Genomic DNA, 43,396 nt, shown 5'->3' with positions numbered 1-43,396 from the left:
TATCCGCCTGTCGCCTCCAGCAGGACACGCTTGACCTTGAGACCTCGAAGGCTCTTCTCCAATACCTCGAAACCTGCCCGATCGTTGGTGACATTGATCGTGAGGCTCTGGGGACGGACCGCTATGTCCAGCGTGCGACTAGAAACATCGATACCCACAAAGGAAACCATCACCAAAATCTCCTAGACTCAACAGAGTGAGAGGACTTTGGCTTGGCCCACGCTTGTGATTCGAGATCAAGGCCGCATCCAACTGTTCGGGCTCTCGCCAAAGTGGAACGGTGAATGGCAGCTTGTGCTCCCACTCGTGCTCAAGGCACACGCGGCATTCAGCTTGCCATTCACCGCTCTCACTCCAGATTCTAATCCCCTATCAAGACACAAGCGGGCTTGCCCGCGAAAAAGACACCGCGCTGCCTGGCACGGGCTACGCCCGTGTTCGCGGGACAAGTCGCAGCGGCGAACCGCCGCTCCTACAAGGGCCACGCCGACCTGCTGCCCAAGCAACATCCCCCGCCCCATTGCTGCCCCAGCAGCACCCCGCAAACAGCCCCTTGCTGCCCCGCCCGCAACCGCGCCGAAAAGCGTTCTTTCAATCAAATAAAATCAATATAAAACAATCACTTGCAGATACTGGCACAGTCCCTGCTCTACCCCTCCCCAACAACACTTGAAACACGGGGAGAACCACATGCACCAGCTCAATCCTCTGGCCCGCCAGATAGGCCTGGCCCTGCTGCTGGCCGGTGCCGGCAACCAGGCCTACGCCGCCACCGAAACCAGCGAAGAAAAGAAAACCGAACCCGCCCTCGAAACCGTCACCGTCACTGCCCAGCACCGCGAACAGACGCTGCAGGAAGTGCCCGTCGCGGTCTCGGCGATCAAGGGCACCCAGCTCACCGCCGACGGCGTTCGCTCGATGGGCGACATCACCACCTTCGTGCCCAACGCCTCGGCCAAGAACCCCGATGGCGACGGCCGCCCACGCTGGTACATCCGTGGCCTGGGCACCGGCGACACCGGTGCGGCGACGGTCTATCCAGTGGGCATCTATGCCGACGACGTCTACCTCAACGCACCCATTGCTGGCGGCGGGCCGCTGTTCGACCTGGAACGCATCGAAATCCTGCGCGGCCCACAGGGCACGCTGTACGGCAAGAACACCACGGCCGGCGCCGTGAACGTCATTTCCAAGAAGCCGACCTTCGACACCGACGGCTACGGCACCGTCGGTTTCGGCAGCAAGAACGAGCGCATCCTCAACGGTGCACTGGGCGGCACCCTGGTGGATGAAAAGCTCGCCGGCCGGGTGTCGCTGTATTCCGAGGAGCGCGACGGCTTCCAGAACAACGACTTCGATGGCAATACCTATGGCGACGTGAACAAGAAGGCCATTCGCCTGCAGTTCCTCGCCCAGCTCAACCCCGATCTGGATGCCCTGCTGAAGCTGCACAGTCGCCAGTTCAAGGGCGATGGCAGCAACGGCTCGCTGCCAGTGGGCCGTTACTACAATGTCGGCTACCAGCGCCCCAATGGCCGCGACATTTCGCTCAACGTCAACGAGGACTATCGCCTCGACCACGATGGCGCCTCGCTGACCTTCAACTGGTACCTGGGCGACTACACCCTGACCTCGATCAGCGCCTACGACTACATCCGCAACCGCTCCACCACCGACGCCGACTACACCCCCTATGAAGTCAACGGTGCCTCGATCACCGACAACGCCTATCGCCAGTGGTCGCAGGAGCTGCGCCTGGCCTCGCCGCAGGACCGTCCCCTGCACTGGCTGGCCGGCGCGCATTATTTCCACGAGAACCTCGACAGCTCGGCCCAGCGTATCGTCACGCCTGGCCCGACGCCCAACGGCACCGGTTCCAACCAGGTCGGCAGCACCGCCTATCGCAACCAGGACTTCGACCACCGCACCGACAGCTATGCGCTGTTCGGCAACGTCACCTATGACTTCACCGATGCCTTCAGCCTGACCGGCGGCCTGCGCTGGACCCAGGAGAAAAAGGATATCGACCTGGACCTGGTGCAACTGACTCGCGCCACCGCCAATGGCCCGCTGATCCCCATCGCCGGCGCTGGCAGCAATGGCAATCGCCAGCAGGACAAGACCTGGGAAGCCTGGACCTACGACCTCACGCCCGAGTACCGCATCAACGACAACCTGCGGGTGTTCTTCCGCTATGCCCATGGCTTCCGTTCTGGTGGCTTCAACACTGGGCTGTCGACGAGCCTGGCGCAGTTGACCACGGTGGATCCGGAAGAGCTCGACGCCTACGAGCTGGGCCTGAAATCCGAGTGGTTCGACCGGCGCCTGACGGTCAACGCCAACGTCTTTTACTACGACTACTCGGATATCCAGGTGAACCTGCTGACAGTCAACAACGGCGTGCTGACCACCGCCTTGACCAACGGCGCCAAGGGCAAGGTCAAGGGTGCGGAGCTGGAGATCGAGGGCCAGCCCACCGAACGCCTGCACCTGCGCGCAGCGCTGTCGTTCCTGGACACCGAGTACACCGACTTCAAGAACGTCAACCCCGCCACCGGCGCGGTGACCGCCGACTACAGCGGCAACAGCTTCGTGCGTTCGCCACGCAACGTGGTCTCGCTGGGCGCCGATTACACCCTGCCCCTGGATGTGCCAGGGCGCGTGGTGGCCGGCGGCGACGTGAGCTTTCGCGACAAGGAATATTTCCTGGCCGACCGCCAGAGCAGCGGCGCCGACGAAACCCTCAGCCAGCCCCACTACACCCTGGCCAACGCGCGCCTGAGCTGGTTCAGCGCCGACGACAAGCTCAGCGTCACCGGCTTCGTCAACAACCTCACCGACCGCCGCTACCAGGTGCACGGCCGGCCCAACGGCACCGCCGGGCAGTACGTGATCACCTACGGCGATCCGCGCACCGTAGGGCTTAGTGTCACCAGCCGGTTCTAGGTCGCTCTTGCGGGCCCTATCGCGGGCAAGCCCGGTCCCACAAGCGATAGGGTCAGCACAACCAACACACACTTCCAGCAGGAACCCCAGATGCCCCACCACACCCCCTTGGCACGCGCCATCGCCGTGGCCATCGCCGGCTTCGCCGTGCCCGCTTTCGCTGCCGAACCCAACGACCGACTCGACACCGTGGTCGTGGTCGGCACCCATAGAAGCGATGTGACCGCCCTGCAAAGCGCCGCCCCGGTCGACGTGCTCAGCGGCGAGAAACTGCGCGAGACCGGCGCCAGCGACCTGTCTGGCGCGCTGACCACGTTGTCGCCGTCGTTCAGCTTCCCGCAATCGCCACAGGGTGCCTTCGCCGGCTCCATCGCCCAAGGCGCCTCGCTGCGCGGGCTGGCCTCCGACCAGGTGCTGGTGCTGGTCAACGGCAAACGCCGCCATACCAGCGCCAACGTCACCCGCCAGGGCCTGGTCAATGGCCGTGGCGCCGCCGCCGTGGACCTGAGCCTGATCCCGCTGAGCGCTATCGAGCGGGTCGAGATCCTGCGCGATGGCGCCGCCGCCCAGTACGGCTCGGACGCCATCGCCGGGGTGATCAACATCGTGCTCAAGGAACGCGACGACGGCGGCAACATCGGCTATCGCTTCGGCGGCTACGACAAGGGCGACGGCCTGCAGCGCAAGCTCAGCGGCTGGAAAGGCTTTGCCCTGCCCAACGATGGTTTCCTCACCCTGGCCTTCGATGCCGGCAGCCAGGACCCGGCCAGCGACACCCGCGATGACAACCGGATCTTCTACCCCGGCGACACCAGCATCAACACCCCGCGCGAGCAGAACAACCGTTACCGTAACTGGCGTTGGGGCTCAGGCAATGTGTCCGATCAGTACAATTTCACGGCCAACGCCGAGACCGGCCTCGGCGCCGGGCTGACGGCCTACGGTTTTGCCAGCTACGCGCACAAGAATACCGATGCCGAGGGTTTCTTCGACCCGCCCACCACTTTGCGCAACAACTACGGCAGCACAGCCCTGGCCCGCTACCCCGATGGTCGACTGCCGATCACTCGCTACGGCCTGGAGGACTACGCCGCCACCGGTGGCCTGCGCTTCGAAGACGCCACGCTGGGCAACTTCGACCTGGCCTTGAACTACGGCAACAACCGCCTCGACTCCACCGACCGCGACGCCATCAACCCCAGCTGGGGCGCGGCCAGCCCGTCGACCATCTATACCGGCCGACGTGAAGCCGACCAGACCAACCTGACCCTGGACTGGACCCGCGATTTCGCCACGGACCTGCTGTTCAAGCCGCTGACGGTTTCTGCAGGCCTGGCCTGGCGCAAGGAGAACTACGAGCTAACCGCTGGCGACGCCGCCGGCTGGTCCAACGGCCCGCTGTTCAACACCCTCGACCCGATTACCGGCCGCCGCCTGCCGGGCTACTACTCGGGGATCACCCAGGTCGATGCCGCTTCGCTGGATCGTCGGGTGATCGGCGCCTACTTCGACCTCGAAGGGCAGATCACCGAGAAATTCCAGGCCGGACTGGCCGTGCGCAGCGAGCATTATTCGGACTTCGGCGACACCACCAACGGCAAGCTGTCGCTACGCTATGACTTCACGCCGCAGATCGCCGCGCGGGCCAGCGCCAGCACCGGTTATCGAGCACCGTCCCTGGTGCAGAGCGGGCTGTCGTCGTTCAGCGTACAAGTCGTCGAACAGCCGCCTGGCAGCGGCAACTGGGTCGAGGTGCAGCAACGCACCCTGCGTGCCGACAGCCCCGAGGCACAGCTGCTCGGGGGCAAGGCGCTCAAGCCCGAGGAGTCGACCAACTTCTCCGTGGGGCTGGTCTGGCGCCCGCTGCCCAACGCCTCGCTGACCCTCGATGCCTACCGCATCGACATCGACAACCGCATCACCCTGTCGGACCAGTTGCCGGCCTCGGTGGTCTCGCCGATCTTCGCCGGTACGCCCTACGCCAATATCCAGAGCGCTGCGTTCTACAGCAACATCGCCGACACCCGCACCGATGGCATCGAGCTGGCCGGGCACTACGACCTGGACCTGGGTGCCTGGGGCCGGGTCAACCTCAACGGTGGCTATGCGCGCAACAATACCCGCATCACCGGCCTGGACAGTGTCGGCGGCATCCCCGGCAACCAGATCATCGGTCGCAACACCCAGGGCCTGATCGAAGACGGCACGCCCAAGGACAAGCTGACCCTGAGCGCCAACTGGCTGTACGACGGCTGGAGCATCACCCTGGCCCAGCGTCGCTATGGTGAATGGAAGAGCCTGAACGCCAGCAACCCGACGCTGGACCAGACGTTCAGCCCGCAGTGGGTGACCGACCTGGACGTGTCGTACCGCCTTGACCTGGGGCTGACCCTGTCGGTCGGTGCGATCAATCTGTTCGACAGCCACCCGGACAAGCTCGAAGGCGCGCAGCTGTATGGTGTGCCGAAGTATTCGATCACCAGCCCCGAGGGCGCACAGGGGGCGTTCTACTACACCAGCCTGAGTTACGACTTCTGAATCGGCGCGCGCCCCACTGCTGATCGACTGCTGCCCCAGCAGCAGCGTACTGCTGCGTCATCATCAGCGCCCATGGCCGAGCCCCGAAAACACGGGGCTCGGCACACTGGCACAGGTCTTGCGATATCCCCGTATCACCGATCACTCAAGGCCTTCCATGCGCGCCCTGCTTGTTCCTCTCTCCTGGTTGATTTCGCCCCTGGCCCTGCTCGCGTTGTGGGCCTCGGTGGCCGCTGCCGGGGTGTTTCCGGCCAACCTGCTGGTATCGCCGCTGGAGGTCTGGCGCAGCTTCCAGGAGCTGCTGGGCACCGGCGAGTTGCAGGAGCACCTGGCCGGCAGCCTCTCGCGGCTGGGGCTTGGCTTTGCCTTCGGCGCTCTGTCGGGCCTGGCCCTTGGCACGGCCATGGCCCTGTCGAAAACCGTCGAGGCCTATTGCGCACCGCTGTTCCATACCCTGCGCCAAGTCCCCAGCATCGCCTTGATCCCGATGTTCGTGTTGCTGTTCGGTATCGACGAGACCTTCAAGATCGTCATCGTCGCCAAGACCGCGTTCTTCCCCGTGGCCCTGGCTACCGGCGACGGTATCCGTGCCATCCCGCGCAGCCATTTCGAGGTGGCCGCGGTGTATCGCCTGGGTTGGCCGACCCTGGTCACACGCATCGCCCTGCCCGCCGCCGTACCGGCCATCGTGACCGGCGTGCGTGTGGCACTGACCCGTGCCTGGGTGGTGCTGGTGGCCTGCGAACTGCTCGCGGCCGACAGCGGCCTGGGGCAGATGATCGAAATGGGTCGCCAGATGTTGCGCATCGATGTGGTGATGGTCGGCGTGGTGATCACCGGGGTGATCGGTTTCACCCTGGACTGTTCGCTGCGACGTGTGGAGCGGCGCCTGTCCGCCTGGCAGCGCAGTTGAGGAGCGAATGATGACTGTCCGACACTTGCGTGGCCTGTTACTGCCGCTGCTGCTGCTCGCGGCCTGGGAGTATGCCTCGCGCCAGGATGCAGCCGGCGCCTATGCCTTCGTGTCCCTGTCCAAGGTCGGCTCGGCACTGCTCGAGCTGCTTGGCAACGGCGAGCTGCCGGTCAACCTGCTGGCGAGCCTGGCGCGCACCAGCAGCGGCCTCGCCCTGGGCATGCTGGCCGGCATCGGCCTCGGCGCACTGATGGCCTTGTCGCCGCTGGCCAACCGCCTGACTGCACCGCTGTTCCATGCCCTGCGCCAGGTCCCGATGCTCGGCTGGATTCCGCTGATCGCCCTGTGGTTCGGCAATGGCGAGCCGGCCAAGTTGCTGATCGTGAGTTTGGCGGCGTTCTATCCGATGGTGCTCAACACCTACGAAGGCCTGCGCCAGGTCGACATCCGCCAGCGTGAGGTCGGCCAGGTGCTGATGCTCGATCGCTGGCAGCAACTGAGCCTGATCCTGCTGCCCGGTGCCTTGCCAAGCATCGCCACCGGCGTGCTGCAGGCCCTGGCCTTCGCCTGGGTCACGGCCGTTGGCAGCGAGCTGTTCCTCGCCTCTGGCGCCGGCCTTGGCAACCTGATGATGAACGCCGAAGCCGGCGCACGGTTGGAAGTGATCATCGTCTGTGTACTGTGCATCGGCCTGTGCGGCTACCTGATGACCTGGCTGTGCACCCGTTTCTGCCGGCGCCTGCTGCGCTGGCGCACCACTGATTGAAGGCCGCGACCATGAATGCCATCGCCCATCCCCACCCGCCTGCCGTGCAGGCCGGCGCCCTGCAGATCCGCCGCCTGAGCAAGGCCTATCGGCTCAAGGGCCAGACCCTGCCGGTGCTGCAGGACATCGACCTGGACATTCGTCCCGGCGAGTTCATCAGCATCCTCGGTGCCAGCGGCTGCGGCAAATCGACCCTGCTGCGGCTGATCGTCGGCCTGGACACCGATCACCAGGGCACGATCGTGCTCGACGGCCAACCGGTACGCGGCCCGGGCCTTGAGCGCGGCATCGTGTTCCAGGACCACCGCCTGTTTCCCTGGATGACCCTGCAGCAAAACATCGCCCTGGCCCTGAAGAACCACGCGCTGCCTGCCGAGGAAAAGCAGCGTCTGGTTGCCGAGCATATCGAGCTGGTTGGCCTGCACGGTTTCGAGCAGGCCTATCCACACCAGTTGTCTGGCGGCATGGCCCAGCGTGCGGCGATTGCCCGGGCGTTGGTGAACAGGCCCAAGGTGCTGCTGCTCGACGAACCCCTGGGCGCGCTCGATGCCTTGACCCGGGTACGCCTGCAACAGGAGCTGCAGCGCATCCGCGAGCGCGAGCGCTGCACCGTGGTGATGGTCACCCATGACATCGAAGAAGCGCTGTACCTGGGTGACCGAGTGATCGTGATGGATGCCCACCCCGGGCGCATTCGCGAAGACCTGCCTATCGATCTGGCACATCCACGCGAGCGCACCCATCCCGCCCTTCAGATCCTGAAACAGCGCCTGCTCGAGCAGCTCATGGCGCATTGAACCTTTAGCCTTCAACCCACGGATGCGCGTCCAGCATGCTCAGGGTGAACCCCAGGATCAACTCGCGCTCGGCAGCACTGCGCTCCTCGGCCAACGTCTCGATATTTTCCAGCACACTCTGCTCTGGCGCGGACTCGACCTCGGCCATCAGTGCTTCGAGGCGGTCATGGTAGGGCTGGTTGAGCGTTTCGAATGCCTCGGGCTGCGTGTTGCGCAGATAGTCCTGCCAGAAGCTGCGCTGTACCAACGATGCGGCAATGCGGGCATCCGTTTCCGCCTGCAGGATCGCCGTGCTTGCCGCACGCAGTTGCGTGTCCCCTACATCAGAGAACATCCGGTGGTACATGTAGCGTGACTGGGCCGGCAGCCCGAGCGGCCTGACCAGCCCGGCCCGGTATGCGAGATGCACCTCTACCTCGTCGAGCAAACCATAGGGGTTGGTGGCACGCGCCTGTTGAATGTGCTGGGCGGCGATTCTGTCGACCTCCTCCAGCCGATACAGCTCGCGCCCCAATTGCGTCAATGCAGGGCCGACCGCAGCGGGGGCCAGCCCGGCAGTGCGTGTGGCGACCAGCGCGCGGACTTCCAGCAGGCTGAGAATCAGTAGCATCTGGTCCGAGCAGGTTCGTGGCCCGGCAGCCTGCTGGAAGATCGCCTCGCGAACCTCGCTGTTCTGTACGCAGGCGTCGATCACCTGCCAGACCCTGCGCCGCAGGTCCAATCCCTGCAGTGCGTAGTCGCGGGAACGGCCAAGATCATGAAGAAAGCGCATCAGGTCACTGCTGCCCGGTTCATGCACCAGTCCAGTCCATTGGACCTCTCGTACCGTTCTCTCCACATCGGTGGAGCCTGCCAGCCAGAGTTCGAGCGACTCCTGCCCTCCCGGGACATGTCGACGCAGGGGCAAGGCCACCGCAGCATCCTCTCCCATCGTGGTACGCAGTGCGGCCTGCGTGGCTTCCGGCAACGGATTGTCATGCAGGCTCAGGCCTGCCAGGCGACGACGCGAACGGGCAAGGGACGGGCTCATGTCGTTGATATTGTTGTCGCGCAGGTCGATATCCTCGAGCTGCGGATGCATGTACACCTCGACAGGCAGCTCGGCCAGACCAGTACCACGCAATGACAGACGCTGCAGGTTCTCCAGGGGGCCAAGCGGCGGCAGTCGACCGATGGGGTTGTGCGCAAGGTCCAGGGTACGCAGCTGCGTCAACACGCTCAGCCTGGCCATGCCGGCTTCGTCGATGACGATCTGGTTGCCGGCCAGGCGCAGTTCGGTGAGCTGCGTCAGCACCTGAAGCCCGTCAGGAATACTGTCGATCAGGTTGTCACGCAGATCGAGGCTGCGCAGGTTGGCAAAGCGCGAGAGAAAATCTGCGCCGATTGTCGGCAGGTTCAAGCGGCGCAACGTCAGTTGGGTGACATGCTCGAACGTTACGCCCTCGGGGAGTATGGGCAGGCTGTCGAGCCGTTCGCTGTCGATGATCAGCCGGTATTGGCCATCCTGCTCGGCACGCTTGCGCCGCCAGCAATGGCGGATGCGCCGGGCTACCAGGCGACGCCGCTCGAGCATGGGCACGCGGGTTGCCTCGCGACGCCAGGTGCCCAGGCTTTGGTTGAGGCGAGTCATTAGCTGTTGCAGGTTGCGCAGGTGATCCCACAGGCCATCGCCGCGTTGACGTACAGTCTCCAGGTAGGCTTCCACCTCGACGTCCGACAGGGTCGGAAAGACTTGCTGGTAGCCGCGCAGCAGCGCAAGACGTGACCCTTCGGGCCGGCCGCTCAACGGGTAACCGATGCGTCCGTCGCCCAACCGTTGTGGAGGGCGCAGCCCTGTACCGATCGGCGCCATGCCAATGAGGCGGGCCGCTTGCTCGCGCTGGGCAAAGGCGCGCTCGGCCAGGGCACTGGCCAGGTGCCGGGCAGAACGGGTCGCCTCGCCCAGCTGCAACCGTTGTGGGGCATCCAGATGCCATAGCAGGGCCTGGAACAGATCGTCCGTGGCGTAGGCACCCGGCATGGGCGTCCCTTGCGCATCGACTGCCAGATAGCCTTTCGCGGTCTTGATCATTCGACGCGTCTGGCTGGCAAGCGAATCGCCTACCTGTGCCAGCACCTGGCCGTCGAACTGTCCGTCACGCACCTCGATACGTACAGAGCTGTCCCAGGGCGACCAGGCCTGCAACAGTCCCAACGCCAGTTGTTCGGTATCCTGAACCACCGCGGCGGCCTGCTCGAAACCTGCACAGGCCCGATCAAGACGGGCGTCACGCAACTGCCATCGCGCACGCTCGGCCACCCCCAGTGGCACCCGCCCTTGCTCCAGCAGTTGCTGGAGCTGGTCAGCATTGGCCTGGTCGAGCAGCTCCTGCCCGGCACGCGTCGTGAGGGAGGGAAAATCACGGTGCAAGGGCTGCGCTGCCGGGACGGGTGTAGCCTGCTGCTCCTGGACGTGAGCTTCGAAGGCGGCGCCACGCAATTTGGGGAAGCTGGCGTGCAGCTGATAACGCTGCGCCGCATCGTACAGGCGCGCTGGCGCAGGTGCATTTTCAAGGTGCAGGCGCCGTAGCTGCGACTCATCCATGCCAATGCTGCGCAGCAGCGGGCCGGCCATATCGTCACTCACTTGACGCAACCCTCTGCCCAGGCGGCGTATCAGCATGCCTTCCCCCTGCCATTGTTGGGCAGGCTCCAGGGCATGACGCACGCCACCGGCGCCGTTGTCCTCAAGCGCGATGGTCGGCGCCTCGGGCCGGTTCGGATGCGCCACTGCGGCGACATCCGGGTCGTCGCCCAACCGATAGGTCATCTCCTCGCCCCCTTGATACGCGTGTCCGTCGTGGATTGCACGCTCACCCGGCGCCAGCGCCAACTCTTGCGTGGCATAACCCGGAAGATCGGCACGCGCCAGGCGCAGTTCACCATCGGCATTCTGTATGGGTGCCAGCTCGTCGACCTGCGCTACGCGCTCAAGCACCTTGCTGGCGCCGACCGTGAGGCCGAGCATCGCAACGTTCTGCGCCACGGCCACAAGATGGCCAAGCGCAGCCTCGCGATCACCGAGCTCCCAGTCACGGTAGCCCTCATACACTTCTTCGGTCAGCTGCTCAGCGGTGATCGCCAGCAGTGGCAAGCCAAGTTCTGGAACGAAGAAGCTGGCAATGCCCAGAATGTCGAGACCCAGGCCCTTGAGCCAGTGCAGGCGACGATCACGCTCAGCGCTGTCGACCAGGCTGGTCGGCACGGCCAGTACCTTTGCATCGTCCAGCAGGGTATCGACCTGCACCTGGCGCAGGTGGGCGAACAGCGCGCCGCCGACAGACTGCCACCGACCATCCAGCTCGATGGTATCCTGCGGGCCGCCTTCGGCCAGCAACCGTTTCAGCACCTGAGCAAAATGCACGCGGTCCTTTACGCTGACGAAGCGCTGGAAGAACGACCAGTAATCAGCCTTACGAAAACGCTTGCCCAACGCTTTGAACAGCTCGGACCAGGAGCGGTGGACACTCAGTACGCCCTGCGGATCATCCGGTATCCAGGCAATCAACTGCGCAAGCTGAGCATCTGCGCCCTCTTTTGCGGGCATCTGGAACACCACCACCCCCTGGATCTTGCGGCCCAGCAGGCGCATGTCCAGTGCCGTCAACGAGGCTGGCTGGGGCGTCGCAGCGCAGACCTTTTGCAGCTCCGCCAGCATGTGCTCGTCGATATCGCCCTTGAGCCTCGCCAGCCACGCTGCAGCCTCCAGCCCCTCTCGCCAGCCCCGCTCAAGCAAGGCTTCATTGTTTCGGCGTAGAGCATCGTTGCCAAACAGCACGGCCTTGAGATGCTGCTGGTAAAGCCCACCCAGATCCAGGGAGCGACACAGGCCCGCAAAGGCCCGGGGCTGTAGGGCAAGCGTGTTGCCTTGCGCATCGACCACTGCCGACGCTGCCTGCCAGGCGACCTTCGATGTTTCGGCACGGTCGAAATTATGCAGTGCCGAGGCCAGCAGGCTGTTTTCGAAACTGCGAGTGACGATGCCATCCGGGACCCAGCCGACACCTGACGGGAAGCGGATCTGGACTTCGCGCCGCAGCATGCTGCGACGCACATCCAGCGAGGGTTGCACCCGTTTGTCCAACGCTTCGCTCAGCAGGGGCGCGGCGAATTCGTCCAGCGGCTGGATCTGCCCAAGCAAGGCGCGCACCTCATGCTGCGTACGTTGCTGGGCGCGCAACGCCCGATGCAGTCCATCCAGTTGTTCGGGCTTGGCTGCGCTCAACCACTCGGGCAGACGGCTGGCGATCAGTGTATCGATCGTTTCATCGGGAAGGGGTTGGGTCGACATGATACTGCTCCATCGCATTGAAAACGCGCATGAAGCCAGCGAGTGCAGAAGCGCACGTGGTAGCTATGTCTCAAGTGCCGGGCAAACGCAGGTCCACCCCCATGGCCTGGGCGAAGGTTTTCACCAGTGGGCTGCGTGGGGTGTTGTGCCGCAGGATCAGGCAGAACGGTGTATGAAAACGCACCATCTCGGGATGGATCGCACGCAAGCGGCCCTGGCTGACCAGCGATTGCGCAAAGTGACAGGGCAGAAAACCGATGAAATTGCCCGTGAGCAGCAGCATGGCCACCGCCTCGACCTGGGTGGCCGACGTCTGGTTGTTCTCCTGGTCGAAGAACTGCCATTTGGCCGTGTGCATGGCATAGCGATGGTGCACGAAGTTGTGTTCGCGCAGGCTGTCGAGGGGGATGTCCGCATCGCTTCGGGCGAACAATGGATGGCCTTCGCCGCAATACAACGCCGAGGCTTCCTGATACATCTCGAAGTAGTCGAACTCTTCCCGGCGCTGGTACAGCGGGACAATGCCGGCGATGAACCGACCTTCGATGACGCCGCGCTCCACCTCGTCCAGCTGTGCCACGTTCAGGCGGACACGCACCTTCGGGTGATCGCTGGAAATTTGCCGGATCGCAGCGATCAGCGGCGAGCCGCGATCGGACAGGGTGTTGTCGATGGCGCCTACGCCCAGTTCGCCAATCAGCTCGTTCTGGGCACTGCTGATGCGGTCGCGGAAGTTGTCGACCGAGTTGAACAGCTCGATCGAGGCCTGGTACACCACCTGCCCTTCTTCGGTCAGGCTGAAACCTTCGCGCCCGCGGCTGCACAACCGCATGCCGATACGGATTTCCAGATCGGAAATCTGCTTGCTGATGGCTGCCAGGCCCACGTTCAATTCGTTCTGCGCCGCGCTGAAGCCTCCTGCCTCGACCACTGCCTTGAACACCTTGAGCAGTTTGAAGTCCTGGCCACTCAAGGCCAGTGGCGCACGAATGCGGGTTTTTTCCGGCAGGTTTCCCGCAGTGGAAAGTGAGGTTTCCATTGTAAGTATTTACCTCGCGCTCGGCTTTCAACAGGCTGGATAGCACAACAAGAAATCAGCCGGCCTCGCCATCATGACCTTCTGCAACGGCATATTGCAAGACTCTTCTAAATCTCCATTTCAGTCGCAAGTGACTGATTTAATTCATTTTTATATCCTGCCCCAAGCTATGTGAAACCTGCCTTCGCAGGCCTCATGACGGCCCGAACCTGCTGACACAAGATTCTCCTTCGAGGAACGACAACAATGACTCAGCCCACCGATCGCCTCTGGGGCGCCCGCTTCGCCTCAGGCCCTGCAGCCGCCCTCGCCGCCCTGTCGCGCTCGCCGCAACGCTATTTCCAGATGGCACCGTACGACCTCGCAGGCTCCCGTGCCCATACCCGTGAGCTGCAGCGCGCAGGGCTGCTGGACAGCGACGAGACCACGCGCATGCTGGCCGCCATCGACACCCTCGACGCCGACTTTCGTGCCGGCCGCGTGCAGCCGATCGAGGACGACGAGGACGTGCACACCTTCCTCGAGCGCGTGTTGACCGAGCGTCTTGGCGCGCTGGGCGGCAAGCTGCGCGCCGGGCGCTCGCGCAATGACCAGGCGGCCAACGACCTGCGGCTGTTCCTGCGCGATCACGCACGCAAGCTCGCCGAACAGGTGCTGGCCCTGCAGGACGCCCTGGTGAGCCAGGCCGAACAGCACGTCGACACACTGTGCCCAGGCTTCACCCACCTGCAACAGGCGCAGCCGATCAGCTTCGCCCACCAGTTGCTGGCCCATGCGCAAGCGATGCTGCGTGACGTGCAGCGCCTGGTCGACTGGGATGCACGCACGGCCCTGTCACCCTTGGGCGCCGCGGCCATGGCGGGCTCGGCCATCGCCCGCCAGCCACAACAGTCGGCGCTGGAGATGGGCTACAGCGGCCCATGCGAGAACTCCATCGACGCCGTGGCCAGCCGCGACCATGTCGCCGAGTTCCTGTTCATCGCCAGCATGCTCGGCATCAACCTGTCGCGCCTGTCCGAGGAATTCTGCCTGTGGTCGTCGCGCCAGTTCCGCTGGGTCGAGCTGGACGATGCCTATGCCACCGGCAGTTCGATCATGCCGCAGAAGAAGAACCCGGACATCGCCGAGCTCACTCGCGGCAAGGCCGGGCGCCTGATCGGCAACCTGACCGGCCTGCTGTCCACCCTCAAGGCCCTGCCGCTGTCGTACAACCGCGACCTGGCCGAGGACAAGAGCGAGGTGATGGACACGCTCGACACGCTGGGCCTGGTGCTCCCGGCCATGGCCGGCATGGTGCGGACCATGCAGGTGCGCGTGGACGAACTGCGCCGCCAGGCGCCGCTGGGCTTCACCCTGGCCACCGAGGTCGCCGACTGGCTGGCCATGCGCGGCGTACCGTTCAAGGAAGCCCACGAGATCACCGGGGCCTTGGTGCGCGCGTGTGAGGCGCAGGACATGGAGCTGTGGCAGGCGAGCCCGGCGATGCTCGCCGACATCGACCCGCGCCTGACACCCGAGGTGCGCGAGAGCCTCACCCTGGAAGCTGCCATCGCCATGCGCAGCGGCCACGGAGGTACCGCCCCACAACGCGTGCGCGAGCAGATCGCGCGCCTGAAAGTCGCCCTTGAAGCACAGCAGGCCTGGGCTGCCCATTACCAAGGGCCGCGCACCTGAAGACCTGTGGGCAGCGGTGTTGCAAGGACCTGCTGCCCGCCACCGATCGACACGCCCAGGCGCCCTGCGCCGACTGCGGAGCCACACCATGAGTCAGATACACGCCAAACGCCTCGCCGATGAGCGCAGGCAACAGGAAAACGAGTTCGACATCAGCCGCTACGAGCATGTCCCGCGCCGTTATTACGGGCGCATGTTCTTCGCCACGCTGATCGTCGTGCTGTTGCTGGGGCTGGCCAACGCCTTTGCCAACGGCAAGATCGAATGGGCCTTCGTCGGCCAGTTCCTGACCTCCGAGGCGATCCTCTGGGGCCTGGGCAATACCATCGTCATGTCGGTGATCGCCATGGCCCTGGGTATCGTCTTCGGCGTCATCACGGCGGTGATGCGCATGTCGCAGAACCCGATCCTGCAGTACGTGGCGTTGGCCTACACCTGGCTGTTCCGGGGTACGCCGCTGATCCTGCAACTGTTGCTGTGGTTCAACCTGGCGCTGATCTTCCCCACCCTCGGCATTCCCGGCCTGTTCCAGTTCGACACCGTGACGCTGATGACCCCCTTCGTTGCCGCGCTGCTGGGCCTGAGCATCAACCAGGGCGCCTATACCGCCGAAGTGGTGCGTGCCGGTTTGCTGTCGGTGGACACTGGCCAGTACGAAGCGGCCAAGTCGATCGGCATGCCGCGCCTGCAGGCGCTGCGCCGGATCATCCTGCCCCAGGCCATGCGCATCATCATCCCGCCGGTGGGCAACGAGTTCATCGGCATGGTCAAGATGACCAGCCTGGCCAGCGTCATCCAGTATTCGGAGCTGCTGCACAACGCGCAGAACATCTACTACGCCAACGCCCGAGTGATGGAGCTGCTGATCGTTGCCGGCATCTGGTACCTGGCAGTGGTCACCCTGCTGTCGTTCGGCCAGAGCCGCCTGGAACGTCACTTCGCCAAGGGCGCTGGCAAGCGCTCCTGATCGGCCATAGAGAGAACATGCCCATGAGAAGCATCGTCAAGGCCGTCGGCCTGCAGAAATACTACGGCGACTACCACGCGCTGAACGATATCAACCTGGAAATCGAGCAAGGCGAAGTGCTCTGCGTGATCGGCCCTTCGGGCTCCGGCAAGAGCACCTTCCTGCGCTGCATCAACCAGCTGGAAAAAGTCGATGGCGGCGGCCTGTGGGTCGACGGCGAGCTGGTCGGCTACCGCATGGCCGGCAACAAGCTGCACGAACTGACCGAGTCGCAGATCGCCCGCCAGCGCCTGGCCACCGGCATGGTGTTCCAGCGTTTCAACCTGTTCCCGCACCTGACGGTGCTGCAGAACATCATCGAAGGCCCCTGCCAGGTGCTGCGCCGCTCGCCCAAGGAAGCCACCGAGGATGCCCTCGAACTGCTGGCCCGGGTCGGCCTGAGCGACAAGCGCGACCATTACCCGATCCAGCTTTCCGGTGGCCAGCAACAGCGTGTGGCCATCGCCCGCGCCCTGGCCATGCGTCCGAAACTGATGCTGTTCGACGAACCCACCTCCGCGCTGGACCCCGAGCTGGTCGGCGAGGTGCTGTCGGTGATGCGTGACCTGGCCAAGTCCGGCATGACCATGGTCGTGGTCACCCATGAGCTGGGCTTTGCCCGCGAGGTGTCCAATCGAGTGGTATTCATGGACGCCGGACAGATCGTAGAAGCAGGAAGCCCCGAAGAGGTGCTCCTGGCCCCCCAGAACCCGCGGACCCAGAACTTCATTTCCGCGGTTCGTACCTGACTGCCGCCCACAACCATAAAGAGAACCCTAGGCATGAAAAAAACCCTTCTTGCGTGCAGCGTACTGACCGCCCTGGCCTTCAACGCCCAGGCCGCCACGGAACTTCCGGCCTCGATCAAGGCCAAGGGCGAAATCGTCGCCGCAATCGTCCCCAACTACCCACCGATGGATTTCAAGGACCCGGCCACCAACCAGCTGACCGGCGTCGATGTCGACCTGGGCAACGCCCTGGCCGAACGCCTGGGGGTGAAGATCAAGTGGCAGGAGACCGCCTTCGAGCAGATGATCAGCGCCCTGGTCACCAAGCGCGTCGACATCATCCTTTCGGGCATGACCGACACCAAGGAACGCCAGCAAGTGGTGACCTTCGTCGACTACTTCACCAGCGGCCCGCAGTTCTACACCCTGCAAAGCCGCGGCGAGATCAACGAGATGACCGACCTGTGCGGCAAGAAAGTCGGCACCAGCCGCCGCACCACCTGGCCCAACGATGTCGCTACCTGGAGCAAGGCCAACTGCGAGGCCAACGGCAAGCCGGCAGTGATCGTGCTCGGCTCCGAAGGCAGTGCCGACGCGCGTGCGCAACTGCGCCAAGGGCGCCTTGATGCCGCCGTGCAAGGCAGCGAAACGCTGCCGTATATCCAGGACCTGGAGAAAGGTACCTTCAAGAGCCTTGGCACGCCGCTGACCACCCAGCTCACCGGGCTGGGCGTGGCCAAGGATAACGCTGCGCTGTCGGCTGCGATTCGCAGCGAACTGCAGGCGATGGTCGACGATGGCAGCTACCGCAAGATCCTGGAGAAATGGGGCGCAGCCGATGGCGTGCTGAACCCGATCACCATCAACGGCGGGAAGTGATTCGACCGGTTGAAATTGCGGCGTACTTTTCGCGGGTGAAACCGCGAAAAGGCCCATACCGACATTTCCCAATGCCCGAGAATGGACTGTGGCCACCTACTCCCCCGTCATCCGCCGCCTGATGCTGAGCTCGCTGACCCTGGTGATCAGCCGCTCGCTCACCAGCCCCCTGTTGGCGTTGTTCCTCACGACACAACTGGGTATGGCCCAGCATGACGTCGGCTTGCTGATCAGTGTCGCCGCACTGTCGGGCACGGTGTTCGGCCTCTACGGCGGCTACGTGATCGACCGCTTCGACAAGCGTCGCCTGCTGGGCCTGGCGATGCTTTCGACCGCGATCGGTTTCCTCCTGCTGACCTTCGCCCAGGACGCCTGGCAGGCCGTGCTGACCCTGGTGCTGACCGAATCGGCCTCGGCGCTGTTCGTCATCGGTTCCAAGGCCATGCTCGGCGAGTACCTGGCCGTCGAGCAGCGCGCCAAGGCCTTCTCATTGCGCTACACCCTCACCAACATCGGCTATGCGAGCGGCCCGATGCTCGGCGTGGTGCTGGTCGGTGTGCACCCGCTGGCGCCCTTCTGGACCGCCAGTGCGGTGGCACTGCTGAGCCTGTGGGTGATGAGCGCGGTTCCCGCGAGCACGGCGAGCAGTGCCCCGTCCGCGCAGCCGCCAACCCGCTTCATGGCGGTACTGGCGGCTGTGCGCACCGACCGCATCCTGTTGCTGTTTACCGCGGGCAGCTTGCTCAACGCACTGGTGCACGGCCGCTTCACCATCTACCTGTCGCAGTACCTGCTGGTGAAATACCCACCCGCGCAAGCCATGACCACCCTCTCGGCGCTGCTGGCCTGCAACGCCCTGGTGGTGATCGTGCTGCAATTCCAGTTCGGCCGGTTGCTCAGCCGTGACAACCTGGGGCGCTGGATGAGCATCGGTGCGGTGCTGTTCATCGGCGGGCTGGCGGGGTTCCTGTATGCCGACAACCTGATCAGCTGGTGCCTGGCAATGTTCGTCTTCACCCTGGGCGAGATGACCCTGCTGCCCAGCGAATTCCTGTTCATCGACAGCATTGCCCCTGAACACCTCAAGGGCAGTTACTACGGATTCCAGAACCTGGCGGCAGTCGGCGGCGCACTGAGCCCGGTACTGTGCGGCTACCTGCTGGGCACAGGCATGCCCGGCAGCATGTTCATCGCGCTGATGGTCACCGCCGCCTGCGGCGGCGGGTTGTGTGCTGCGGCATGCCTGTGGGCGCAGCGTCGGCGTGAGGGACCGCCGACGCTCTGACTCAATACACTTGGCGCAGGGCCTGGTCCAGATCGCGTTGCAACGAACGCACGTCCTCCAGCCCCACGTGCAGGCGCACCAGGGGCCCGCCCAGGGTCGGCGCAAACTGGCGCTCGCGTGTGCCGGCCAAGGTCACCAGGCTTTCGTAGCCGCCCCAGGATGCACCGATCCCGAACAGGCGCAGGCCATTGACAAAGGCCTCGGCGCTCGCCAGCGATGGGTTCGCCAGGGTAAAACTGAGCAAGCCATTGCTACCGCTGAAATCGCGCTGCCACAAGGCGTGCCCAGGGTGCTCCGGCAAGGCTGGATGGAACACCTGCGCCACGTCCTCGCGCTGTTGCAACCAGCGCGCGATGTCCAACCCCTGACGCTCGTGCACGGCCATGCGGCTGGCCAGAGTGCGCGCACCACGCAACACCAGCCAGGCATCGTCGGGGCTTACGGTGCAGCCGCAGTTGTCGCTCATGCGCGAGAGCGCGGCAAAGGCTTCGCGGGTGGTGCAGACACTGCCCATCATCACGTCGCTGTGTCCGCCCAGGTACTTGGTCAAGGCCATGACCGAAATGTCGGCGCCCAAGGTCAGCGGCCGGTGCAGGTAGCCCGAGCCCCAGGTGTTATCGACGGCCAGCAGCACGCCGCGGGCCTTGCACAGGGCAGCCATGGCCGGCAGGTCGTTGAGCTCGTAGAGCAACGAGCTGGGGCTTTCGCTGTAGACCATGCGTGTTTCGGCGCGCAGCGCCTGCTCCAGGTCACGACCGTCGGCGGCGAAGTACTGCACCTGCACGCCGAAGGGTTCGAGCAGCTCACGCGCCAGGCGCCGCACCGGATCGTAGACACCGTCGCTGATCAGCAGATGATCTCCCGGACGCAAGTAGGCCAGGAACGTCTGCGCGATTGCCTGCAGGCCGGTGGCAAACAGCCGGGTGCGATACCCCCCTTCCAGTTCGCTGACCAGGTCTTCCAGGGCAAAGGCCGTGGGGTTGCCACGGGCACCATAGCTGAGCACGCGCTCCTGGTCGCGACGGCTACGGGCCTGGCGCATGTCGGCGACGCTCTCGAACAGCACCGTGCTCAGGCGACTGACCGGCGGATTGACGCCATGCGCCCCTGCGCCCGGCTCGCCTCGCCCGCCGTGCACCAGGCGCGTGGCCACCGGGTCGACAGCGGTCAATGGGCTGAAGCTGCGGGTTTCGGCCTCGTTCATCTGGGCAATCAGGCCGGTTTCCCAGGCCAGGTACTGGCGAGCCGCGTCCTTGTTGCCGCTGTGCCGGTCATGGACGAAGAACAGGAAATCGATACAGTCCGCATCCGGCAACGACAGGTCGTTCTCCACCTGCGGCCAGTCGTCCAGCGATGCCCGGGGGAACAGCCGCGCGGCCTGTTGCTGGGCAGGTGTCAGCTCGGCGAGCGCCAACTGTGCCACGCGCGGATCATCGGCGATGAACACCAGGCGCTGCCCTGCCCCGCCCACCTGCTGCGCCAACTGCGGACGGATCGACCACCGGGCGCCTTGCAGGTGGCGCTTGCGGTAGGCGGTGCTGGAGCGCAGGTCGATCAGCAACGCCTCTGCAAGCTCATCGGCGCGGGCTTCGGCGAGGGTCACCGGTAATGGCGCAGCGACGTCCAGAGCCAGGCCGCTGTCCAGGCCGCCTTCGAGCACATGGGCCTCGTGGCCCATCTGGCGCAGCCAACTGGCGACCACCGGCGCACGCACGCCATCGGCGTCGAACAGCACCACGCGGGCCTTGCGCACACCGATATACAGGTCGGTGCCCTGGATCAGCTGGCCGCCTGGGCAATGCTGTGCGCCCGGCAGGCTGCCGGCGGCGAATTCTTCAGGGGTGCGCACGTCGCAGAGAAACAGGCTGCGCCCGGCGTCGGCGGCCCACTGCCGGACCTGCTGTGCGTCCACCCAGGCAACCCCCGCCTGCTGGGCCAGCTGCCGCGCTCGCGCACGCTGTCTGGCCAGTGCGGCGCCGCTGTGTTCGGGATACGCGCGCTGGCTGCCGTGATCCAGCGGCAGGTCCACCAGGTACCAGCCTTGGGTGCCGTTCTCCAAGGCATAGACCGGGTTGTCTATGCCCAGGTTGATCAGCGTCTGCGCACCGATGATGCTGCGGGTGCGGCCGGCGCAATTGATCACCACGGGGGTGTGCGGGTCGCTCACCAGGTCTTCCAGACGATAGCCCAGCTCGCCATTCGGGCAGCAGGTGGCGCCGGGGATGCTCATCTTGGCGAACTCCTCCAGCGGGCGACCATCGAGCAGCACCAACGGCTTGCCTTGGCGCTGCCACTCGGCCAGCTCCTGGGCACTGATGCGCGGGGTGTGGCAGGCATGCTCGACCAGCTCGCCGAAGGCCTTCGAGGGCAAGTGCACACCGGCGAACAGCTCGAAACCGGCGCGCTGCCAGCCCAGGCTGCCGCCCTCCAGGCACTGCACGCAGGTGTAGCCCAACGCTTGCAGACGCTGGGCCCCACGTTGGGCCAACGCACCGCCGTCCTCGTCGTAGACCACCACGCGTACCGCAGGATTGGGCGCCAGGCGCTGCGCTTCGAGCTCAAGGCGGCTGTAGGGCAGATTGACGGCGTAGAACAGGTGGGCCTCGCCGTATTGACCGTGCTCGCGCAGGTCGAACAGGGCGATTTCATGGCCGTCGAACAGCCAGGTGTGCAGGAGCTCGGGGGTGATGCTGGGGATCATGGGACGCAGTCCGTGGTCGTTGGTGGGGTGCAGGGCTGGCAGATCGTGTCGCGCTGTTCGCGGGCAAGCCCGCTCCTGCCCAGTAAGGCACCTGTAGGAGCGGGCTTGCCCGCGAAAAGCGCGACACCGATCTCAAAGCCCGTAAGCCTCGATCGAAGGCGCCATCTGTGATTTGTTGTAGTTCACCACGCTGCCGTCATCCTTGACGCCGTAGCGGTGTTCCAGAGACTCCAGCGGGCGGCCATAGAGGTGGAAGTGCAGCGTCGGGCTGTCGCCCTCGACGCGGATGCCATGCAGGTCCTCGCCCAGGAAGGCCACCGAGGTTCCCGGCTGCACCACGATCTCGCGCTCCAGCGCCAGGGTGGCACGGGCCGGATCGCTGCCGTCGTCTTCGCGGCGGTACACGCGGTTGAGCTCCTGGCCCTCGACGGCGACGATGATCGCCCAGGTCTCGTGGTTGTGCGGCAGGGTCGCCTTGCCCGGCAACAGCGAATTGACGTACAGGGTCGGCGACTCGCCGTCGTCATTCAGGCGATAGCGAAACTGGGTTTCGCCGGTGGCGGCATCCGGGGCCGGAAAACGCTCGAAGTTGAACAATTCGCGGCGCTCGGCCAGGCCCTCGAGCAGCTTGACGATCTGCTGCAGGGCTGCACGGTCGACGCCGCGCGCATGGATGGCGCGCACTTGCGCAAGGAACGGCTGGATCACGGAATCACGGGACATGGTCGGTCTCTCTTGGCTGGAGGCTGAAATCACACGCTGAGGCTGTAACGCCCCAGGTTGGTCAATACATCGGGCGCCGGGCGGCTCGGGCGCTGACTGCTCTCGCCCAGCGCGTGCTGGAGGAAGGCCTGGGTGCGCGCATGGGTCGGGGCACGGAACACCTGCTCGGCGCTGCCGTTCTCGACGATGCGGCCATGCTCGGTGAAGTACACCTGGTCGCTGATCTCTTCGGCAAAGCGCATCTCGTGGGTGACCAGCACGCAGGTCATGCCCTCCTCGGTCAGCTCGCGGATCACCGCCAGCACCTCGCCGACCATCTCAGGGTCGAGCGCCGAGGTCACCTCATCGAACAGGATCAGCTTGGGCCGCATGGCCAGGGCTCGGGCAATCGCCACGCGCTGCTGCTGGCCGCCGGAGAGCTCACCGGGAAATGCCGTGGCCTTGTGCCCCAGGCGGACTTTGTCGAGCAGTGCCAGGGCCTCGTCACGGACCTCCTGACGCGGGCGACCGAGCACCTTGGTCGGGGCGATCAGCAGGTTGTCGAGCACACTCAGGTGGGGAAACAGGTTGTACTGCTGGAAGACGAAACCGACCTGCTTGCGCAGGGCGATCAGCCCGGCTTCGCCCTGCAGTTGCTCCACCGCGGTATCGCCTATGCGGATGCTGCCGCGCTGCGGGCGCAACAGCCCGGTCATGCAACGCAGGATGGTCGATTTGCCTGAGCCGGACGGGCCGATGATCGACACCGCCTGCCCGGCCTGCACGTCCAGGTCGATACCGCGCAGCACCGGATTGTCGCCAAAGGCCAGGTGCACATCGCGAAGCTGGATCAAAGGTTCAGAAGGCATAGCGACGCTCCAGGCGTTGGGTCAGGCGGGCAATCGGGTAGCAGTAGACGAAGAACAGCGCCAGCACACTGAAATACACCAGCACCGTGAAACCGCTGCGGTTGACGGTGTTGGCAGCGATCTGCGCGCTGTCGATCAGGTCGTGCACGCCCACCAGCGAAGCCAGTGCGGTGCCCATGGTCACCACCGCGTACAGGTTCATCCACGGCGGCAACATGCGCCGCAGGCACTGCGGCAGAATGATCGAGCAGAAAATCTGACCACGGCTGAAGGCCAGCGAACGCGCAGCCTCCCACTGAGTGGCCGGAATCGAGGCGACCGCACCGCGGAAGATCTCGGCAACGTTGGCGCTGGCTGGCAGTGCAAGGCCCACAGTGACCTTGAGCCAGTCGGGAAAGGCCACCCAGGTACCGGCAATCTGCACATCGAACGGGAATACATAGGAGGTAAAGTAGATCAACACCAACCAGGGCGCATTGCGAAACACCTGCACCCACAACCGCGCCACCCCGCGCAAGGGGCGCAGCGGCGACAGCAGCAGCATCCCCACCAACAGGCCCAGCAGCGTACCCAGGGCGATGGCTCCGACGCTGATCTGGATGTTCTGCAACAGGCCCGCTCCCAGGGTGGACGACCACTGCCAGAGCGTGGCGAAATGCTCAATGGCCATAACCGGGCATCCTCAGGCGCGCTTCCAGGGCGCGGCCGATACAGTTGACTGCAAAGCTGAGCAGTCCGAAAAAGGCCAGGATCAGCAGCATCAGTTCGATGACGTTGTCGCCCTGGGTCCAGATCATGATCGATGCATAGGTGATGTCGTTGACGGCGATGGCCGAGGCCACGGCGGTCATCTTCACCAGGTCGATCAGGTTGTTGACCAGCGCCGGCAAGGCGAAGCGCACGGCCAGTGGCAACTGCACCTGCAGCAGTTGCTGGCGACGGCTGAAGGCCAGCGAGCTGGCCGCTTCGAGGGTCACTGCCGGCACCGCCTCGATCCCTGCACGCAGGGCTTCGGCATGAAAGGCGCCCTTGTGCAGGGAGATCACCAGCACCACCCAGGCGAAGGGGGTCATGGGGTTGGCACTGCCCAGGCTCTGGTTGATCAGCATGTTCAACACCAGGAAGGCGCAGTACAGCTGCACCAGGGTCGGCGTGTTACGCGTCACCTCGATGAAGGCCCGCGCCGGCCAAGCCAGCCAGCGCTGCCCGGACGTGACCGCAGCAGCCAGCAGCACCCCTACCAGCAAGCTGCCGAGGATGCTGAACAGGCACAGGCCGAGCGTGGTCAGCGCACCGTCGAGCAGCTTGCCGCTGGCGTAGGCGTCGAGCAGAAACGCATAGTTCAGGCCGAGATGGGCAAGCTGCCCCACCAGCCAGTGCAGGCTGTCGCTCATCAGGCGCCTTCGCCCTGCAGCTTGGCACGCAACTCCACCAGCGCCGGCGAGGCCGGGGTGATGTGGTTGGCCTGCTCACGTTCGATCAGCCAGCCACTGCGGTGCCATTGCTTGACGAAGGGGTCCAGGCGCTGCTGGGTGTCGGTTTCGCCCAGGCGGGTCCAGATCACCGAGGGCGCGGGGTTCAGCTCCGGGGTCAGGGCACGATAGCCGCTCCACTCTCCCCCCTTGGCCAACAGCGGATTGATCAGCGTGGCGTCATGCACGGCGGCCACGCAGTTGTTACCGCGCAGGGCCAGCAGGGATTCGGCGGAGGTCTTGAAGGCCTTGAGGTCGGCGCCCAGGTCGATCAGTGCCTGGGTGTAGCTGCTGCCCTGGGAGGTGCACACCGGCTGGCCCTTGAGGTCGGCCCAGGTCTTGACCGGGCTGTCCTTGGCCAGCGCGGCGGTGCCGCCAACCCGGTAGAACGGCGTGGGCACATGGCCCAGCAGCTTGTCGCGCTCAGGTGTCCATTCCATGTTGGCAATCAGCAGATCGACTTTGCCTTGCTGCAAAAACTGCACGCGGTTGGCCGGCTGTACCGCGACCAGATCGACCTCGACACCCAACTGGCGCGCCAGGTCGCGGGCCAGATCGACGCTGAAACCGATCGGCTCGCGGGTGTTCGGGTCGATGGCACCGAAGGGACCGCCGGAAAGCACCACCCCCACCGCCAGCTTGTGGCGCTGCTGGATCTTGTCCAGGGTGGCATCGGCCTGGGCAAGGCCGCTGGCGGCAAGGCCGGTGGTGGCGAGCAACGCGGCAAACAGGCCGCGACGGGCAACGGTGGACAGCGACATGGTGGGGCTCCTCATCCCGGCAGCCGGAACACCCGGCCAATGAGGGCGCATCCTAGAAACTTGGTGGGATCAGGGGAAATGCAAATATTGACTATCGTTATAACTTGGATCGAATGAGTAGGAACTTGATTTGGCATAAGCAGCGTAAAATAGGGGTTTTGCATCAAGGCGTTGCAAATCCAGGCCAACAAAACATAATGTTTCTTTATCGTTTATTGACTGACAGTAATGTAAAAACGGGCGATCCGCCTCCACCACTCCAACCGCAGGCCCGCCGATGACCGCACCCGCCCTGGACCTCGATCTGCTACGCACCTTCGTCGCCATCGTCGATCACACAAGCTTCGCCGAAGCCGGTCGCCACCTGGCCCGCACCCAGGCCTCGGTCACCCAGCACATGCAACGGCTGGAACAGCAGGTGGGCGTGGCGCTGCTGCGCAAGCAGGGCCGACACAAAGCCCTCACCGATGCCGGCCGCCAGTTGTTGCGCCATGCCCGGCAGATGCTCGCGCTCAACGACGAAGCCCTCGCCGGCCTGCGTCAGGACGGCCTGAGCGGCGTGCTGCGGATCGGTTCGCCGCATGACATCGCCGACACCATCCTGCCACCTCTGCTCGGCCATATCGCCCGTTCGGCGCCGAACCTGCGCCTGGAGATAGACGTCGGCCGCAGCCCGTTCCTGATGGACGACCTGCAGCGTGGCAAGGTCGACATGGTCATTTCCACCGTCACCGCCCCCGGCGTGGAGGGTTTCGCCTTGCGCACCTCGCCGGTGTGGTGGATCTGTGCAGCGCAGTACCAGCACATCCCCGGCGAACCGCTACCGTTGGTGCTGGTGGACGAACCCAGCCTGTACCGCCGACTGGCCCTGGACGCCCTGGAACAGGCCGGCATCCCGTGGCGCCAGGCCTACCTGGCGTCCAACCTGATCGGCATCAAGGCTGCAGTCCGCGCAGGATTGGGCATCACCGCACGCAGCCAGGAGATGGTCGGCCCGGACATGCGCGTGCTCGGCCAGAGCGACGGCCTGCCGCCTCTGCCGGACGTCACCTACCACCTGTGGGTGCGGGCCAACACGGTCAACCCGCTGGTGCGCCAGGCCTATGCCATGGTGCGCGCCAGCGTGGGGCTGTGAGCCAGCCAATCGCCATGGCCCACCGCGATGCGCTAGAGTGGCGACCTCCCACCCGGTAAGGATGCCTCCATGCAATTCGCCCCCGCCATTCCCGTGCTGCGCATCTTCTCGGTCGACAAGGCCAAGGAGTTCTACCTCGACTTCCTGGGCTTCAGCCTCGACTGGGAACACCGCTTCGCCCCGGACCTGCCGCTGTATGCGCAGATTCACCGCGATGGGCTGATCCTGCACCTGTCCGAACACTATGGCGACGCCACGCCAGGCTCTACCGTGTTTGCCCGGGTCGAAGATCTGAAGGCGCTCGAAAGCGAACTGCAGGCCAAAAAGTACGGTTATTCACGCCCCGAAGCCGAGCGGGTGGACTGGGGTCTGCAAATGCAGATCCGTGATCCGTTCGGCAATTTGCTGCGGTTTTGTCAGCAGATAGGGGATGCATAGCGTTACTGAAATCTCCTACGCACTACTTAGAAGCAAGTGAATAGGCTCAGCAGCGAAAGCTCTGCATTGTGCGCGAACCTGAAATGGATTCGACACCAATAAGGAGCTTCGCTTGCAGGTTACAAGTAGATATCGAGTCGTCAGTCATCACGAGCGCACCATCAAGAGTCTGATCATCAACAGCCGAGCAGCGTGATGAACGACCTGACCAGCATCGCCTGCTTGTCCCTGACTGCGCTCCTCACAGACCAAATCCTACGTCGTCCAAACCGGCGCAAGTGGACGGGCATCGTTCTGATGTCATGTGCCATCGCAAGCTTCTTTCTCGAACATGGAACATTGCTGGGCATCCCAGGATTTCTATGGCCGATATTTCTGGCCGCCACAGGCATCCACCTGCTTACCCATCAGACGAAACATTGTTCAGATGCCGATCAGAGAGAAGGCTCGTAGCACAACGGGACAGAGCGAGCACTGCGGATAGGCCACACGGCTACGCAAAATACCTCACGCCCGACCAGAGCCCCCACCAGCACTGCACTGCAGATCATCCGACAGCCAGCCAACCAATTCATGACTGGCCGTTCCCCATCCTCTGCGGATGTATTATCGTGGCGAGGTGCGCATTTAAAAGCAGCCCGAGCGATCGGGCCTCTGCAAGACAATAGAGGGTGTCATGAGCAACGAGATCAACTGGGACAAGCTGGGCTTCGACTACATCAAGACCGACAAGCGCTACCTGTCCGTGTGGCGCAACGGCGAGTGGGACAAAGGCACCCTGACCGACGACAACGTGCTGCACATCAGCGAAGGCTCGACTGCCCTGCACTACGGCCAGCAATGCTTCGAGGGCCTGAAGGCCTACCGCTGCAAGGACGGCTCGATCAACCTGTTCCGCCCGGACCAGAACGCCGCACGCATGCAGCGCAGCTGCGCCCGCCTGCTGATGCCGCACGTGCCGACCGATGTGTTCATCGAGGCGTGCAAGCAGGTGGTCAAGGCCAACGAGAAGTTCGTCCCGCCGCATGGCAAGGGTGCCCTGTACCTGCGTCCGTTCGTGATCGGCACCGGTGACAACATCGGCGTGCGCACCGCGCCGGAGTTCATCTTCTCGGTGTTCGCCATCCCGGTTGGCTCGTACTTCAAGGGCGGCATGAAGCCGCACAACTTCCAGATCTCCAGCTTCGACCGCGCCGCCCCGCAGGGCACCGGTGCAGCCAAGGTCGGGGGCAACTATGCCGCCAGCCTGCAACCGGGCTCCGAAGCGAAGAAAGCCAACTTCGCCGACGCCATCTACCTGGATCCGCTGACCCACACCAAGATCGAGGAGGTCGGTTCGGCCAACTTCTTCGGCATTACCGCCAACAACGAGTTCGTCACGCCGAAATCGGCCTCGGTCCTGCCAGGTATCACTCGCCTGTCGCTGATGGAACTGGCGCAATCGCGCCTGGGCCTGACCGTGATCGAAGGCGACGTCGAAATCAACAAGCTTGACCGCTTCATCGAAGCGGGCGCTTGCGGTACCGCCGCAGTGATCACTCCGATCGGCGGCATCGAGTACAACGGCAAACTGCACGTGTTCCACGACCTGGAAAAGGTCGGCCCGGTCACCCAGAAGCTCTACAACGAGCTGACCGGCATCCAGAGCGGTGACGTCGAAGCACCGGCAGGCTGGATCATCAAGGTCGCCTGAGGCATCACCTTGCAATGAAAACGGGGCGTGCCAGCAATGGCACGCCCCGTTTTCATTGCTGTCAGGGCCGGTTTCTTCGCAGGCGAGCCTGCTCCCCAACGGAGTCGCGCTGAACGCCAGGCGCGTGAAAACACCGATACTGGCACCCTGCCTCTGATAGATGAATTTTTCTTAAATCGCCGTTTGTCTATTCTTTGGCACAATCAGCCATCCAATCGCCGCCCAGGTATTAGCATGCCCCGCGTACTGACTATCGAAGACGACGCCGTCACCGCCCAGGAAATCGTCGCCGAACTTTCCAGCCACGGGCTGGAGGTCGACTGGGCAGACAATGGCCGCGAAGGCCTGGCCAAGGCCATTGCCGGCGGCTACGACCTGATCACCGTGGACCGGATGCTCCCGGAAGTCGACGGCCTGACCATCGTCACCACCCTGCGCAGCCTGAAGATCGCCACGCCCATCCTGATGATCAGCGCCCTGTCGGATGTCGACGAGCGCGTGCGCGGTCTGCGTGCAGGCGGCGACGACTACCTCACCAAGCCTTTCGCCTCCGACGAGATGGCGGCCCGCGTCGAGGTGCTGCTGCGGCGCAACAGCGTGCCCATGACCCAGACCCGCCTCCAGGTCGCCGACCTGGAGCTGGACTTGATCAGCCATGAGGCCCGACGCGGCGAGAGCAGCCTGAACCTGCTGCCAACCGAATACAAACTGCTCGAATACCTGATGCGTCACTCCGGGCAGGTCATCACTCGCATGATGATCTTCGAGGAAGTGTGGGGTTATCACTTCGATCCCGGCACCAACCTGATCGACGTCCACATCGGTCGTCTGCGCAAGAAGATCGACCCACCCGGCCAGACACCGCTGATCCGAACCGTACGGGGCTCCGGTTATGCCATTGCTGAACCCATCTAAGGGCTGGAGCTCCTCGACCAGCCGCCTGCTGGCGCTGTACAGCTTCCTGTTCGTGGCCTGGAGCAGCATCCTCATGGGGGTGCTGTACTTCGAGGTCACCAGCTACCTCAACAAGCTGACCCGCCACTCCATGCTGCAACGCCAGCACCTCTTCGCGCACATGACCGGCAAGCAGCTGGACGATGCGTTGATCGCCAGCCAGGCCTTCGAGGAACGCAGCTTCGACGCGTACGGCCTGTTCGACCCGCAGCTCAACCCCATCGGCGGTCGTATCCGCTCGATTCCGTCGGAATTGGGCCTGGACGGCAAGGTTCACGAACTCAAGCGTTGCCTGGATGCCGACGATCCGCACCTGCCGCGCGACAGCTGTGATGCGGTGGCGATCCGCATCCCCGATGGGCGCTGGCTGGTGCTGGTGCGCGACAACGGCTCGCTGTTCGTGGTGACCCGAATCATTCTGCACGCGCTACTCTGGGGCATTTCGCTGACGCTGATTCCCGGTTTCGCCGGCTGGTACCTGCTACGTAGGCGCCCGCTCAAGCGTATCCGCGCCGTACAGGCGAGCGCCGAGCTGATTGTGGCCGGCGATCTCACCCACCGCTTGCCGCTGTCGGCACGACGAGACGAGCTGGACATGCTGGCCGCGATCGTCAACGCCATGCTCGACCGCATCGAACGGCTGATGCACGAGGTCAAGGGTGTCTGCGACAACATTGCCCACGACCTGCGTACACCGCTGACCCGCCTGCGCGCCCAGCTCTACCGCATTCGCCAGCAGAGCGGAGCGAACTCGCCGGAAGCCGAAGCGCTGGATCAAGCCATTAGCGAGACCGACACCCTGATGGCACGTTTCCGCGGCCTGCTGCGCATCAGCGAGCTGGAAGACCGCCAACGCCGCGCAGGATTTGTCGAGCTTGATCCGCACAATTTGCTGGTGGAGTTGCACGACTTCTACCTGCCGCTCGCAGAGGATGGCAGCATTCGCCTGCAACTGGAGCAGCCTGCGCAGCTGCCCGCGCTGCACGGCGACCGCGAACTGCTGTTCGAGGCTTTGGCCAACCTGGTCGGCAACGGCATCAAGTTCACCCCGGAGGGTGGGCAGGTACGGATCCAGGCACTGCACGACGACGATGGCGTGCATATCGCCATCGAGGACAGCGGACCGGGGATTCCTGAACAGGAGCGTGCTGCGGTGCTCAAGCGCTTCTATCGCAGCGAGGAAGGACATCGTCACCCAGGGTTCGGGCTAGGCTTGTCGATCGTCGCAGCGATCGTCGACCTGCATGGGTTCAGACTGGAAGTGGGCAGTAGCGAGCTGGGTGGAGCGAAGCTGGTGCTGCACTGCTCGACGGCCTGAAAAGCATCACGGGACAAGTCGGGGCGGCGGTTCGGCGCCCCGACTTGTCCCGCAACAGGGCTGCTCGGCAGCCCTTGAGTCGTATCAGTCAGCCAGACGCCAGGTGGTGGTGCCTTTGCTGTCTTCAAGCACCACGCCCATGGCAGCCAGTTGATCGCGAATGCGATCGGACTCTGCCCAGTTCTTGTCCGTACGCGCCTGCAAGCGCGCCTGGATCAAGGCTTCGACCTCGGCAGCATCGACCTTGCCTTCAGCACCGGCACGCAAAAAGTCGTCGGCATCGAGCTGCAGCACACCCAGCACATCACCCAGCTCACGCAGGCGACCGGCAAGGCCTGCCGCTGCCTCAGCATCGCTGTCGCGCAGGCGGTTGATCTCGCGGACCAGGTCGAACAGCACGGCGCAGGCTTCAGGGGTGCCGAAGTCATCGTTCATCGCCACGCTGAACCGCTCGACGAACGCCTCGCCACCCTTGGCGGCGACGCGCGGCAGGCCACGCAGTGCGTGATAGAAACGCTCCAGGGCGCCTTTGGCGTCGCGCAAGCTGTCTTCGGAGTAATTGATGGCGCTGCGGTAGTGGCTGGCCACCAGCAGATAACGCACCACCTCCGGGTGGTACTTCTCGAGCACGTCGCGAATGGTGAAGAAGTTGTTCAGCGACTTCGACATCTTCTCGCCATTGATACGGATCATGCCGCAGTGCATCCAGGCCGCCGCATAAGGCTTGCCGGTGGCCGCCTCGCTCTGGGCGATCTCGTTCTCGTGGTGCGGGAACTCGAGGTCGCTGCCACCACCGTGGATGTCGAAGCTCTCGCCCAGGCAGCAGGTGGACATCACCGAGCACTCGATGTGCCAGCCCGGACGGCCCGGGCCCCAGGGCGAATCCCAGCTCGGCTCGCCCGGCTTGGCGCCCTTCCACAGGACGAAGTCCAGCGGATCCTGCTTGGCCTCGTCGACCTCGATCCGCGCGCCGATACGCAGGTCTTCGATCTTGCGTCGCGACAGCTTGCCGTAGCCGACGAACTTGCCGACGCGGTAGTACACGTCGCCATTGCCCGGCGCGTAGGCATAGCCCTTGTCGATCAGGGTCTGGATCATCGCGTGCATGCCGGGGATGTGATCGGTGGCGCGCGGTTCCAGGTCCGGCTTGAGGATGTTGAGACGACGCTCATCCTCATGCATGGCATCGATCATGCGCGCAGTCAGCTCATCGAAGCGCTCGCCGTTTTCGTTGGCGCGGTTGATGATCTTGTCGTCGATGTCGGTGATGTTGCGCACGTACGTGAGCGCGTAGCCACTCTTGCGCAGCCAACGGGTGATCAGGTCGAACGCCACCATGCTGCGACCATGGCCCAGGTGGCAGTAGTCGTACACGGTCATGCCGCAGACGTACATGCGCACGTTGTTGCCATCCAGGGGTTTGAAGACTTCCTTGGTCTTGCTCAGGGTGTTGTAGATGTTAAGCACGAGGATTCCTTAGCTGCCCCACGAATCGCGCAGGGTCACGGTGCGGTTGAACACCGGGCGACCCGGCTGGCTGTCTTTCAGGTCGGCGCAGAAGTAGCCTTCACGCTCGAACTGGAAGCGATCTTCTGGCTGGGCCTGGCCCAGCGAAGGTTCGGCACGACAACCCGTCAGCACCTGCAGCGATTGCGGATTGATATTTTCAAGGAAGCTGCCGCCCTCATCGGTTTTCTCCGGATTGGGCGAGCGGAACAGGCGGTCGTACAGGCGCACCTCGCACTCGATGCTGGCGGCGGCCGGCACCCAGTGGATCACGCCCTTGACCTTGCGACCCTCGGGGTTCTTGCCCAGCGTGTCCGGATCGTACGAGCAGCGCAGCTCGACGATATTGCCCTCGGCATCCTTGATCGCCTCGTCGGCACGAATTACATAGCTGCCGCGCAGGCGCACTTCACCGGCTGGCTCCAGGCGCTTGTATCCCTTGGGCGGCTCTTCCATGAAGTCATCGCGGTCGATGTACAGCTCACGGGCGAACGGCAGGACGCGCACGCCCATGTCTTCCTTCGGGTGGCGCGGCAGTTCGAGCTGCTCGACCTGGCCTTCAGGGTAGTTGGTGATCACCACCTTCAGCGGACGCAGTACGCACATGGCGCGCGGTGCGGTGCGGTCGAGGTCGTCACGAATGCTGAACTCGAGCATCGACATGTCGACCACGCCATCGGAGCGGTTGGTGCCGACCATGTCGCAGAAGTTGCGGATCGAGGCCGGAGTGTAGCCACGACGGCGGTAGCCCGAGAGCGTGGACATGCGCGGATCGTCCCAACCCTCGACGTGCTGCTCGTCCACCAACTGCTTGAGCTTGCGCTTGGAGGTGATGGTGTAGTTCAGGTTCAGGCGGCTGAACTCGTACTGGCGCGGATGCGCCGGGACCGGCAGGTTGTCGAGGAACCAGTCGTACAGTGGACGATGGCCTTCGAACTCCAGGGTGCAGATCGAGTGGGTAATGCCCTCGATGGCGTCCGACTGGCCGTGGGTGAAGTCGTAGTTGGGGTAGATGCACCACTTGTCACCGGTCTGGTGGTGGTGGGCATGGCGGATGCGGTAAAGAATGGGGTCGCGCAGGTTCATGTTGGGCGAAGCCATGTCGATCTTGGCACGCAGCACACGCTCACCGTCCTTGAACTCGCCAGCCTTCATGCGCGCGAACAGGTCGAGGTTCTCCTCGACGCTGCGCTCGCGGAACGGGCTGTTCTTGCCGGGCTGGGTCAGGGTGCCGCGATACTCCTTGGCCTGCTCGGGGGTCAGGTCGCAGACGTAGGCCTTGCCGCGCTTGATCAGCTCGACCGCCCAGTCGTGCAACTGGTCGAAATAGTCGGAAGCAAAGCGCACCGGACCGGTCCACTCGAAGCCCAGCCACTTGACATCACGCTGGATGGCGTCGATGTACTCCTGGTCCTCCTTGGCCGGGTTGGTGTCGTCGAAACGCAAGTGGCAGGCGCCACCGAACTCCTGGGCCAGACCGAAGTTGACGCAGATCGACTTGGCGTGGCCGATGTGCAGATAACCGTTCGGTTCCGGCGGGAAGCGGGTGACGATACTGCTGTGCTTGCCCGAGTCCAGGTCAGCCTGGACGATCGGTCGCAGGAAGTTCGCAGGGACGGCGGGGGCGCCTTTGGCAGCGGCGTTGGTCGCGTTGTCGGTGGGCTTGCTCATAGGATCCTTGAATGCAGATGTCCGGTCCGGGTAGGCCGATTGAATCAAAGGGCCTATCATAGCCGAAGCAGTCAAGCTGCTGACAGCCGGGCACCGACAAACTGGCGCGATTTCTCGCAGCGTTTTGTCGCCAGCTGGCAAAATGGCCGCCGCGCGCCTTGTGTCGCCGCCGCCAGATCCTGCGTCAGGTACAGTACGCGACCTGTGCACCCTATTCCCGAATGCCTTGAAAGAGCGAATTTCAGCATGTCCAAAGTCAAACTGAGCACCAACCACGGCGATATCGTTCTGCAACTGAACGCCGAAAAAGCCCCGCAAACCGTCGAGAACTTCGTTCAATACGTCAAGGACGGCCACTTCGACGGCACCGTCTTCCACCGTGTGATCAAGGGCTTCATGATCCAGGGCGGTGGTTTCGAGGCCGGCATGAAGCAGAAGCCGACCCGTTCGCCGATCCAGAACGAAGCCGACAACGGCCTGAAGAACACCAAGTACAGCATCGCCATGGCCCGCACCATGGAGCCGCACTCCGCCTCGGCGCAGTTCTTCATCAACGCTTCCGACAACGACTTCCTCAACCACAGCGGCAAGAACGTGCAGGGCTGGGGCTACGCGGTATTCGGCGAAGTGACCGAAGGCCGTGAAGTGGTCGATGCCATCGAGAAAGTCGCCACCGGTTCCAAGGCTGGCCACCAGGACGTGCCGAAGGACGACGTGATCATCGAGAAAGCCGAGATCATTGAGTGATCCTGCTGATCTCCGATCTGCACCTGCAAGAAGAACGCCCGGACATTACCCGGGCGTTTCTTGATCTGCTCGATGGGCGGGCGCGACACGCCAAGGCGCTGTACATTCTTGGCGACTTCTTCGATGCCTGGATCGGCGACGATGCCATGACGCCGTTCCAGCAATCGATCTGCCAGGCGTTGCGCACGCTGTCCGACAGCGGCACGGCGATCTACCTGATGCACGGCAACCGCGACTTTCTCATCGGCCAGGACTTCTGCAAGACCGCTGGCTGCACCCTGCTGACCGACCCTAGCGTGGTTGAGCTGGGCGGTGAGCCGGTACTGCTGATGCATGGCGACACCCTGTGCACCCGCGACGTGGCCTACATGAAGCTGCGCCGCTACCTGCGCAACCCGCTGAGCCTCTGGATTCTGCGTCATTTGCCGCGGTCCACGCGCCAGAAACTGGCGCGCAAGCTGCGCAGTGAAAGCCAGGCGCAGGTGCGGATGAAGAACACTGAAATCGTCGATGTCACCCCCGACGAAGTGCCCAAGGTGATGAGCGAGCACAGTGTGCGCACGCTGATCCATGGCCATACTCACCGCCCTGCCCTGCACAAGCTGGTGGTCGAGGGCCAGCCGGCTCGGCGCATCGTACTGGGGGACTGGGATCGCCGAGGCTGGGCGCTGCAGGTGGACGACCAGGGCATGCACCTGGCGCCGTTCGAATTTTCCTGACGCGCAGGCCCTGAGGTGGCTCGTGCCACCACAGGGCCACTGATTTCGACTATTTCCCCGCGCTGACCAGTGCCTGCTCATCCCGCTCGCTCACCCCATACTGACGATACTGAGGATCGGAGGTGATCTGCGCTTCGGTAAACGGAATGGGCGCCAATTGTCCGACCGCAAAGGCACGCGTCTGGTCGAATGCGTGTACCGAGGCCGACTCGCTGGACAGTGAAAACGCCAGCAACCCCCTGGCCTGAGGCCCCTGCTCGGTGAAGCTGACCAGTTGCAGGTAGCTGGTACCGCTGACCACCAGACGCTTCCCTGCCCCATTGGGCACACTGACCATGGCGTTGTAGACCCCCAACTCCTGCGGGCCACCCGGCACCGGCGTGCCGTCCAGCGCCTGCTGTACCTGCCCCCACTGCTGTTCTTGCGCCATGCCGCCTTCCTGCACCTGCGCCAAAGAAGCCAGCGCCGCCTCACGCAGCAGCGCGCGTACTGCCGCTTGCTCTACTGCAAGACCACGCGGCGTGTGCTGCGGATCTGCCGGATCGAACGCCACACGCCAGATTTGCGGCTGGTCGCCCAGCGCTTCCATGATGTTGGCAAAATGCACAAGCCCCATGCCGCTGTCGGTGCCGGCCTTGCCGTTCCAGGCCTCGAGGCTGGCGCAAACAGCCTGCAGATCGCGCTCGGTGCCTTTGCACCAGTCCAGCAGCTCTGGCAGCAGTTGGCTGGCCAGATACACCTCGTCGTCCAGCACCATGTGCTGCAGCTCAGCTACGCCGAGCTTGGCGCGACCTTGCAGGCGCTGCAAGGCAAAGCGGGTACGCATCCCCAAGGGTTGGTCTTCACGGCTGATCAGCGGCGAGAAGCCTGTCAGCGGCTGAACCGGGTTGACCTGCCAGGCCGAGTCATTGGAGTTCTGCACGAAGTCCGCACGCTCAAGGCTTGGCTGCAGGCGCGCGGGGAAGATTCCAGGTTGCGCAGCGTCGGGGTCGACCTTCCACTGGCAGGCGCTGCGCGAGCCGTCCAGTACGACCAACGGGCCGGCCAGCGACGGGTCGCTGCACTGGGCAAGCATAGCCTGGTCGACATACGGCACCACCGACTGATTCAGGTACAGCGCGCGGCCACCGGCATCCACTGCCAGGGTGTTGACCCAGGGAATGCCCTGAAGCTTGGCCACCGAGGTCTTGAGAGCATCGATGTCCTTGGCGCGATTGATCCCGTACCACTGCTCAAGCACTCGCGTGTTGTCGAGATTGGCATCGCGCAGGCTGTAGGCATATTTGCCATCCCAGTCCAGGCGCCCCGGCCACTGCACCACAGGGCCGAACCTGGAGACGTGGATCTGGCGCTGCACCTGGCTGAGCGTTCCGTCTGCCCCCTTCACCGCAACAGTGATTGCCTGCTGTTGGAGCGGCAGCGACTGGCCATCCAGCAGGTAACGGGTGGGATCCTTCGGGTCGAGCTGCAGACGGTACAGGGTGAAGTGCTTGGAGGTGTCGACGGTATGGGTCCAGGCCAGATCACGGTTGAAACCGATGTTGATCACTGGCAACCCCGGCAGCGCCGCCCCCATCACATCCAGTTGCCCGGGAATGGTCAACTGCATCTGATAGAACCGCAGGCCGCCAATCCAGGGGAAGTGCGGGTTGGCGAGCAACAAGCCACGCCCATTGGCCGAGCGCTGCGCACCGACGGCCACGGCGTTGCTGCCACGCTCGCTGGCGAACGCCTGCTGGCGTGCCAGGGCCACGCTGTAGTCGGCCTTTGGCCTGTGCATGGCCAGCCCCGGTGGCATCGCTGCGACCACCGCTTCGGCGAACTGGCCGATGCCCCCTTCAGCCAGCAGTCGGCGGGTCAGCTTCACCAGGTCCAGGCTGGTGATTGGCCTGACCCAGTCGCCCGCCCCGCACTCCACCGGCAGCCCCTGGGCCTTGCGTTCGGCAAGCGCTCGGTTGTAGCCGGCAGCGTAGCCCTCCAGGCGATCGCGAATGGGCGCCGACTGCGCCTGGAGGAATCCGTTGACTGCCGCATTGTCGTTCAGCCAGGTGAAGAACAGATCGCTGTCGAGGTTGTCTCGCTGCTCGACCGTCTTGCCTTCGGCACCGAAATATTTCGACCGCTCACCATTGACCGTGAGCACTTCGTCAGCCAGCAGGCACAGGTTGTCCTGGGCATAGGCGTAGCCGATGCCATAGCCCAGGCCACGCTCATTGCTGGCCAGGATGTGCGGCACACCGAAGCTGGTACGGCGAATCTGCGCCGAAGCATCGCCGGCGGCTTCCAGCGCCTGCGCGCCGGCAGCAACGGTGGCAAGCACGATGGCCAGGCCAAGGCAGGATAAAGGTCGCGATAGTGGGATCACGGGCACTCCTGGGGAATGAGAGGTCATCCCGATCAGACGAGCGGCCGGATGAAAATTTTACGTATTGCGCTACGCGGGAACGTCTTGAAAAGGACGTGGCAGTTTTTTTCAGTCAGAACTGCAGTTTTCCCGCGCTCATTCGTCCTAGTAGTTAGGCACCCATGATTTCGGGACAGTCCACGAAAAGGAGCATTCACATGTACAACCCGCAACTGCAGGCGCAGCGCCAGCGCACCGCTGAGCGCACATCGCCGCAAGACAGCACTGGCGCGCAGGAACGGATCGGCAACGAACAGATCCGCGAACTGTTGCGCGCCTACGGCCTGCGCACCAGCCTGATTCGCCTGAAAGTCATCGATGCGCTGCATTCGGCCGATCGTAGTGGCCGCAGCATCGGCGTACGCGGCGTGCATGCGCAGCTGGAGCAATTGGATATCCCGCTGTCATTCCTGAGCGTGCGCGAAGTGCTCAAGCGACTCTGCACCGAGGGGGTCATCAGCCTGGGCGATGACAAGTGCTACAGCCTTCAGCCTGCAGCCCGCGCCGTGCTGGAGCAGAACGCCCTGCGCTGATTCCCCGGCCGGCCAGGATGGCCGGCTGGCCTGCGTCAGGACTTGACCTTGCGCCGCATGATGCCGTTGATCACCACGACGACCACGGCGATACCAATGGCCAGGTACTGGAAGGTCTGCTCGCTGATCGTGCCCTGTTTCTGCAGGTAGCTCAGGCCGAACATCACCCCCATCATCACCACGATGATGAGGATCGAATATTTGAAGCGCTGCATGTGTGTCATCGGCAATTCCTTGGAGCATCAGGGACAAAAGAGGCTCGTCGCGAGCCGGCCACATGATACATCGCCAGATCCACACGCGATGCATTTCCTGCTGAGCTTCACCGCTCAAGATTGAAAACATGGACGCCCGACTCGTGCCCCGGAGCGAACATGACCCCCCCCCTCCTGCTTTGCGCAGCGCTGTTTCTCCCGCTCACCTGTGCCCACGCCATTGACACCAGCACCCTGCCCCGCGAACAACTGCTCGAACTCGGCGCACGCCTCGAAGCCTCCAGCGGCAGCAGCCAGTGGCAACAGCTGTGGCAACAGGTTCGTGGCAACGGCTTGTTGCAGGCCCGGCCAGGCCAGTTGCGCTTCGTCCTTCCCCCCTCGGAACTGCCGACTATGGCCAGGTTGACCCTGGCACAGGCGCAGCATGTGGAACCCTTCGCCATTACCCACGCGCGCTACCGCCGGGTATTCAGCCCGCAAGTCATCGGCTATCGCGGTAGCCAAGCGCTCGAAGCACTGTGCGTGGACGTGGACTGGCGCGCATTGCCCGCCGCAGCGGTTTCCGCCCCTCAGAGCTACCTGGGCTTGGCGAGCCTTCGCAAAGCCTACCCCTGCGATTGAAATGGGTACCGACACCCTTGGAACACATCTAAGAAGTCGACCGAGAAAGAACAAGACCTACTGGAAAATCACGGCTCAACTTCCTACGTAAGAGCTCTCCTCTGCCTGCAACAAACGCTCTACAGGAACTACAGAGCATGGGCCACTTGGCGCCTAGGAATGATCGGGAGAGGTGGCTGAGAATCCCTGGGCACCCATCGTGCTGGCCTCTAAGACACAGGGAAATCGAATATGGAACTGCCAGATCTGACTGCAATCGATGTCGCCCAGCTACCTCATTCACTGCAATCGCTGATCGAGTGCATCGGCCTTGAAAATGCGTACCGGCTGACCTGCGCCTACGGCGGCCGCCCCAAGTACATCCCCAAACACCGTGACCGCACACGGCTGGCCGATCTTCTGCCAGCCGACGCGCTGGACGCACTGATCAAGCGCTATGCCGGCATTGCCCTGGAGATTCCCAAGGCCGACCACTTCCAGCGCCAGTTGCGCAACCTGCAAATCCAGAAAGAAAGTGCCAGCGGGCTGTCGCGCAGCCTGCTCGCGGACAAGTACGGACTGAGCCTGCGTCAGATCGGCAACATCCGGCGCCAGGACAACCACCCCCACTGAAAACCGGACCTGAACATTCACCGCCCCCGAAGGAGTATCACCCATGTCCATTGACAACAGCCTGATCGGTTCCGTCATCAACTCTCTACCCATGGACCGAATGATTGCCGGCCCCTTGCAGGCCATGGTCCAGGCGCAGGTCACCGCGAGCAAGTCGTACGCCGACTTCCTCATGAATGTCTGCATCCAGGATGGCAAGGCAGTCGCCATCCAGTTCGACTACGACGAGACCATCGTCGGTGAGGATGGCGAATACAAAGGTATCGTCGCCAAGAGCATGAAGGTGCCACTGCTGGCGGCCATCACCCACCCGAACATTGCCATCGACGAAGGCAAGATCGAGTTCGAGATGACCATCAACCAGATGGCCGAGGACCGATCCTCCAAGGAGGCGGAAGGCAGCATGGAGGCCTCGCTCGGCTGGGGACCTTTCAAGCTGAATGTGAAAGGCAGTGTAAGCCACAAGTCGGAACAGACCCGCAAGACCGATACCCGCGCGCGCTACGCCTTCAACACTACCGTGCGCCGTCAGCAACCACCGGAAGCCCTCATGCGCGTGATGGATTTCCTCACCGATGCCGCAACCAAACCTACCGTGCTCGCCAGCTCAGAGCTACGCAGTACCGACAGCATCTCCAGCGAAGACACTCTGGCCGGAGCTGAGAAACCCGCTGCAACGTCTTGAGACGCAATGCCCTACCTCGCCCACACCTGCCGCAGGTCCCCTCCGGGGCACCTGCGGCCTGCGCACTGGAGGCCCTTGATTGGATCAGCCCTGCGAACACGCTCAACCGACTCCCATGACATCCACCGACCTGCGCGACATCACGCGCGGGCTCCAGGAAGCCGCCGCGGCAACCAATACCCTGATTGCCCAGCAGTACCTCAGACTTTTCGATCAATTCTTCGATGTGGACGCCGAGCAGCCCGGCATGCCGATGCGCGCCAAGATGGTAGAAGTGGCGATGGACGATACGCACACCTTGCGCATCCCGCTGATTGCCCTGGTGTCCACCAAGGGCCTGGCCCTGGAGCGCATGCAGGTCGACCTGTCGGTTCACGTGAAGAACGCTCAGGCCCGACAGGATTTGCTGCAGCAGGCCAACGACACCACCTCGTGCTCGCACTTCAAGGTCACCGTCGGCGCCCAAACGCGCCGTGGCGAAGGACGCGACCCCGACGAAGTACAGATCCGCATGCAGTTCCAGGCCTGCGAGCCGCCCGAGGCGATCAACCGGCTGATCGAGGAGTACACCAACCTGATCCTGCCTGTGCGCACACCGCCCACACCCGCCCCGGCGCAAGGCGCAGACGGCAACGAGTTCATCGAAGCCGCCACTGTCCGCCGATCAGATCAGAAGTCGCGTTTGTAGAAGATGTCCAGCGAGCTCGCCAGCCCGCTGGCGGCCTCCAGATAGACCTTCTTGCTCAGTTTGTAGCGCAAGGCAATGGTGTTGGCTGGCTCGAACACACCGACCCCGTAACGCAGGCTGAGGCGTTCGGTCAGGTTGCCGCTGGCCACCACGTTGGTCTTGTTGCCCGAACCTTCGGTGTCGAGCTGGAAATCATCGATTCCCAGGCTCGAGGCCAGGCTCCCGGTAATCCCGGCGCTACCGGCGAGGCCCAGGCCCAAGGCCGCTTCAGCCAGCATGTTGTTATCCTCGCCCGAGTTGCCCAGGGGACGTCCCAGCACGAGATACGACAACGCCTGCTCCTGGCTCATGGCCGGCTCCGAGAACACTTGGGTAGTCGGCTGCTCGGCACTGCCGCTCAGGCGGATGCCAGCAATCACGTCATCGACCTTGCGGATCGCTTCGATATCCAGGTATGGCTGATCGAGGGGGCCTGCGAACAACAGGCGCGCACGACGGATGGTCAGGCGCTGGCCATAGGCTCGATAGCGACCGTCAGCCAGGCTCAATTCACCACGGGTGTCCAGGTTGTCACCTATGTGCACATGACCCAGCAGGTTGGCGGTCAGGCCAAAGCCGCTGAAGGACAACTTGTCACGACCGACTTCGACATCGATGTCCATCGCGACCGCCATCGGCGGCGTACCCTCTTCGGTCTGGTGGCCGACAATCACCGTGTCGTCGGAGACCTTCACCGTCGAAGGCGGCAGCTCGCGCACGGTGATCTTGCCCTTGGGTACCTGAACTTTGCCCGTCACTGCCAGCTTGTCGCCGGACAGGCGGATATTGAGATCCGGCTCCACCTCCAGCGCGGCATAGGGCTCGACGTTCACTGGAAGCTGCTGGCCCTGCAAACGCAAGTCGACAGCCAGCGCCTGCCCCCAAGCCAGTTCGCCGGCCAATTGCCCGCGACCGGCCTCGCCACTTCGCCAGTCACCGCTGATCCGGATCTGCTCCCCGGCGACGAGCGCCCGCAACGACAAGTCTTCCAGGGTGACCGGCAACTCGGCGCCACTGACATGCCCACCGCTAAGCGTCAGGTTGCCGTTGACCTGGGGCGCCAGCAAGGTACCCGACAAACGCCCGTCGCCGTTGAGTTGCCCGGCCAGGCGCTCGACCATCGGCACGAAAGGCCGGGCGATCGACAGGTCCAGCCCGGAAAGGCGAAACTCACCGGAAAGCGGTTTGTCCCGGCCCAGGGGATCGATGCGTGTCGACAGGTTCAACTCACCCAACCGGTCGCCACGAAATGCCAGGGATGTGTCTACCCGGCGCGGTGCCAACGTGCTGTCCAGGCGTAGCGTCTGATAGGGGAAGTCGATCCAGCGCCCGTTATCGCGGACCCGCAGCGTGCCGCCGCTGGCATCGATGCGCACCGTGCCTTTGGGGCCGCTGGCCGGCATATCCAGGTTGATGTCGGCATTGAGCATGCCTTGCCAGGCAAAATCCTTCGGCAGCCATTGGGCCAGACTGTCGATGGGGAACTGCTTGAGGTGGTAGCGCAAACGTGGGTCCGGCGCCAGACGCTGATCCTCGCCACACAGGCTGGCAGCGCCGGAGCGCCAGCAATGTGCACCGAAGTCGAGCTGGCCGTTGGCCAGGCGCTGCAGGCGGGCGGGGGCTTGCAATTGCCAGTCCTGACCGCCCGCCTGGATGCGCCCACTGGCCAGGCGGCCACGCCAATCACCCTTGCCGAGCGTGCCGTCCAATGCAAGGTCGAGCTTGAGCTGGGGGCCATTCAGCGCCAGTGTCAGCGCCTGCTGACGGATATCACCTTTGCCCGTGGCATCAAGATTGCCCAAGGCCGTTTCGCCCAGGCGGATATTGCCGGCCTTGAGGGTGATCAGTCCACGCTGGGCGCTGTCCAGGCGTGCGTCGAGATCCAGGCGCTGTATGCGGTTGTCGGCCTGGGCCAGCTGTTGCCCCTGAAGACTCAGGACACTCTGCGGAGCAGCCAGCGTGCCAGCCAGATCGAGGCGACCTTTGACCTGCCCCTGCAAGCGCGGCCAGAG

Annotated in this window: 36 protein-coding genes (1 of these 36 only partly in view); 23 read left to right on the top strand and 13 right to left on the bottom strand. The window is 63.9% G+C overall.

Translation table 11 applies throughout. The features are described from left to right. The first annotated feature begins 690 nt into the window (after positions 1-690). The 5 genes from VA602_RS19000 (at position 691) to VA602_RS18980 (ending at position 7,960) form a co-directional block, all read left to right on the top strand. Positions 691-2,946, top strand: a complete 2,256-nt coding sequence (locus tag VA602_RS19000; RefSeq protein ID WP_323453975.1) for a TonB-dependent receptor — start codon at positions 691-693, stop codon at positions 2,944-2,946. A gap of 90 nt (positions 2,947-3,036) precedes the next feature. Next, a complete protein-coding gene (locus VA602_RS18995) occupies positions 3,037-5,484 on the top strand; it encodes a TonB-dependent receptor plug domain-containing protein (protein ID WP_323453974.1) in 2,448 nt (815 codons plus the stop codon). A 157-nt stretch (positions 5,485-5,641) separates the two neighbouring features. Continuing rightward, the gene (locus tag VA602_RS18990) at positions 5,642-6,397 is read left to right on the top strand and encodes an ABC transporter permease (protein ID WP_323453973.1); all 756 of its coding nucleotides are present in this window, start codon (positions 5,642-5,644) and stop codon (positions 6,395-6,397) included. A gap of 10 nt (positions 6,398-6,407) precedes the next feature. Continuing rightward, the gene (locus VA602_RS18985) at positions 6,408-7,163 is read left to right on the top strand and encodes an ABC transporter permease (protein WP_323453972.1); all 756 of its coding nucleotides are present in this window, start codon (positions 6,408-6,410) and stop codon (positions 7,161-7,163) included. Between the two features lie 11 nt (positions 7,164-7,174). Further along, positions 7,175-7,960: an ABC transporter ATP-binding protein gene (locus VA602_RS18980; RefSeq protein ID WP_323453971.1), complete on the top strand. Its 786-nt coding sequence runs from the start codon at positions 7,175-7,177 to the stop codon at positions 7,958-7,960. Positions 7,961-7,964: 4 nt separating this feature from the next. Here the strand turns inward: VA602_RS18980 and VA602_RS18975 are convergent, their stop codons facing one another. After that, entirely contained in the window at positions 7,965-12,290 is a 4,326-nt protein-coding gene (locus VA602_RS18975; RefSeq protein ID WP_323453970.1) for an NEL-type E3 ubiquitin ligase domain-containing protein, read from the bottom strand. Positions 12,291-12,360: 70 nt separating this feature from the next. Beyond that, complete coding sequence (locus VA602_RS18970) at positions 12,361-13,329, bottom strand: LysR family transcriptional regulator (protein ID WP_153772712.1); 969 nt, start codon at positions 13,327-13,329, stop codon at positions 12,361-12,363. Positions 13,330-13,575: 246 nt separating this feature from the next. On the opposite strand from VA602_RS18970, the gene argH reads away from it, so the two are divergent. From argH to VA602_RS18945, 5 genes are all read left to right on the top strand, one after another. After that, positions 13,576-15,003 (top strand): argininosuccinate lyase, encoded by a 1,428-nt coding sequence (argH, locus tag VA602_RS18965; protein ID WP_063545213.1) that lies wholly within the window; start codon positions 13,576-13,578, stop codon positions 15,001-15,003. A gap of 88 nt (positions 15,004-15,091) precedes the next feature. Next, complete coding sequence (locus VA602_RS18960) at positions 15,092-15,970, top strand: amino acid ABC transporter permease (protein ID WP_323453969.1); 879 nt, start codon at positions 15,092-15,094, stop codon at positions 15,968-15,970. 23 nt (positions 15,971-15,993) lie between these two features. After that, positions 15,994-16,758, top strand: a complete 765-nt coding sequence (locus tag VA602_RS18955) for an amino acid ABC transporter ATP-binding protein (RefSeq protein WP_054891503.1) — start codon at positions 15,994-15,996, stop codon at positions 16,756-16,758. Between the two features lie 33 nt (positions 16,759-16,791). Continuing rightward, positions 16,792-17,616, top strand: coding sequence for an ABC transporter substrate-binding protein (locus VA602_RS18950; RefSeq protein WP_151924907.1), 825 nt, complete (start codon positions 16,792-16,794; stop codon positions 17,614-17,616). A gap of 88 nt (positions 17,617-17,704) precedes the next feature. Then, positions 17,705-18,901 carry an MFS transporter gene (locus tag VA602_RS18945; protein ID WP_323453968.1) on the top strand — a complete coding sequence of 399 codons (1,197 nt, stop codon included), beginning with the start codon at positions 17,705-17,707 and terminating at the stop codon, positions 18,899-18,901. Position 18,902: 1 nt separating this feature from the next. On the opposite strand, the gene metC is transcribed toward VA602_RS18945, so the two are convergent. From metC to VA602_RS18915, 6 genes are all read right to left on the bottom strand, one after another. Then, positions 18,903-21,602, bottom strand: a complete 2,700-nt coding sequence (metC, locus tag VA602_RS18940) for a cystathionine beta-lyase (RefSeq protein ID WP_323453967.1) — start codon at positions 21,600-21,602, stop codon at positions 18,903-18,905. Positions 21,603-21,734: 132 nt separating this feature from the next. Next, a complete protein-coding gene (locus VA602_RS18935) occupies positions 21,735-22,325 on the bottom strand; it encodes a cysteine dioxygenase family protein (protein WP_063545217.1) in 591 nt (196 codons plus the stop codon). Positions 22,326-22,354: 29 nt separating this feature from the next. After that, a complete protein-coding gene (locus tag VA602_RS18930) occupies positions 22,355-23,173 on the bottom strand; it encodes an amino acid ABC transporter ATP-binding protein (RefSeq protein WP_323453966.1) in 819 nt (272 codons plus the stop codon). Beyond that, positions 23,163-23,843 (bottom strand): amino acid ABC transporter permease, encoded by a 681-nt coding sequence (locus VA602_RS18925; protein ID WP_323453965.1) that lies wholly within the window; start codon positions 23,841-23,843, stop codon positions 23,163-23,165. Before VA602_RS18925 ends, VA602_RS18930 begins: the two co-directional genes overlap by 11 nt. Continuing rightward, positions 23,833-24,567, bottom strand: a complete 735-nt coding sequence (locus VA602_RS18920) for an amino acid ABC transporter permease (protein ID WP_063545220.1) — start codon at positions 24,565-24,567, stop codon at positions 23,833-23,835. The genes VA602_RS18925 and VA602_RS18920 overlap by 11 nt, the downstream gene beginning before the upstream one ends. Continuing rightward, positions 24,567-25,406: a transporter substrate-binding domain-containing protein gene (locus tag VA602_RS18915; RefSeq protein WP_125929664.1), complete on the bottom strand. Its 840-nt coding sequence runs from the start codon at positions 25,404-25,406 to the stop codon at positions 24,567-24,569. The genes VA602_RS18920 and VA602_RS18915 overlap by 1 nt, the downstream gene beginning before the upstream one ends. 277 nt (positions 25,407-25,683) lie before the next feature. On the opposite strand from VA602_RS18915, the gene VA602_RS18910 reads away from it, so the two are divergent. The 6 genes from VA602_RS18910 to VA602_RS18885 all read left to right on the top strand — a co-directional run bounded on the left by VA602_RS18910 (position 25,684) and on the right by VA602_RS18885 (position 30,944). Then, on the top strand, positions 25,684-26,541 hold the full coding sequence (locus VA602_RS18910) for a LysR substrate-binding domain-containing protein (protein ID WP_323453964.1): 858 nt from the start codon (positions 25,684-25,686) through the stop codon (positions 26,539-26,541). A 69-nt stretch (positions 26,542-26,610) separates the two neighbouring features. Next, on the top strand, positions 26,611-26,979 hold the full coding sequence (locus VA602_RS18905) for a glyoxalase superfamily protein (protein ID WP_153772714.1): 369 nt from the start codon (positions 26,611-26,613) through the stop codon (positions 26,977-26,979). Positions 26,980-27,174: 195 nt separating this feature from the next. Next, the gene (locus VA602_RS18900) at positions 27,175-27,432 is read left to right on the top strand and encodes a hypothetical protein (protein ID WP_155738211.1); all 258 of its coding nucleotides are present in this window, start codon (positions 27,175-27,177) and stop codon (positions 27,430-27,432) included. Positions 27,433-27,655: 223 nt separating this feature from the next. Beyond that, positions 27,656-28,672 carry a branched-chain amino acid aminotransferase gene (locus VA602_RS18895; RefSeq protein ID WP_063545224.1) on the top strand — a complete coding sequence of 339 codons (1,017 nt, stop codon included), beginning with the start codon at positions 27,656-27,658 and terminating at the stop codon, positions 28,670-28,672. 234 nt (positions 28,673-28,906) lie between these two features. Continuing rightward, positions 28,907-29,587 (top strand): response regulator transcription factor, encoded by a 681-nt coding sequence (locus tag VA602_RS18890; RefSeq protein ID WP_054891589.1) that lies wholly within the window; start codon positions 28,907-28,909, stop codon positions 29,585-29,587. Next, entirely contained in the window at positions 29,565-30,944 is a 1,380-nt protein-coding gene (locus VA602_RS18885; RefSeq protein WP_054891516.1) for a sensor histidine kinase, read from the top strand. The genes VA602_RS18890 and VA602_RS18885 overlap by 23 nt, the downstream gene beginning before the upstream one ends. An 84-nt stretch (positions 30,945-31,028) precedes the next feature. On the opposite strand, the gene cysS is transcribed toward VA602_RS18885, so the two are convergent. Both cysS and VA602_RS18875 read right to left on the bottom strand, forming a co-directional pair. Next, the gene (gene cysS, locus VA602_RS18880) at positions 31,029-32,411 is read right to left on the bottom strand and encodes a cysteine--tRNA ligase (protein WP_063545225.1); all 1,383 of its coding nucleotides are present in this window, start codon (positions 32,409-32,411) and stop codon (positions 31,029-31,031) included. A gap of 9 nt (positions 32,412-32,420) precedes the next feature. Beyond that, positions 32,421-34,121, bottom strand: coding sequence for a glutamine--tRNA ligase/YqeY domain fusion protein (locus VA602_RS18875; protein ID WP_054891518.1), 1,701 nt, complete (start codon positions 34,119-34,121; stop codon positions 32,421-32,423). A 246-nt stretch (positions 34,122-34,367) separates the two neighbouring features. Here VA602_RS18875 and VA602_RS18870 point away from each other — a divergent pair, with 246 nt between their 5' ends. Together VA602_RS18870 and VA602_RS18865 are read left to right on the top strand one after the other, a co-directional pair. After that, positions 34,368-34,868: a peptidylprolyl isomerase gene (locus tag VA602_RS18870; RefSeq protein ID WP_125929662.1), complete on the top strand. Its 501-nt coding sequence runs from the start codon at positions 34,368-34,370 to the stop codon at positions 34,866-34,868. Next, on the top strand, positions 34,865-35,587 hold the full coding sequence (locus VA602_RS18865) for a UDP-2,3-diacylglucosamine diphosphatase (RefSeq protein ID WP_323453963.1): 723 nt from the start codon (positions 34,865-34,867) through the stop codon (positions 35,585-35,587). Before VA602_RS18870 ends, VA602_RS18865 begins: the two co-directional genes overlap by 4 nt. A gap of 49 nt (positions 35,588-35,636) precedes the next feature. Here the strand turns inward: VA602_RS18865 and pvdQ are convergent, their stop codons facing one another. Beyond that, positions 35,637-37,952: a bifunctional acylase PvdQ gene (pvdQ, locus tag VA602_RS18860; protein ID WP_323453962.1), complete on the bottom strand. Its 2,316-nt coding sequence runs from the start codon at positions 37,950-37,952 to the stop codon at positions 35,637-35,639. A gap of 197 nt (positions 37,953-38,149) precedes the next feature. On the opposite strand from pvdQ, the gene VA602_RS18855 reads away from it, so the two are divergent. Next, the gene (locus tag VA602_RS18855; protein ID WP_112898511.1) at positions 38,150-38,524 is read left to right on the top strand and encodes a fe2+ zn2+ uptake regulation protein; all 375 of its coding nucleotides are present in this window, start codon (positions 38,150-38,152) and stop codon (positions 38,522-38,524) included. Positions 38,525-38,559: 35 nt separating this feature from the next. On the opposite strand, the gene VA602_RS18850 is transcribed toward VA602_RS18855, so the two are convergent. Beyond that, positions 38,560-38,748 carry a hypothetical protein gene (locus VA602_RS18850; RefSeq protein ID WP_323453961.1) on the bottom strand — a complete coding sequence of 63 codons (189 nt, stop codon included), beginning with the start codon at positions 38,746-38,748 and terminating at the stop codon, positions 38,560-38,562. Positions 38,749-38,898: 150 nt separating this feature from the next. Here VA602_RS18850 and VA602_RS18845 point away from each other — a divergent pair, with 150 nt between their 5' ends. The 4 genes from VA602_RS18845 (at position 38,899) to VA602_RS18830 (ending at position 41,345) form a co-directional block, all read left to right on the top strand. After that, positions 38,899-39,360: a hypothetical protein gene (locus VA602_RS18845; RefSeq protein WP_323453960.1), complete on the top strand. Its 462-nt coding sequence runs from the start codon at positions 38,899-38,901 to the stop codon at positions 39,358-39,360. Positions 39,361-39,591: 231 nt separating this feature from the next. Further along, the gene (locus VA602_RS18840) at positions 39,592-39,972 is read left to right on the top strand and encodes a Mor transcription activator family protein (RefSeq protein WP_054891525.1); all 381 of its coding nucleotides are present in this window, start codon (positions 39,592-39,594) and stop codon (positions 39,970-39,972) included. 43 nt (positions 39,973-40,015) lie between these two features. Continuing rightward, a complete protein-coding gene (locus tag VA602_RS18835) occupies positions 40,016-40,657 on the top strand; it encodes a DUF2589 domain-containing protein (RefSeq protein WP_323453959.1) in 642 nt (213 codons plus the stop codon). 115 nt (positions 40,658-40,772) lie between these two features. Further along, positions 40,773-41,345, top strand: coding sequence for a DUF2589 domain-containing protein (locus VA602_RS18830; protein WP_323453958.1), 573 nt, complete (start codon positions 40,773-40,775; stop codon positions 41,343-41,345). Here the strand turns inward: VA602_RS18830 and VA602_RS18825 are convergent. Then, on the bottom strand, positions 41,327-43,396 hold the 3' portion of the coding sequence (locus VA602_RS18825; protein ID WP_323453957.1) for a translocation/assembly module TamB domain-containing protein. Its footprint extends 1,602 nt past the window's final position; only the last 2,070 of its 3,672 coding nucleotides appear in the window; the start codon falls outside the window, past its right edge; the stop codon is at positions 41,327-41,329. The genes VA602_RS18830 and VA602_RS18825 overlap by 19 nt on opposite strands.

It is taken from the genome of Pseudomonas machongensis (assembly GCF_034961125.1).
GTDB lineage: Bacteria > Pseudomonadota > Gammaproteobacteria > Pseudomonadales > Pseudomonadaceae > Aquipseudomonas > Aquipseudomonas machongensis.
Note: the sequence above shows the minus strand (reverse complement) of the source record. Positions and strands in the feature narration are given on the sequence as shown.

Coding starts and splice junctions, on each gene's coding strand:
- VA602_RS19000 (WP_323453975.1), top strand. CDS start 691: ATGCACCAGCTCAATCCTCTGGCCCGCCAGATAGGCCTGGCCCTGCTG.
- VA602_RS18995 (WP_323453974.1), top strand. CDS start 3,037: ATGCCCCACCACACCCCCTTGGCACGCGCCATCGCCGTGGCCATCGCC.
- VA602_RS18990 (WP_323453973.1), top strand. CDS start 5,642: ATGCGCGCCCTGCTTGTTCCTCTCTCCTGGTTGATTTCGCCCCTGGCC.
- VA602_RS18985 (WP_323453972.1), top strand. CDS start 6,408: ATGACTGTCCGACACTTGCGTGGCCTGTTACTGCCGCTGCTGCTGCTC.
- VA602_RS18980 (WP_323453971.1), top strand. CDS start 7,175: ATGAATGCCATCGCCCATCCCCACCCGCCTGCCGTGCAGGCCGGCGCC.
- VA602_RS18975 (WP_323453970.1), bottom strand. CDS start 12,290: ATGTCGACCCAACCCCTTCCCGATGAAACGATCGATACACTGATCGCC.
- VA602_RS18970 (WP_153772712.1), bottom strand. CDS start 13,329: ATGGAAACCTCACTTTCCACTGCGGGAAACCTGCCGGAAAAAACCCGC.
- argH (WP_063545213.1), top strand. CDS start 13,576: ATGACTCAGCCCACCGATCGCCTCTGGGGCGCCCGCTTCGCCTCAGGC.
- VA602_RS18960 (WP_323453969.1), top strand. CDS start 15,092: ATGAGTCAGATACACGCCAAACGCCTCGCCGATGAGCGCAGGCAACAG.
- VA602_RS18955 (WP_054891503.1), top strand. CDS start 15,994: ATGAGAAGCATCGTCAAGGCCGTCGGCCTGCAGAAATACTACGGCGAC.
- VA602_RS18950 (WP_151924907.1), top strand. CDS start 16,792: ATGAAAAAAACCCTTCTTGCGTGCAGCGTACTGACCGCCCTGGCCTTC.
- metC (WP_323453967.1), bottom strand. CDS start 21,602: ATGATCCCCAGCATCACCCCCGAGCTCCTGCACACCTGGCTGTTCGAC.
- VA602_RS18935 (WP_063545217.1), bottom strand. CDS start 22,325: ATGTCCCGTGATTCCGTGATCCAGCCGTTCCTTGCGCAAGTGCGCGCC.
- VA602_RS18930 (WP_323453966.1), bottom strand. CDS start 23,173: ATGCCTTCTGAACCTTTGATCCAGCTTCGCGATGTGCACCTGGCCTTT.
- VA602_RS18925 (WP_323453965.1), bottom strand. CDS start 23,843: ATGGCCATTGAGCATTTCGCCACGCTCTGGCAGTGGTCGTCCACCCTG.
- VA602_RS18920 (WP_063545220.1), bottom strand. CDS start 24,567: ATGAGCGACAGCCTGCACTGGCTGGTGGGGCAGCTTGCCCATCTCGGC.
- VA602_RS18915 (WP_125929664.1), bottom strand. CDS start 25,406: ATGTCGCTGTCCACCGTTGCCCGTCGCGGCCTGTTTGCCGCGTTGCTC.
- VA602_RS18910 (WP_323453964.1), top strand. CDS start 25,684: ATGACCGCACCCGCCCTGGACCTCGATCTGCTACGCACCTTCGTCGCC.
- VA602_RS18905 (WP_153772714.1), top strand. CDS start 26,611: ATGCAATTCGCCCCCGCCATTCCCGTGCTGCGCATCTTCTCGGTCGAC.
- VA602_RS18900 (WP_155738211.1), top strand. CDS start 27,175: ATGAACGACCTGACCAGCATCGCCTGCTTGTCCCTGACTGCGCTCCTC.
- VA602_RS18895 (WP_063545224.1), top strand. CDS start 27,656: ATGAGCAACGAGATCAACTGGGACAAGCTGGGCTTCGACTACATCAAG.
- VA602_RS18890 (WP_054891589.1), top strand. CDS start 28,907: ATGCCCCGCGTACTGACTATCGAAGACGACGCCGTCACCGCCCAGGAA.
- VA602_RS18885 (WP_054891516.1), top strand. CDS start 29,565: ATGCCATTGCTGAACCCATCTAAGGGCTGGAGCTCCTCGACCAGCCGC.
- VA602_RS18875 (WP_054891518.1), bottom strand. CDS start 34,121: ATGAGCAAGCCCACCGACAACGCGACCAACGCCGCTGCCAAAGGCGCC.
- VA602_RS18870 (WP_125929662.1), top strand. CDS start 34,368: ATGTCCAAAGTCAAACTGAGCACCAACCACGGCGATATCGTTCTGCAA.
- VA602_RS18855 (WP_112898511.1), top strand. CDS start 38,150: ATGTACAACCCGCAACTGCAGGCGCAGCGCCAGCGCACCGCTGAGCGC.
- VA602_RS18850 (WP_323453961.1), bottom strand. CDS start 38,748: ATGACACACATGCAGCGCTTCAAATATTCGATCCTCATCATCGTGGTG.
- VA602_RS18845 (WP_323453960.1), top strand. CDS start 38,899: ATGACCCCCCCCCTCCTGCTTTGCGCAGCGCTGTTTCTCCCGCTCACC.
- VA602_RS18840 (WP_054891525.1), top strand. CDS start 39,592: ATGGAACTGCCAGATCTGACTGCAATCGATGTCGCCCAGCTACCTCAT.
- VA602_RS18835 (WP_323453959.1), top strand. CDS start 40,016: ATGTCCATTGACAACAGCCTGATCGGTTCCGTCATCAACTCTCTACCC.
- VA602_RS18830 (WP_323453958.1), top strand. CDS start 40,773: ATGACATCCACCGACCTGCGCGACATCACGCGCGGGCTCCAGGAAGCC.